This window comes from Azohydromonas sediminis (genome assembly GCF_003574675.1).
Lineage (GTDB): Bacteria > Pseudomonadota > Gammaproteobacteria > Burkholderiales > Burkholderiaceae_C > Calidifontimicrobium > Calidifontimicrobium sediminis.
Window position 1 is genome coordinate 1 of sequence record NZ_QOAZ01000020.1, and the last position, 55,644, is coordinate 55,644.

Genomic DNA, 55,644 nt, shown 5'->3' on the forward strand with positions numbered 1-55,644 from the left:
GGAAGGCTTACCCTTGTCAATGGCGGCCATGGCAGTTCAGCCCCTCGCGGGGCAGGTTGGCTTCGACAATCAACCTCTTGCCATGACCGCCATCCCTTGGCAAGTGGTTCTGCACACAAATCAGGACACTACCCCTGCCGACGCTGGCGCGAGCGCGAATGGGGCCTGCGCCCCCAGGTACCGCCATCCCCCTGCGCTCGTCTGTGCACAGACTGCGTGCGCGTGCCATGCGCCAACGTCTCGACGGCGCGTGGCGTGGGCGTGCGGGCGCAGGCCCCATTCGCGCTCGCCGCTTACCGTGCCAGGGCACCACGCTGCGGAGGGCAGGGCGACTGCAGTGCATCGCCGCTGCGGCGCGAGGTGGGCCGGAGCACGCACGCGCACGCCGCGTGCCGAGTACCCACCTTCGCAGTCAAGGCGTCACGAACGACCGCCACGGGCCGATCCCGGCCGTTCCACGCGTCGAGCTGAAGACAGTCCCGAAGCGGTCGACTGCTAAAGCGCTGCCTGTGCCAGCCGCGTGCGGATGAACGGCAGCTGCGCGAGCGCGGCCTCGCGCCCGGCGGCGATCGCGCGCTGGCGCGCCGTGAAGTCGGCGCTGCCGATGCCCGCGAGCCGCGGGCGCAGCACGACGTCGGCCTCGCGCAGCTCGAAGCGGCTGATGCTCGCGCCCATGATGTTGAAGGTCTGCAGCAGCAGCCGCACGGCGTCGCCGGTGGGGTTGCCTTCGGGCGGCGTCGAGATGTCCACCGCGATCACCAGTTCGGCACCCATCTCGCGCGCGAAGCGCACCGGCACCGGGGCGACGAGGCCGCCGTCGACGTACTCGCGCTCGCCGATCTTGACCGGCTGGAACACGGCCGGCACCGCGCTCGACGCGCGCACTGCGGTGCCGGGGTCGCCGCGGCGGAACAGCACCGGCTGCCCGCTGTCGAGGTCGGCGGCCACGATGCCCAGCGGGATCGGCATCTGCTCGATCAGCCGGCCCTTGGTCTGCTCGCGCACCCAGCGCGCCAGCGCCTCGCCGCGGATCACGCCGCGGCCGGGGAACGACCAGTCGGTGATCGCGCCTTCGTCCATCGCGAGCGCCAGCGCGGCGAGCTGCTGGCCGTTGAGCCCGCTCGCGTACAGCGTCGCGACGAGGCTGCCGGCCGAGGTGCCGACGACGAGGCTGGGCTTGATGCCGGCTTCCTCGAGCACCTGGATCACGCCGATGTGTGCGAAGCCGCGCGCCGCGCCACCGCCGAGCGCCAGCCCGATGCGCGGCGGCTGGGGCGGTACGGGCGCTGGGGCAGCCACCGGCGGGCGCGCGGCCTCGACCGGCGGCGGCTGCACCGGCGCCGTCTGGCAGGCGGCCAGCAACGCGGCGACGACCGCCGTGGCCCACAGGCGCAACAACCTCATGCGCGGAATTGTAGGAAGCCGCCCAGTGCGCGGCTCTTCAAAACCAGGTTGCATAAAAAAATGAAAAAACTGTAGTTCTCAAACATGAAGGCGCTGCCTACAGTGCCGCGCCATGTACCGCTACACCGCTTTCGACCGCCGTCTGGTGCGCGAGCGCGCCGCGCAGTTCCGCGACCAGCTCGCGCGGCACCTGCGGGGTGAACTCGACGACGACGCGTTCCGCCCGCTGCGGCTGCAAAACGGCTGGTACGTCCAGCGCCACGCGCCGATGCTGCGCGTCGCGGTGCCGTACGGCGAGCTGGCCAGCCGCCAGTTGCGCATGCTCGCGCGCATCGCGCGCGAGTTCGACCGCGGCTACGCGCATGTGACGACGCGGCAGAACGTGCAGTTCAACTGGATCGCGCTCGAGCGTGCCGCCGACGTGATGGACCTGCTCGCCGAGGTCGACATGCACGGCATCCAGACCAGCGGCAACTGCATCCGCAACATCACGACCGACGCGCTGGCCGGCATCGCGCCCGACGAAGTCGTCGACCCGCGGCCGTACGCCGAGATCCTGCGCCAGTGGAGCACGCTGCACCCCGAATTCGCGTACCTGCCGCGCAAGTTCAAGGTCGCGATCACCGGTGCGCGCGAGGACCGCGCTGCCACCGCGTGGCACGACATCGGGCTGCGGCTGGTGAAGAACGACGCCGGCGAGGTCGGCTTCGAGGTGCACGTGGGCGGCGGCATGGGCCGCACGCCGGTCATCGCGACGCTCGCGCGCGCCTTCGTGCCGTGGCAGCAGATCCTCGTCTACCTCGAGGCGATCGTGCGCGTCTACAACCGCTTCGGCCGCCGCGACAACGCCTACAAGGCGCGGCTGAAGATCCTCGTGCGTGCCGAGGGCCGGCGCTTCTTCGACGCCGTCGACGACGAGTTCGCGAAGATCCTGCAGCGCGACGTCGACGGCGACGCGCAGCTGCTGACCGACGCCGAGCTCGAGCGCATGGCGGCGCACTTCGCCGACCCGAGCGGCGTGCGCCCGGCGCGCGGCGGCTTCGAGCCGGCGCGCCACCTCGACGCGCAGGCCGGCTTCGCGCGCTGGCTCGAGCGCAACGTGCACGGCCACCGCGTCAGCGGCTACCGCGCGGTCACGCTGTCGCTCAAGCGCGCCGGCCAGGCGCCGGGCGATCTGACGGCCAAGCAGATGGAGGCCGCCGCGACGCTGGCCGACCGCTACAGCCTCGGCGAGATCCGCGTCACGCACACGCAGAACCTGCTGCTGCCGTGGGTGCGCGAGGCCGACCTGTACGCCGTGTGGCAGGCTGCGAAGGCCGCCGGCTTCGCGACGCCGAACGTCGGCCTGCTGACCGACCTGATCGCGTGCCCCGGCGGCGACTACTGCGCGCTGGCCAACGCGCGCTCGATCCCGATCGCGCAGGCGGTGGCCGAGCGCTTCGCCGACCTCGACGAGCTGTACGACATCGGCGACGTGGCGCTGCACGTCAGCGGCTGCATCAACAGCTGCGGCCACCACCACAGCGGCCACATCGGCGTGCTCGGCGTCGACAAGGATGGGCAGGAGTGGTACCAGGTCACGCTCGGCGGCAGCGATGGCTCGTCGCTCGCCGGCGCGGCCGTGCCGGGCCGCGTGGTCGGCCCGGCCTTCGCCGCCGACGAGGTGCCCGACGTGATCGAGGCGCTGGTCTACGTCTACCGCCGCGAGCGCGCACCGGGCGAGCTGTTCGTCGACACGCTGCGCCGTGTCGGGCTCGCGCCGTTCCGCGCCGCGGTCGACGCGGTGCGCCGCGCGACCGCGGCGGCCGAGGTGGCCGCATGAGGTTCGTCGACCCGCAGCGCGATCCGTGGCACACCGCCGAGGGCGAGGACGGCCCGCTGCCGCAGCCGGCTGCGGCCGCGCACCGGCTGCTGACGCTCGCGCAGTGGCACGCCGTGCGCGACGTCTGGCCGCACGACGTGCCGGTCGGCGTGCGCCTCGACAACGACGTCGACGTCGAGTCGCTCGAGGGCGACCTGCCGCGGCTGGCGCTGGTCGCGCTGCAGTTCCCGCGCTGGACCGACGGGCGCGCCTACACGCAGGCGCGCCTGCTGCGCACCAGGCTGCGCTACGGCGGCGAGGTGCGTGCGACCGGCGAGGTGCTCGTCGACATGCTGCCGCTGCTGCATCGCACCGGCTTCGACGCCGTGCTGCTGCGCCCCGACCAGAGCCTGGACTCGGCGCAGCGCGCGCTGCGCTTCTTCGCCGGCCACTACCAGGGCGACGTGCACGAGACGCGCCCGCTGTTTCGTCGCGACGCCGCGACGCCAACCCACCGCCCCCGCGCATGAACGCGATCGACCTCTACGCCCGCCCCAGCCCCGACTTCGACGTCAAGTTCGCGCACACGCAGGCGCTGCTCGCGCAGGCCGCAGCCGAGCACGCCGGGCGCATCGTGCAGGCCACCAGCCTGGGCGCCGAAGACATGGTCGTCACCGACCTGATCGCGCGCGCGGGCCTGCCGGTGGCCGTCGCCACGCTCGACACCGGCGCGCTGCACGACGAGACGCTCGCGCTGATCCCGCGCATCGCGCAACGCTACTGCATCGAGGTCGAGGTCTTCCGGCCGCCGGCCGAGGCCGTCGTCCACTTCGTCGGCCGCCACGGGGCGGATGCGATGTACCGCAGCGTCGAGCTGCGCAAGGCCTGCTGCGCGCTGCGCAAGCTCGAGCCGCTGGCGTGCCTGCTCGCCGGGCGCGACGCGTGGATCACCGGTCTGCGCCGCGAGCAGAGCGACGCGCGCGCGGCCGTGCCGTGGCGCGACCGCGATGCCGACGGGCGCCTGAAGCTCAACCCGCTGGCCGACTGGACCTGGGGCGACGTGTGGCACCACATCGCCACGCACGACGTGCCGTACAACCCGCTGCACGACGCCTTCATGCCCAGCATCGGCTGCGCGCCGTGCACGCGCGCGATCGCCGTCGGTGAGCCGTTCCGTGCCGGGCGCTGGTGGTGGGAGCAGGACGACCTGAAGGAGTGCGGGCTGCACGTCGCGCGCGCCGAGGCGACGGCATGACCGGCCGCGTCGTTTTCGTCGGTGCCGGCCCGGGGGCTGCCGACCTCATCACGCTGCGCGGTGCGCGCGCGCTCGCCGAGGCCGACGTCGTGCTGCACGACGCGCTGACCGACCCGGCGCTGCGCGGTCTGGCGCCGCACGCGACGTGGATCGACGTCGGCAAGCGCGGCTTCGGCGCCTCGACCGCGCAGGCGCGCATCGATGCGCTGCTGGTGCGCCACGCGCTGCGCGGCCAGCGCGTCGTGCGCCTGAAGGGGGGCGACCCGAGCGTGTTCGGCCGTCTCGAGGAAGAACTGCAGGCGCTGGCGCGCGCCGGGATCGACGCCGAAATCGTCCCCGGCGTCACGGCCGCGCTGGCCGCTGCCGCGGCGGCCCAACGACCGCTGACGCGGCGTGGACGCGGGCGCAGCGTCGCGCTGACGACCGCGGTGCGCGCGGCAGCCGACGGCACCGCGTGCATGCACGCGCAGCGCAGCGCCGACACCGAGGTGTTCTACATGGCCGGGCGACAGCTCGGCGCGCTCGCGCGCGCGCTGCGCACGGCCGGCTGGGCGGCCGACGCGCCGGTGTGCGTCGTCTCGCGCGCCGGCGGCCCCGACGCGCTCGCGAGCGACCACACCGTGGCCACGCTCGCGGCGGCGGCCTTGTTGCATGCCGGGCGGCCGACCGTCGTCACCGTTGGCGTGGGCGCGCAGACCGTCGTGCCGCGAGGCCACGGGGGTGTGCGCGACGGCGCAGCGAACGGCCCCAAGACCCTGGGGCTTGAGAAGCATCAAGGCTGCCCCCGAACCCCCGCGACTTAAAATCTCACGCGTTCGTACACCCCTCGGTGTCGGCCGCCGAATGGCGTGGCGCCGACGCTCGTCCGAGTTGTCACGCCGCCGCGCTGCGCCGGTCCTTCCTTTTTCTCGAGCCTGCCCATGACCCACGTCGTTCTCGAAGCGTGCATCCGCTGCAAGTACACCGACTGCGTCGACGTGTGTCCGGTCGATTGCTTCCGCGAGGGCCCCAACTTCCTCGCCATCGATCCGGACGAGTGCATCGACTGCGCGGTGTGCATCCCGGAGTGCCCGGTCAACGCGATCGTGCCCGAGGAGGACGTGCCGGCCGACCAGCAGCACTTCATCGCGCTGAACGCCGAGCTGGCCAAGAAGTGGCCGAGCATCACGAAGCGCAAGGCGCCGCTGCCCGACGCCGACCAGTGGAAAGACGTCAAGAACAAGCTGTCCGAGCTCAAACGCTGAGTCGGGCCGACACCTTCACACCCCGCCCGCACCGGGCCCGATGAGCCGTACCCGATGGAACCGCAAGCCAACGCCGAAGTCGCCGACACCGCCCGCCACCACGACGGCCCGATCGAGACCGACGCCGTCATCGTCGGTGCCGGCCCGGTGGGGCTGTTCCAGGTCTTCGAGCTCGGGCTGCTCGAGATCAAGGCGCACATCATCGACTCGCTCGCCTACCCGGGCGGGCAGTGCATCGAGCTGTACCCCGACAAGCCGATCTACGACATCCCGGCCGTGCCGGTGTGCACCGGCAAGGAACTGACCGACAACCTGCTCAAGCAGATCGAGCCCTTCGGCGCCACGTTCCACCTCGGCCAGGAAGTGACGGTGGTGAAGAAGCGCGACGACGGCCGCTTCGACGTCGAGACGAGCAAGGGCACGCGTTTCGTCACGAAAACGGTGTTCATCGCTGCCGGCGTCGGCTCGTTCCAGCCGCGCACGCTCAAGGTCGACGGCATCGAGAAGTTCGAGGGCACGCAGCTGTTCTACCGCGTCAAGAACCCGGCGCAGTTCGCCGGCAAGAACCTCGTGATCGTCGGCGGCGGCGACTCGGCGCTCGACTGGACGCTGAACTTCGTGCAGGACGGGCCGAACAAGGCCGAGAGCGTGATCCTCGTGCACCGCCGCGACGGCTTCCGCGCCGCGCCGGCCAGCGTCGCGAAGATGAAGGAGCTGTGCGACGCCTACGAGATGCAGTTCATCGTCGGCCAGGTCACCGGCTTCGAAGAGGCCGACGGGCGCATGACGGCGGTGAAGGTCACCGGCGGTGACGGCGTCACGCGCGTCGTGCCGATGGACATGCTGCTTGTCTTCTTCGGCCTGAGCCCCAAGCTCGGGCCGATCGCCGACTGGGGGCTCGCGATCGAGCGCAAGCAGCTGGTGGTCGACACCGAGAAGTTCGAGACCAGCGTGCCCGGCATCTTCGCAGTCGGCGACATCAACACCTACCCGGGCAAGAAGAAGCTGATCCTGTCGGGCTTCCACGAGGCGGCGCTCGCTGCGTTCGGCGCTGCGCCGTACGTGTTCCCCGACAAGAAGATCCACCTGCAGTACACGACGACGAGCCCGAAACTGCACAAGGTGCTCGGCGTCGAGACGCCGGTGTTCGACTGACGACGCCGCTCGCACCGGGGCGATGAAGGGCCGCGCGACGCGGCCCTTCGTCTTTTCCGTATCATCCGCGCCGCGCCCGGTGCTGCCGGGCGCATCCGCTGGGGGTGCTGGCGGACGCGACGCGAGTCGCATCCGCCGGCTGAGAGAGTCCCCTTGAACCTGATTGAGGTAATCCTCGCGCAGGGAAGCAGTCTGGCGATGCGTGCCGCGTGCGCGGGTGCGCGTCGTCTCCACCGACCGCCGACCTGCCATCGACCGAAAGGCTCGCATGGCTATCCATTTCCATTCCCGCTCCCGTTTGCGTTGCGGTGCGCCGCGCCCGCGCGCACCGCGCCGGCGCCTGGCGCCGGTCACTGCCGCCGTCGCGGCACTGCTGCCGCTGGCCGCGCCCGCGCAGGACGACGTGCAGCGCGTCACCGTCACCGGCACTGCGGCCAGCGCGCCGCTGAGCGTCGGCGGCTTCGGCGACGTGCCGCCGTCCCAGCTGCCGATGTCGGTGGGCAGCGTCGATGCGGCGCGGCTCGTCGACGCCGGCGCGACGCAGCTTTCCGACCTCACGCGCTTCGACGCGGCGGTCGGCGACTCATACAACGCCGAGGGCTACTGGAGCATCCTCAGCGTGCGCGGCTACGTGCTCGACAACCGCTTCAACTACCGCCGCGACGGGCTGCCGATCAACGCCGAGACGGCGCTGCCGCTGGCCCACCTCGAGCGCATCGAAGTGCTGCGCGGCACGAGCGGCATCCAGGCCGGCACGAGCGCGCCGGGCGGGCTCGTGAACCTCGTCGTCAAGCGCCCGGCGAGCGACCTGCGCCACGTGCGCGTCGAGGCGCGCGACGGCGGCGGCTTCGGCGCGGCCGTGGACCTGAGCCAGCGCTTCGGTGCCGCGCGCGACGCCGGGCTGCGCCTGAACGTGGCGCTCGACCGGCTCGACCCGCCCACGCGCAATGCGCAGGGCGAGCGCCACGTCGTCGCGCTGGCCGGCGACTGGCGCGCGGCGCCGGGCAGCCGGCTCGAAGCCGAGTTCGACGTGTTCCGCCAGCGCCAGCCCAGCGTGCCGGGCTTCAGCCTGCTCGGCGACACGGTGCCGAGCCCGAACGCGATCGACCCGCGCACGAACCTCAACGACCAGCCGTGGACGCTGCCGGTCGTCTTCGACGGCCGCACCGCGTCGCTGCGCTGGACGCAGGACCTGCCCGCGAACTGGCGCTTCGTCGCGCACGGCATGGTGCAGCGGCTGACGACCGACGACCGCACCGCGTTCCCGTACGGCGTCTACGACGCCGACTACGCGTGCACCTACTGCGACCGCTTCGCGCCCAACGGCGACTTCAGCGTCTGGGAGTTCGTCAGCGACAACGAGCGCCGGCGCAGCGACGCGCTCGACCTGCACGTCGAAGGCGCGGCCACCACCGGGACGTGGCGGCACGCGCTGACGGCCGGCGTGCTGTTCACGCGCTACCGCGCCACGTTCGAGGACCAGGTCTTCGACGTGGCGGGGCTGAGCAACGTGTTCGCGCCGGTCGTGGTGCCGCCGTCGCCGGGCTGGACCGACACCAACACCGATCGCCGCGAGCGCAGCACCGAGTTCTACCTGCGCGACCGCATCGACGTCGCGTCCGGCTGGCAGCTGTGGGCCGGCCTGCGCCACACGCGCCTGGCGCGCGACAGCGTGCGCACCGACGGCAGTGCGGTGACGTCGTACGCGCAGTCGGCGACGCTGCCCTGGCTCGCGCTGAGCCACCGGCCGACGCCGACGCAGACGTGGTACGCGAGCTGGGGGCAGGGGCTCGAGTCGGCGGTGGTGCCCAACCGGCCGCGCTACACGAACGCGGGCGAGGCCTTGCCGGCACTGAAGAGCCGGCAGGTCGAACTCGGCTGGAAGTGGCGCACCGCGGCGCTCGGCGCCGAGGTCGCGCTGTTCGACATCGCGCGTCCGGTGGCCGAGGACTTCGGCGACTGCGACGGCGTGGCCACCTGCACGCGCCGCATCGACGGCGACGCGCGCCACCGCGGCGTCGAGGCGCAGTTCGACGCGACGACGGGCCGCTGGGACTGGCGCGCCAGCGCGCTGTGGCTCGACGCGACGCGCGAGGGCTCGGCGCTGCCCGGCATCAATGGCACGCGGCCGAACAACGTGCCCGAGCTCAGCCTGCGCGCGGGCCTCACGTACCGCCCGGGCGTCGTCGAGGGCCTCGCGCTGAGCGGCGACGTCGTGCACGAAGGCTCGCGCGAGCTGCGGCTGGCCGGCGACCCGGCCGTCTACCGCATCGCCGGCTGGACGCGCGTCGATTTCGGGGCTCGCTGGGTGCAGCGCACCGGCGGCACGACGCTGACGTGGCGCGTCGGCGTCGACAACGTGTTCGACCGCCGCGCGTGGCGCGAGGCGCCGGTGCTGTTCGGCCACGCGTGGCTGTTCCCGCTCGAGGCGCGCACCTGGCGCGCGTCGCTGCAGGCGGCGTTCTGACGCACGCCGCCGCGCGGCCTGCGGACGCCGGCGCGCTGCGGCTATAATGTGCGGCTCTTCCCCGATAGCTCAGTCGGTAGAGCGACGGACTGTTAATCCGCAGGTCGCTGGTTCGAGCCCAGCTCGGGGAGCCAAACGCTCGTGCATCGCAAAGGCCTTCTTCGGAAGGCCTTTGTCTTTGGGGCGCTGCTCAGCCGCCCGCGCCGTCGGCGGCGCCCCCTGCGGTGCATTCGGCCACGATCCAGTCCGCATAGGCGGGCAATGCATGGTCCAGCCGCACGGCGACGATCTGCGGCAGCGCGTACGGGTGCAGCTCGCGGATCGCACGCTCGACCTCGCTGTAGCGCGCTTCCAGCGTCTTGACGACGAGCCGCACTTCCGGGTCCTGCTGCACCTGGCCGTCCCAGCGGTAGACGCTGTCGATCGCCGACAGCTGCACGCACGCCGCGAGCCGCCGCTCGACGAGGGCGTGCGCGATGCGCAGCGCCTCGTCGCGCGTGGCGCAGGTGGTGACGACGGCGACCGGCGTCGCCGTGGCGCGGTCCGCGTCAGCCACCGAACAGTGCGAGCACGACCGACAGCAGCGTCAGCGCCGGGCTGACGGGGCGCAGCAGGTCACTGACGCGGTCGGTCTCGACGTTGCGCATCGGCGTGCCGCGGTCGAGCGTGTTGTTGACGAACGGCGTCAGGTCGGCGATGCCGCGCTCCTCGATGCCGGTGCCGCTGAAGTCGATGACCGTCAGGCAGTGCGAGTCGTTGAACCAGCGGAACCACGGCACGTGGTACGCGACGTTGTTCAGGCCCGCCAGCGTCGGCACCCAGTTCGCGAGGTCGCGGTCCCAGCGCTGCTGCAGCAGCAGGCGGCGCGCGAGGTCGCTCGGCGCGCTCGCGATCTCGGGGTAGAACTTCTCGTAGCTGAACGCCGAGAAGTTGCCGTCGGCGCCGAACACGGCGTAGGCGAAGCGGTCGCCCGGGTACTTCAGCGCCAGCGCGCGGTGGATCGTGCCGAGGTCGTCGGCGTCGAAGCCCGGCAGCGCGGCGTACTGCGTGACCATGCCGCCCGGCTCGTCGAGCCCCCACACCGTGCGGATCTTCTCGTGCAGCGGCAGCGACGGGTGCTGGTCCGGCGTGTTCGAGCGCGGCGCCGGGAACAGCGGCCCCGAGTCGGCCAGCAGCGAGGTGCGCCCGGTCGGCGCCAGCGTGTCGCGCACGATCGGGTAGGTCGCCGTCGAGCCGACGCCGCCGGCCGAGAAGCCGGTCAGCAGCAGCTGGTTCGGCCGCCCGAGATTGCTGCGCAGCCACTGCGCCGCGGCGCGCACGTTGGCCTGACCGCGGTGGAACTGCATGCGCGGGGCGGCCGGGTTCGCATCGGCGTACACCTGCACCTTGCTGCCCGTGTGCACGTCGCCGGTGCAGTAGGGCAGGTAGACCATGTTCCAGCTCTGCGTGCGCACACTCTGGAACGGGTTCAGCCGCGCGCTGAACGGCGTCACGAAGCCGTAGGCGGCGCTGTTGAACTGGCTCAGGTAGTCGGTCGGCACGCCGTTGGGGTTGGCCGCACTGAGCTTGCCCTGGCCTTCGCACGCGGCCTGGTCCCAGCAGGCGCCGCCGCCCTCGAAGACGATCACGGTGTCGCGCGTCAGCAGCGCGCGGTTGACGAAGAAGGTGTACGGCGTGCCGTTGCCGCACGACGCGCCGGTGGTCACCGGCAGCGTCACCGGCACCCACTGGTAGTACTGGGCCAGCGCCCACGACGGCGCCGCCATCACCGCGGCCGCCACGGCGGCCCGCCACCACGATCGCAAGGTCTTCATCGCGCTCCTCCTGCGGGGTTGTTGCCGCCGGCCGGCGGCGTCGTGAACACGGACCGGCGCAGCGCCTCGAGCTCGGCCTCGAGCCGCTGCGCGTCGCGCTGCGCCGGCGGCAGCGCCTGCCACGCGGCGACGAGTGCGGCCTGGCGGCGCGCGAAGTCGGCCTCGCGCGCATCGGGCGGCGGCGCCGCGGCGCGCGCGGCCGCGTCGGCCTCGGCGCGCCACGCCTTCAGCGCCGCATCGCGCGCCGCGGCGTCGGGCTGCAGCACCTCGAGCAGCGCGGCCTTGACGAAGGCCGCCTCGCCGGCCGTCATCTCGCGCTGCGCGAGGCGCTCGCCGAGGCCGTCGTCGAGCGTGCGCGCGAGCGCGCGCAGGTCGTCGTCGATGGCGCCCATCGCGCGGCGCTGCAGGAACGCCTGCCACTGCGCAGTGAACTGCAGGTACGCGGCCACGCGCGCGATCTCGGCGTCGCGCTGCGGGTGGTCGGCCAGCGTCGCGCGCAGTTCGCGGTACTGCTCGGGCGTCAGGCCGGCGGGGATGTCGGTGTCGGCCGCCGCGCGCGGATCGCCGGGCGCCGAAATGCCCGTGCCCGCCGGCGCGATCGCCGCCGCGCCCGGCGACGCCGCCTGCAGCGCGGCCGGCGATGACGTGCCGGAGACCGAAGGCGGCGTCGGCGCCGTCGACCGCGTCCCGCCGGACGGCGCGTCGTCGAGCAGCCACCACGCCCCGCCCGCGAGCGCGGCCACCGCGACGACGGCGATACCGGCGAGTCGCGGTCGCGAAGCGCGGTGAGAAGTGCGGTGAGAAGCGGCAGGGCGCACACCGCCACTATGGCCGCACGCCGGCTCGCGGCAACGGGGTTTGCCCCCGGAGCCCCAGAACTCGGCGCCCGCTGTCAGTGGGCGAGGAACGTGCGGATCGCGTCGGCCGGTGACCCGTGCACGGCTCCAGCCAGCCTGCGCCGCCGCCTAGGCGTCGCGCGTGCCACCGGCGCCGAACGCAGGCAGATCGGCGCGCACCTCGGCGTGGCGCACCGACACCGCCGGCGCGGCGCCTCAAGCCACGCCGAGCGCGCGCAGCTGCCGGTCGTGCAGGCGCGACAGCGCGAGCAGGGCGGCGACGGCACCGATCAGCGCGAAGAACATGTCTGACTGCGTGTCCCACGGGTCGCCCTGCGTGCCGAGGAACTCGTCGGCGCCCTGGCCCAGCGCGAGCGCCGCGGCCCACTCGATCAGCTCGTAGGTCGCGCTGATGGCCAGCACCACGCACACGACGAGGAACGCGAGCATGCGCCGCCCGCGCACGAACTGCCCGCGCAGCAGCACCTCGCGCGCCGCCAGCGCCGGCACGAAGCCCTGCATGAAGTGGCCGATCTTGTCGTACGGATTGCGCGCCAGGCCCAGCAGCTCCTGCAGCTCGAAGCCCAGCGGCACGCGCGCATAGGTGTACGCGCCGCCGAGCATCAGCACCGCCGCGTGCACGAAGATGCCCCCGTACAGCAGCGGTGTCAGCGGGTAGCGGCGGTGCGTGAGCGCCAGCAGCGGCAGCACGATGATCACCGGCAGCACCTCCATCAGCCAGGTCAGGCGGTCGTAGGGCCGCCAGCCCGAGGCCACCAGCATCGCGAGCGTGGCGAGGGCGGCGGCGACGAGCCAGCGGGTGTGTGTAGTGGGCAGGGTCGGCATGGGGCGCGAAGTGGGCCACGACGCCCGGCATCATGCCGTGGCCGCCGGCAAGCGCCGCCGGCTCACGCGAAGCGCCGCGCGGCGGCGACGACGCCCGTCCACACCACCGACCACACCCCCAGCCACACGAGCCAGCCCACTACGCTCGGGCTCGCCCAGCCGCCAGCCTCGGCCGCCGCGAACACCGGCACGCCGAGCGCCGACAGTGGCAGCAGCGGCCCGTAGACGGTGGCCGCGACGAGGGGTGCGATGGCCGGTGGCAACGCATGCGCAGCCGCCACCAGCGCGACGTGCAGCGCCGTCAGCACCGCCGCGGCGATCCAGCGCGACGGCCAGGCCCCGCGGGCCTGCGGAGCCTGCCGCCCACTCACTGCCGCGTCATCTGTGCGATCAGCGGTGCCGCCTGCTCCGCCGTGATCTCGCGCAGCACGAGCGGCGGCCCGCCCAGCGGTGTGGCCCACGAGCGTTCCGGCCGGTACGCGACGACGACGTAGTAGCGCCTGCCGGCCACCACGTCGAGCTGCACCTGCTGCTTCCACAGCGGCGGATCGGGCTTGAGCAGGTGCGGCCCCGGCGCGAGCCGCAGCACGGCGTAGGTGCCTCGCGGCAGGCTCGCGAGCTTCGCGCCGTTGTCGGTGACGACCTGCGGGCTCGGGATCAGCGTGGGGCCGCTGTCGTTGAACAGGTACAGCAGCCCCGCGTCGTGCTCTGCCGGGGCCGGCGGCGCCGAGGCGGCTGCATCCGGCGCAGTGGCCTGGGCCGAAGCAAGCCCGCACAGCGCCGCGGCAACGGCAGCGCCCGCGGCGCGGATCAGATGGCGTCGACGTGGCATGTGCGAGCAGCCGGTGGTGCCGAAGCCCACACCGTGCCGGCTACGCGCGAGCCCACCGGCGCGCCCCGAGCGCGACGGCAGCGAACACGCATGGACGGAATCAGGCTGGGGGCGAGAAGGAGACCTGTCGGTTCCATTTCCTCGTCGGAAGACAGACGAAGCCCCCTCGGAGCGGTATGACGCCTAGGGAAGGTCTGCATAACCCCCGGGCAAGTCTGCTGCCGCGGGCGTTGAAGACCGGCGACGATGGCGAACATGCAGCAAGCTGAACTCGGACTGAACCTGAGCACCAAGCGCACACGCAGGCGCGAATTCCTGGCGCAGATGGAGCGCGTGGTGCCATGGGCGGCGCTGGAAGCGCTGATCGCGCCGCATGCGCCCGAGGGCCGCCGCGGCCGCCCGCCGTTTTCGGTGCGCACGATGCTGCGCATCCACTTCATGCAGCAGTGGTTCACGCTCAGCGACCCGGCGATGGAAGAGGCGCTGCACGACGTGCCGCTGTTTCGCGAGTTCGCCGAGTTGAACTTCGAGACGCGTCTTCCCGACGAGAGCACGATCCTGCGGTTTCGTCACCTGCTGGAGAAGCACAAGCTCGCCGAGCAGATCCTGCACACCGTCAACGAGATGCTTCAGGCCAAGGGCTTGCTGTTGAAGGCAGGCACCGTCGTCGACGCCACGCTGATCGCCGCACCGAGCTCGACCAAGAACGACCGCGGGCAGCGCGATCCGGAGATGCACCAGACCAAGAAGGGCAACCAGTGGTACTTCAGGATGAAGGCGCACATTGGCGTGGACGCCGACAGTGGGCTGGTGCACACCGTCAAGGGCACGGCGGCCAACGTCAACGACGTGGTCGAGGCCAACGGCCTGCTGCACGGCGAGGAGACCCACGCCTTCGGCGACGCGGGCTACCAGGGCGCGGCCAAGCGACCCGACGCGCGCGAAGACGTGCAGTGGCACGTGGGCATGCCCCCTGGCAAGCGCCGCGCGCTGGACAAGACGTGCAAGGTCGATGCGCTGGTCGAGCAGCTCGAGCGCATGAAGGCCAGCATCCGAGCCAAGGTCGAACACCCGTTCCGTGTCATCAAACGGCAGTTCGGACACGTGAAGGTGCGCTACCGCGGGCTGGCGAAGAACACCGCGCAGCTGCGGACACCGTTCGCGCTGTCGAATCTGTGGATGGCGCGCCGAGCCTTGCTCGTACTGGATGGACAAGACCGCCCGAAAGTTGGCAATGCGGCCTGAAACCAGACGGAAAGATCGCGCAGGCGGCATGAATGAGGTCGCCGGACGGCATCGACGGCTCGAAAGCGAGCGACCTGTTCGCTTCGCAACGGCGTCGATGCTGTGCAAGGTCATTTGTTCAGACTTTCCCTAACCGCACTATTCTGGTGTGACGGTATTTGGACCAGAATGGAGTGGCGGGCCAAATGCCGGCGCGCCGCGATGCGTTCGGTTGAGCGAATGGTTGGGTTTCATTCAACTTGCCGCTCCGTTCCGGCAGGGGATTTCGCTTTTTCATTAAACTTAGCAATCAAACCCTCAATGACTTCGTCGAGTTCAGCATTGACCTCTTCCTCAGTCTTTTCGCGGTACCGCATTGCCTCTTCGACAAGCTGAGGGCAGTGAAACTTGAAGTAGATATTCGATCTTTTTCGCATGACCCGCAGCGCCAACGTTGCTGCTGCGAGGATGACTGCACTATCTGTAAGTGGTTCAATAAGTTCTATCTGAGTGGCGCAAGTCAGCGAAACTTGATGTTGACCAGCATCTCGGTATGTTGAGGAGCGAACTATAACTTCCGGATGCGCCTCGGCAAACTTTGATTCAGTTCCAAACTTCTCATACAAGATATCAGATGCTACGTTTATAAACCCCCACGTACCATCCGACAACTTCGGATCACGGTAGTACCCTATACAGAATAGTTCCATAACACCTGCACTTACGCATACGAGGCGTGGCCACGTTCCAGAATTGGTTGATGGCATGCAACTGACGGACCAGAATGAATATTCCGTTCGCCTAGGGTATGGAATGCAAGAGTCAAGATACAGGAACAACAGGATCACAGCGTCCCGATGTAATGCGTGCCTTCTGAGTTGATTGATGTTTCGCTGGTTTCGAAGGTATTGGGATTTTGGCAACTTGATCGGCGCGGTATCAAGGTCATTGAAGTTTTCGGCATAAGGATTCTGAACCCAGGCTTTGAGTTCCTCTTCAGAGACAACATCATATAAGTCTGAGTCCCCGACTGTTTCGGTTACGTGTACTACATTGACCAGAGCTAGGCTCTTTTGTTCAGCTTTAAATATTAATTCCTTTTCTCGTTTGTTTAGTTCCTTGCGAGAAACTGGTATGAACGAGAATCCTTGAATGTTGCCGTAGGACTTTAGATGCTGTGCGAATCGACGTACGACATCAACTGCTTGGCCAATGTAGTGACGGTTCTCAGAGAGGATCAGAATATAAATCCCACAGCGGGGCTTGCTTGATCCGAAGAGGTGTGCAATGGAACGCAATCCGTCTGTTTCGATAGGTTCTGGAAATCCTATCGACAGAAGGGTTTCAGCAGGAGTGGTCATCTTTGCTAGCGATGCTGCGTGCGCCTTGGCTGGGTGTGAGACCTAACTTTTGATCTGAACCGGACAGTCAGGCGTAACCGGTTACGGCTCGCGCGGAGCGTATCCGGTTACGCCTGACTGTCCAAGGGCCGGTGACATGGTGGCGCGCGGGGGGGGGTCGGGATTCGCGGGCGGCCGGCGCTTGCACGGCGAAACATCGCAACATAGACTGTATAAAAATACAGCTATCGGTTGCGCCATGTCCACTCCTGTGTCGCTCCCCGCCGCGGCACCACGCTCGCTGCTCGACGCCGTTCGCGAGCGCGTGCGCTATCTGCACTACTGCTTGCGGACCGAGCAGGCCTACGTCCACTGGATCCGTGCCTTCGTGCGCTTCCATGGCATGCGCCATTCGCGGGCGATGGGCAAGCCGGAGGTGGAAGCCTTCCTCACCTGGCTGTCCAACGAGCGGGGGGTCTCCGTGGCCACGCACCGGCAGGCGCTTGCGGCCGTCCTGTTTCTCTACCAGCAGGTCCTCGGCCAGCAGTTGCCCTGGATGCAAGGCATCGGCCGCCCTCAGCGCAAGCCGCGGCTTCCGGCCGTGCTGTCCGCTTCGGAAGTCGCTGCCGTGCTGGCCCGGCTGGACGGCACGCACGGGGTGCTCGTCCGGCTGCTGTACGGCACCGGCATGCGCATCACCGAAGCGTTGCAACTGCGCGTGAAGGACGTCGAGTTCGACCGCCGCGTCATCGTCGTGCGCAGCGGCAAGGGCGGCAAGGACCGCGTCGTGATGCTGCCGGCCACGCTCGCCCCCGGTCTGCGCGAACAGGTGCAGCACGCCCGCGTGCTGTGGGAAGCCGACGCGCGCGCCGGGCGCGGCGGCGTGCAGATGCCCGACGCGCTCGAACGCAAGTACCCGCGCGCTGGGTCGTCTTGGGCCTGGTTCTGGGTGTTTCCACAAGCCGAGCACTCGGTATGCCCGCGCACCGGCGTCGAGCGGCGCCACCACCTGTTCGACCAGACGTTCCAGCGCGCCTTCAAGCGTGCCGTGCACGCCGCCGGCATCGAACGCCCGGCCACGCCGCACACGCTGCGGCATTCGTTCGCGACGCACCTGCTGCAGTCGGGCACCGACATACGAACCGTGCAGGAACTGCTCGGCCACAGCGACGTGAGCACCACGATGATCTACACGGACGTGCTGAAGGTGGCCGCAGGCGGCACGCGCAGCCCGCTCGATGCGCTGGCGGCGGGCATCACCGGTCCGCATCCGAAGACCGAGACTTCCGTTTACTCAATGCATTGAGTAAATGGGTGCCCTGGTGATCGAACGCTCCGCCCTGCCCGCTTTCGTGGCCCGCCTGCGCGAGCCGCGGCGCTTCCTGCAGGTGGTGGCCGGCCCGCGGCAGGTGGGCAAGACGACGATGGTCGCCCAGGCGCTCGCGCGCCTGCCCGACCTGCCGGCGCATTCGGCCAGCGCCGACAGCCCGGGCCTGCAACCCCTGTCGTGGGTGGCGGCGCAGTGGGAGCAGGGCCGCGCGCTCGCGGCACGCCACGGCACGGCGGTGCTCGTGCTCGACGAAGTGCAGAAGATCCCGCGCTGGACCGACGAGGTCAAGCGCCTGTGGGACGCGGACACCCGCGCGCGGCGCGACCTGCGCGTGGTGGTGCTCGGCTCGGCGCCGCTGCTGATCGAGCGCGGCCTGACCGAGAGCCTGGCCGGCCGCTTCGAGGTCACGCGCCTGGCCCACTGGTCGTTCGCCGAGATGCGCGACGCCTTCGGCTTCACGCTGGAGCAGCACGTGTTCTTCGGCGGCTACCCCGGCGCGGCCCCGCTGGTGCACGACGAGCGCCGCTGGGCCGACTACGTGCGCGACGCGCTGGTCGAGACGACGATCGGCAAGGACGTGCTGCTGATGGCGCCGGTGCACAAGCCGGCGCTGCTGCGGCGCGTGTTCGACCTCGCGTGCCGCTACAGCGGCCAGGTGCTGAGCTACACCCAGATGCTCGGCACGCTGCAGGACGCGGGCAACACCACCACGCTGGCCCACTACCTGGACTTGCTTGCCGGCGCCGGCATGGTCTGCGGGCTGCAGAAGGTGGCGGGGCAGGCGGTGCGGCAGCGTGCGTCGAGCCCGAAGCTGCAGGTGTTCAACACCGCGTTCATGGGCGCGCTGGCGGTGCACGACGGCTACGGCTTCGCGCGCGTGCGCGCCGACCCTGCGCTGTGGGGGCGCCTGGTGGAAAGCGCGGTGGGTGCCCAGCTGCTGGCCTGGCTGCCCGCGGGCGCGCACGGCAGCGGCACGCTGGGCTACTGGCGCGAAGGTGCGCGCGAGGTCGACTTCGTCGTGCGCCGTGGCGACGAGACCTGGGCGCTCGAGGTCAAGAGCGGCCGTGCGCGCGACAGCCTGCCGGGGCTCGACGCCTTCGCCGCCGCCTTTCCCGGCGTGCGGCCGCTGGTCGTCGGCACGGGCGGCATGGCGCTCGAGCGCTGGTTCGAGGCGCCGTTCTTCGAGGGTTGACCGCATCCGAACCGCGCGCCGGTGCGCGCCGCGGTGCCTGCCGTCCACGGTGGCCATGCTCCCCGCCTACGCCGAGCTGCACTGCCGCAGCAATTTCAGCTTCCTCACCGGTGCCTCGCACCCCGAGGAGCTGGTGCAGCGCGCGCACGCGCTGGGCTACGCGGCGCTCGCGCTCACCGACGAGTGCTCGCTCGCCGGCGTGGTGCGCGCGCATGCGCAGGCCAAGCGCGTCGGGCTGCACCTGATCGTCGGCGCCGAGATGCGCGTGGCCGCGGCCGCCGAGCAGCCGCCCGACATGCGCCTCGTGCTGCTGGCGCAGACGCGCCGCGGCTACGGCCACCTCGCGCAGTGGCTCACGCTGGCGCGCCGGCGCGCGCCGAAGGGGCAGTACGTGGCGCTGCGCAGCGACGTCGAGGGCAAGGCGCCCGCGGCGCCGATGCTCGCTGGCCTGCCCGACTGCCTCGCGCTGCTGGTGCCCGACGCCGCGCAGACGTTCGAGGCCGTGTTCGCGCAGGCGATGTGGCTGAAGACGTGGTTCGCCGACCGCGCCGCGCTCGCGCTGCCGCTGCTGCTGCACGCGCACGACGAGTGGCTCGCCGACACGGTGCAGCGCGTGGCCGCGCTCACCGGCCTGCCCATCGTCGCCACCGGCGACGTGCTGATGCACGCGCGCTCGCGCAAAGCCCTGCAGGACGTGCTCACCGCCACGCGGCTGCGCGTGCCGCTGGCGCAGTGCGGCTTCGCGCTGGCGCCCAACGCCGAGCAGCACCTGCGCCCGCGCCAGCGGCTGGGTGCGCTGTACGCGCCCGAGTGGCTCGCCGCCACGGTGGCGCTGGCCGCGCGCTGCGCGTTCTCGCTCGACGAGCTGCGCTACGAGTACCCCGACGAGATCGTGCCCGCCGGCCACACGCCGGCGTCGTGGCTGCGCGCGCTGACCGAACAAGGCCTCGCGCGCCGCTTCCCGCACGGCGTGCCGGACAAGGTGCGCGCGCAGGTCGAGCACGAGCTCGCGCTGATCGCGCAGCTGCGCTACGAGCCGTACTTCCTCACCGTGGCCGACCTCGTGCAGTGGGCGCGCGCGCAGGGCATCCTGTGCCAGGGGCGCGGCAGCGCGGCCAACTCGGCGGTGTGCTACGCGCTCGGCGTCACCGAGGTCGACCCGGCGCGCATGAGCCTGCTGTTCGAGCGCTTCATCAGCGCCGAGCGGGGCGAGCCGCCCGACATCGATGTCGACTTCGAGCACCAGCGGCGCGAGGAGGTCATCCAGTACGTCTACCGCAAGTACGGGCGGCACCGCGCGGCGCTCACGGCGGTGGTCATCAGCTACCGGCCGAGGAGCGCGCTGCGCGACGTCGGCCGCGCGCTCGGCATCGACCTCGACCGCATCGACGCGGTGGCCAAGAGCCAGCACTGGTGGGACGGCCGCCGCGTGGACCCCGAGCGCCTGCGCGAGCACGGCTTCGACCCCGACGCGCCGGTGTGCCGCCACTGGGTGGAGCTCACGCAGACGCTCGTCGGCTTTCCGCGGCACCTGAGCCAGCACCCGGGCGGCTTCGTGATCGCGCGCGACGACCTCGCGCGGCTGGTGCCGGTCGAGAACGCCGCGATGGACGGGCGCAGCGTGATCCAGTGGGACAAGGACGACCTCGACGCGCTCGGGCTGATCAAGGTCGACCTGCTGGCGCTCGGCATGCTCAGCGCGATCCGCCGTGCGCTCGACCTCGTCGGCGCCAAGCTCGGCAAGCGCTTCGAGATGGCCGACGTGCCCGCCGAAGACCCGGCCGTCTACGCCATGCTGAGCAAGGGCGACAGCGTCGGCACCTTCCAGGTTGAGAGCCGCGCGCAGATGAGCATGCTGCCGCGGCTGAAGCCCGCCAACTTCTACGACCTCGTGATCGAGGTCGCCATCGTGCGCCCGGGGCCGATCCAGGGCGGCATGGTGCACCCGTACCTGCGCCGGCGCTGCGGCGACGAGCCGGTGACGTATCCGAGCGCCGAAGTGAAGCAGGCGCTCGAGCGCACGCTCGGCGTGCCGATCTTCCAGGAGCAGGTGATGCAGCTCGCGATCCTCGCGGCCGACTTCACGCCCGGCGAGGCCGACCAGCTGCGCCGCGCGATGGCGGCGTGGAAGCGCAAGGGCGGCCTGGGCCCGTTCCACGAGCGGCTCGTGGGCCGCATGGTGGCCAAGGGCTACACGCGCGAGTGGGCCGAGGCGATCTTCCGCCAGATCGAGGGCTTCGGCGAATACGGCTTCCCCGAGAGCCACGCGGCGAGCTTCGCGCTGCTGGTCTACGTCAGCGCCTGGCTCAAGTGCCACCACCCCGACGCCTTCCTCGCCGCGCTGCTCAACAGCCAGCCGATGGGCTTCTACGCGCCGGCGCAGCTGGTGCGCGACGCGCGCGAGCACGGTGTGCGCGTGTTGCCGGTCGACGTGACGGCAAGCGACTGGGACACGACGCTGGAGCACGACGCGGCCGGCGAGGGCGCCGGGCTGCGCGCGGTGCGCCTGGGCCTGAGCCGCGTCGCGGGCCTGGCCGAAGACGCGGCGCGGCGGATCGTCGCCGCACGCCGCGAGGCGCCTTTCGCGTCGGTCGAGGACCTGGCGCGGCGCGCGCGGCTCGACGCGCACGGGCTGGCGGTGCTCGCGCGCGCCGACGCGCTGAACGCCATCGCCGGCCACCGCCGCGACGCCGCGTGGGCCGTGGCCGGCGTCGACACGCGCGCGACGCCGATGCTCGCCGCAACGCGCACGCACGAGGCGCCGGCCGCGCTGCCGGCACCGACCACCGCCGACACCGTGCTCGCCGACTACCGCGCGCTCGGGCTGAGCCTGCACGCGCACCCGCTGGCGCTGCTGCGCGAGCGGCTCGCGGCGTTTCGCGTGCAGCCGGCCGCCGTGCTGCGCCAGTACCGCCACGGCCAGCTCGCGCGCGCGAGCGGCCTCGTCACGCACCGCCAGCGGCCCGAGACGGCCAAGGGCGTCGTCTTCGTCACGCTCGAGGACGAGACCGGCGCCGTCAACGTCATCGTCTGGCCGCAGGTCGTCGAGCGGCAGCGCCAGCCGCTGCTGGCCGCGACGCTGCTCACCGTCTACGGCGTGTGGCAGAAGGAGGGCGAGGTGATGCACCTGGTGGCCAAGAAGCTCGTCGACCACACGGCGCTGCTGCACGGGCTCGCGGCGAGGAGCCGCGACTTCCGCTGACCGCCGCGGGCGACTCCTACAATGGCCGGCGGAGACGCGCGATGAACTTCACGCTGGAATGCGAACGCGAAGACGATGGCCGCTGGCTTGCCGAAGTGCCGCAGCTGCCCGGCGTGCTCGCCTACGGCGCGTCGCAGGCCGAGGCGATGGCACGGGCCGAGGTGCTGGCTTTGCGCGTGCTCGCCGACCGCCTCGAGCATGGCGAAGCGCAGCCGACCGACATCCGCATCTCGCTCACGGCCGCATGACGTCGTGGCCGGCGGCGAAGGCCAAGCGCGTGCTGGCCGCGCTGCATGCCCTCGGGTGGCGCGTCAAGCGGCAGACGGGCTCGCACCGGGTCTTGTCACGCGAAGGCTGGCCCGACGTGGTCTTCGCGTTCCACGACGGCGACGAGATCGGACCGAAGATGCTGGCCCGCATCGCCAAGCACACCGGCCTCGCGCCGCACGACTTGTAGGCGCATGTCCTGCCCGCCGCTGCATCCGATGACCGACGACATCGAGCTCCTGCCCGCCGGCCGCCCCGAGCAGCTGATGGTGCTGCTGCACGGCCGCGGCCAGGACGCGGCGGCGATGCTGCCGCTGGCGCGCGCGCTGCGCCGCGAGTTCGCGCACGCGGCGCTGCTGCTGCCGCAGGACCTGCTGCCCGCCGACGGGCCGGCCGAGGACCTCGTCGCGCGCGTGGCCGCGGCGCTGCCGCGCCTGCTGCGCTGGGTGCGCGACGCGCAGCAGCGCCTGGGCGCGACGCCGCAGTCCACCGCGCTGGTGGGCTTCGGCGAGGGCGCGACGATGGCGCTCGAGGCGGCGAGCGCCGACGACGGCATCGCCGGGCGCGTGATCGCGTTCGGCGGCGGCTACGCCGCGCTGCCGGCGCAGGCACCGGCGCTGACGACGCTGCACTTCCTGCACGGCGAAGCCGATGCGCTGCACCCGGTGGCCGAGGCGCGCCGCACGCTCGAGCACCTGGGCGTGCTGCACGGCGACGCGACGCTCGACATCGCGCGCGGCGTCGGCCACGAGGTGCACCCGGCGCTCGTCGACTGCGCGATCCACCGGCTGACCCACCACATCCCGCACCGCACGTGGCGCGAGGCGCTCGGCGCGCTGCCGGCCGCGGCCGCGGGCGGCTGCCGGGACGACGGAGTGACCGACTGACGATGCTGTACCTGCTGTCCCCCGCGAAGACGCTCGACTACGACACGCCCACGCCGCCCGAGGTGCTCGCGCGCGCGACCAAGCCGCAGTTCGTCGCGCGCTCGGCGGCGCTGATCGACGTGCTGAAGACGAAGACGCCGGCCGAGATCGCGTCGCTGATGTCGCTGTCGGACGCGCTCGCGCAGCTCAACGTCGCGCGCTACGCCGCGTGGCGCAAGACCTTCACGCCGAAGAACAGCAAGCCGGCGGTGCTCGCGTTCGCCGGCGACGTCTACGACGGACTCGACGCGAAGACGCTGACGCTGGCCGACCTCGAATGGGCGCAGGACCACCTCGTGATCCTGTCGGGGCTGTACGGTGCGCTGCGCCCGCTCGACCTGATGCAGCCGTACCGCCTCGAGATGGGCACCAAGCTGCACACCGACGCTGCCGAGGATCTGTACGGCTTCTGGGGCGACACGCTGGCCGAGCACCTGAACCGGCGTCTGAAGGACGACCCGGCGCCGGTCGTCGTCAATCTCGCGTCGCAGGAGTACGCGAAGGCCGCGCTGCGCCCGGCGCTGAAGGCGCGTGTCGTCGACTGCGTGTTCGAGGACTGGAAGGGCGGGCAGTACAAGGTGATCAGCTTCTTCGCCAAGCGCGCGCGCGGCGCGATGGCGCGCTACGCGATCACGCACCGCATCGACACGCCGGCCGCGCTCGCGGGTTTCGACGGCGACGGCTACGCGTTCGACGCGAAGGTCTCGACGCCCGAGCGCCTCGTGTTCCGCCGCCGCGTCGCCGATTGAACGTCGCCGCGCGGGTGCATCGCGGCCCGTGCAGCGTTGAGGGGGGTCGCCCCAAGGGCGCTGCATAGAATGCCCGCAACGTGAGTTCCAACGACGCCTCGCCCGAGCCGGCCGCGCCCGTGCCGCCCGCCGACCCGCCCGGTGCGTCGCCCGCGGCGGCGCCAGCGGCCGCACGGCCGGCACCCGGCGTGCCGCGCGCGCTGTGGATCGCCGCGGCCGCCGCGCTGCTGCTCGGTGCCGGCGGCGCCTACCTCGGCTGGAGCGCGCAGCATCGCGTCGGGCTGCTCGAGCAGGAGCTCGTGCGCCGCCAGCAGGCTACCGAGACCGCGGTCACCGAGGCGCGCGTGCTCGCCAACGAGGCGCAGGACGCCGCGCGCGACGCCGCTGCGCGCGTCGCGCTGCTCGACGCGCGCGTGTCGGAGGCGGCGCTGCAGCGCTCGCAGGTCGAGCAGCTGCTGCAGTCGCTGGCGCGCTCGCGCGACGACAAGGTCGTCGCCGACGTCGACTCGGCGCTGCGGCTGGCGATGCGCCACGCGACGCTGCTGGGCAGCACCGAGCCGGTGGTGGTGGCGCTGCGCCAGGCCGACGAGCGGCTCGCGCAGCTCGACTCGGCGCGCGTGCAGCGCGTGCGCACGGCGCTGGCGCGCGACCTGCAGCGCTTGGGCGCCGTGCGCACGCCCGACATCGCGACGCTGGCCGCGCGCGTCGACGAGGTGCTGCGCCAGGTCGACGAGCTGCCGCTGGTCGCGCTCGTCGAGCCACGCCGCGCGCCGGCCGTCACGCCGCGGGCCGAGCCGGCCGCGCCCGCCGCAGCGGCCGCGTCGGCGCCCGACGCACCGGCTTCCGCAGCCGGCTGGCTCGAGCGGGTGCCGGCCGTCGCGCGCGACGTCGCGCTGCGCGTGTGGGCCGAGGCCAAGTCGGTGCTGCGCATCACGCGCATCGAAGACCCCGGTGCGATGCTGCTGACGCCCGAGCAGGCCTACTTCGTGCGCGAGACGCTCAAGCTGCGCCTGCTTAGCGCACGGCTGGCGCTGCTGGCGCGCCAGTTCGACCTCGCGCAGACCGACCTGCACGCCGCCGCGGCGATGATCGAGCGGCAGTTCGACCCGCAGTCGCGGCGCGTGCAGGTCGCGCGCGACACGCTGCGCCAGGCCGAGCAGCAGGCGCGCGAGGTCGAGCTGCCGCGCCCCGACGAGACGCTGGCCGCGCTCGCGGCCCTGCTGCGCTGATGCGCGCCGTCGTCTGGCTGGTGCTGCTGTTCACCGCGGCCGTGGTGGCCGCGCTGCTGCTCGGGCGCAACGACGGCCTGGTGAGCCTGTACTGGGACGGCTGGCGGCTCGAGATGTCGCTGAACCTGTTCGTGTTCTCGCTGCTGGCCTTCGTCGTGCTGCTGGTGACGGTGCTGCAGGCGGTGAGCTCGCTCGTGAGCCTGCCCGCGCGCGCGCGCGAGTGGCGCGCGCTGCGCCACGAGCGCGCCGCGCAGGCCGCGCTGCGCGAGGCGCTGGCCGAGCTGTTCGCCGCGCGCTACACGCGCGCGCACAAGGCCGCGCAGAAGGCGCTGGCGATCGACCTCGCGCGTCCGCGCGGCGAGCCCGACCACGACCTGCAGGTGCTCGCACACCTGCTGTCGGCGATCAGCCTGCACCGCCTGCAGGACCGGCGCCAGCGCGACGAACAGATGCAGCGCGCGCGCGCGCTGCGCCGCGCCGGTGCCGCGCGCGCGGCCGACGACGGCGCGCAGCTGCTGGCCGCCGAGTGGGCCGTCGAGGACCTCGATGCGCCGCGCGCGCTCGAGCTGCTCGGCGAGTTGCCCGCCGGCGTCGCGCGGCGCACGCAGGCGCTGCGGCTGCGGCTGCAGGCGCAGCGCCTGGCCGGGCAGTCGCTCGAGGCGCTGCGCACCGCGCGCCTGCTGGCCAAGCACCAGGGCTTCTCGACGCTGGCCGCGCGCGGGCTGCTGCGCTCGCTGGCGCTGATGGCGCTCGACGACACGCACGACGTCGACCAGGTGCAGCGCGTGTGGCAGCAGCTCGACAGCGCCGACCAGCAGGACGCCTACGTCGCCGCGCGCGCCGCGCGCCGCGCGGCGGCATTCGACGACGCGGCGCTCGCGCGCAGCTGGCTGCGCCCGCTGTGGGAGCGGCTCGGCGAGCTCGGCGCCGACGAGCGCGAGCAGGTGGCGCTGGCGCTGCTGCACGCCGTCGACGGCATCGGCACCGACTGGCTGCCGCGGCTGGAGGCGGCGCTGGGCGCGCACGCGCAGGAGCCGGCTGTCGTCGCGGCGGTGGGCGTCGCGTTCGCCGAGCGGCAACTGTGGGGCAAGGCGCGCGCGCCGCTCGAGCAGGCCGCGCGTGCGCCGGGGCTCGACGCCGTCGCGCGGCGGCGGGCCTGGCGCGCGCTCGCGCGCGTGGCCCGCGCGCAGGGGGACGAGGATCGCGCGGCCGCGTGCGACGCCGCCGCGGCGGCCATCGACTGAACGCGCTGATTCGGCGTGCTATACTGTGCGGCTTGAGCGGCTGTAGCTCAGTTGGATAGAGTACTTGGCTACGAACCAAGGGGTCGTGGGTTCGAATCCTGCCAGCCGCGCCAGACGATGAACGGGCCGCACCTGTGAAGGTGCGGCCCGTTTGCTTTGGGGCGGCGCGTCGTCGCTCGGCCGATCAGGCCGCCTTGCGCGGCGCGCGCGCCGCAAGCGCCTGCGTAAGCGCCGCCTCGAGGTAGCCCACCGTGCGGTCGACGTGCATCAGCTTGTCGAGACCGAACAAGCCGATGCGGAAGGTGCGGAAGTCCGGCCCCTCGTCGCACTGCAGCGGCACGCCGGCGGCGGTCTGCAGGCCGAGCGCGACGAAGGCCTTCGCGCTGGCGAGGTCGGGGTCGTCGGTATAGCTGACGACGACGCCCGGTGCCTGGAAGCCGGCGGCGGCGACGCTGCGCAAACCGTGCCCCTCGAGCAGCGCGCGCACGCGCTGGCCGAGCTCGATCTGCCGCGCGCGCAGCAGCTCGAAGCCCAGCGCCTTGGTCTCGGCCATCGCGTCGCGCGTGCGCGCGAGCGCGTCGGTGGGCATCGTCGTGTGGTAGCCGAAGCTGCCGGCCTTGTAGGTGTCCATCATCGCGAGCCACTTCTTCAGGTCGCACGCGAAGCTGGTGCTGGTGGTGTCCTCGATGGCCGCGCGCGCGCGCTCCGACAGCATCACGAACGCGCAGCCCGGCGAGCCGGTCCAGCCCTTCTGCGGCGCGCTGACGAGCAGGTCGACGCCGGTGGCGCGCATGTCGACCCACATCGCGCCCGAGGCGATGCAGTCGAGCACGAACAGGCCGCCCACTTCGTGCGTGGCGTCGGCCACCGCGCGCAGGTAGGCGTCGGGCAGGATCATCCCGGCGGCGGTCTCGACGTGCGGCGCGAACACCATCGCCGGGCGCTCGCGGCGGATCGTGGCGACCACCTCGTCGAGCGGCGCGGGCGCCCACGGCGCCTGCGCGCCGGGCTCGGTGCGGCGTGCCTTGAGGACGATCTCGCGCGACGGGATGCGCCCCATCTCGAAGATCTGCGTCCAGCGGTAGCTGAACCAGCCGTTGCGGATCACGAGGCAGGTCTTGCCGGTGGCGAACTGGCGCGCCACCGCCTCCATGCCGAAGGTGCCGCTGCCGGGGATCACCGCGGTGGCGTGCGCGCCGTAGACCTCCTCGAGGATCGCGGCGATGTCGCGCATCACGCCGCCGAACTTGCGCGACATGTGGTTCAGCGCGCGATCGGTGTAGACGACCGAGTATTCGAGCAGGCCGTCGGGGTCGACGTCGGGCAGCAGGCCGGGCATGGCGGTCTCCGTGGCGGGCAAGTCGGCAACAGCCCGGCAGGTTAACACCCGGCGCGCCGGCGCGGGGCCGGCCACGGCCACAGGCCCCCGCGACGCAGGGGCCTCGCCGGCGGGGCGCGTCAGGAGCGCTTCATCAGCTTGAGCATCTTGTGCGCCAGCGGCCGGTACGGCGGCAGGAACAGCGACATCGCGTTGACCTTGGCCTGCCAGACGACGGGCTTGAGCTTGCTGAAGGTCTCGAAGCCCCAGCGGCCGTGGTAGTGGCCCATGCCCGAGTGGCCGACGCCGCCGAACGGCAGCTCGTATTGCGCGACGTGCAGCAGCGTGTCGTTGACGGTGACGCCGCCGGCGTGCGTGCGCTCGAGCGCGCGCTGCGTGCGCTGGCGGTCGTCGTCGAACCAGTACAGCGCGAGCGGGCGCGGGCCGGCGTTGACGTGCGCGATCGCGTCGTCGACGCCGTCGTACGGCAGCACGGGCAGCAGCGGGCCGAAGATCTCGTCGGTGGCCAGCGCGTTATTAGGCGGCACGTCGAACACGAGCTGCGGCGCGAGCCGGTGGCCGGCGTCGTCGCGCTGCACGCCGGCAAACAGCGGCTCGGCGCGCGCGCCACGCGCCAGCGCGTCGTCGAGCGCCGCCGTCAGCCGCCGGTACTGGCGCGCATCGACGACGCTGCAGTAGTGCACATCGGCCAGGCCCTGCGGGTACAGCCTGCGCGCGCAGGCGCGCGCCGCCTCGACGAAGGCGTCGATCTCGCCGCGCGGCAGCAGCACGTAGTCGGGCGCGATGCAGGTCTGGCCGGCGTTGATCAGCTTGCCCACCAGGATGCGCTCGACGGCCTTCGCGAGCGGGTAGCCGGGCGCGACGACGGTGGGCGACTTGCCGCCGAGTTCGAGCGTGACCGGCGTCAGGTTGGCCGCGGCGGCGGCCATCACCTTGCGCCCGACCGACGTCGAGCCGGTGAACAGCAGGTGGTCGAACGGCAGCGCGGCGAACTGCGCGGCCACCTGCGCGTCGCCGGTGACGACGTCGACCTCGTCGGGCTTGAACGCCTTGGCGCACAGTGTGGCGAACAGCGCGCTGAAACGCGGCGTGTATTCGCTCATCTTGACCAGCACGCGGTTGCCCGCGGCGATCGCGGCGGCCATTGGCGCGACGGCGAGGAACAGCGGGTAGTTCCACGGCACGATGATGCCGACGACCCCCAGCGGCTGCGGCAGCACCTGCGCGCCGGCCGGCAGGAACCACTTGGCCACCGGTGCGCGCTGCGGCTTCATCCAGCCGCGGCCCTCGCGCAGCGCGACCTTGACTTCCTCGAGGCTGGGCCAGACCTCGGCGAGGTCGGTCTCGAAGCGCGGGCGGCCGCCGAAGTCGGCATCGATGGCCTGCGCGATCTCGGGTTCGTGCGCCGTCAGCAGTTTCTGCAGCCGGCGCAGGCGGTCGGCACGCACCGCCCACGCGGGGTAGGGCTCGGCAGCGAACGCGGTGCGCTGCGCCTCGAGGCGTTGCGCGAGGGCGGTGGGGGCGTCGGGCATCTTCATGCGGGCATCGTAGTCGGCGGCGCCGGCCTCGGGTGGAGGCGCGGCTCCAGACCGCGGCGGTGGTGGTTGGGTCAGGGTTTTCATGGGTATGCGTGACTTGAGTCAAGGGGCGGCGCCCGTTAATATTGACCGACCGGTTGGTCGAAAATAGCAGACCTGATCGCGGATCGCCCGCGGCAGCCCCGGCTTGGCCGATCGCTCCTTCATTGCCCGAGGTTTCGATGTCGCACCGCACCCCGCAGCAAATCGCCGACCACGTGCGCGAAGGCATGTTCGCCAACGACCGCGCGTCCAAGGCGCTCGGGATGCAGGTGCTCGAGGTGACGCCCGGGCGCGCGGTGCTGACGATGACGGTGCGCGAAGACATGGTCAACGGGCACGACATCTGCCACGGCGGCCTGATCGCGACGCTCGCCGACTCGGCGTTCGCGTTCGCGTGCAACTCGTACAACGAGCTGACGGTGGCGTCGGGGTTCTCGATCGACCTGATCGCGCCGGCGCGCCTGGGCGACGTGCTGACCGCCACCTGCGTCGAGATTTCGAAGACCGGCCGCACCGGCGTCTACGACACCGAGGTGCGCAACCAGCGCGGCGAGCGCATCGCGGTGTTCCGCGGCCGCTCGTACACCGCGAAGGGCCGCCCCGCGGTGCCCGAGGCCCAAGGCTGATCCGCCGTCGACCGACCGCCGTCGACACCGAACACGAAGAAGGCAGGAGACACCCCCGATGCCCGTCAAGCATCCCGCCCCCGGCGATCTCGAACCGATCGAGACCGCCAGCCGCGACGAACTGGCCGCTGTGCAACTGCGCCGCCTGCAGCAGACGCTGGTGCACGCCTACGAGAACGTGCCGCACTACCGCGCCGCGTTCGACGCGAAGGGCGTGCACCCGTCGGACTGCAAGTCGCTCGCCGACCTGGCCAAGTTCCCGTTCACGACGAAGAAGGACCTGCGCGACAACTACCCGTTCGGCATGTTCGCGGTGCCGCGCGAGCGCGTCGTGCGCATCCACGCGAGCAGCGGGACGACCGGCAAGCCGACCGTGGTCGGCTACACGCAGGCCGACATCGACACCTGGGCGAATCTGGTCGCGCGCAGCATCCGCGCGTCGGGCGGGCGGCCGGGCGACATCGTGCACGTGGCCTACGGCTACGGCCTGTTCACCGGGGGGCTCGGCGCGCACTACGGCGCCGAACGGCTGGGCTGTACCGTGATCCCCATGTCGGGCGGCCAGACCGAGAAGCAGGTCCAGCTGATCACCGACTTCCGGCCCGACATCATCATGGTCACGCCGAGCTACATGCAGGTGATCATCGAGGAGATGGAGCGCCAGGGGCTTGACCCGCGCGCCAGTTCGCTGAAGGTCGGCATCTTCGGCGCCGAGCCGTGGACCGAGGCGATGCGCCACGACATCGAGGTGCGCGCCGGCATCGACGCGGTCGACATCTACGGGCTGTCCGAAGTGATGGGTCCGGGCGTGGCCAACGAGTGCATCGAGGCGAAGGACGGCCCGGTGATCTGGGAAGACCACTTCTACCCCGAGATCATCGACCCCGACACCGGCGAGGTGCTGCCCTACGATCCAGCCAAGGGAACCGAGGAGGGCGAACTCGTCTTCACGACGCTGACGAAGGAAGCGCTGCCGGTGATCCGCTACCGCACGCGCGACCTCACGCGCCTGTTGCCGCCGACCGCGCGCAGCATGCGCCGCATGGGCAAGATCGTCGGGCGCAGCGACGACATGCTGATCATCCGCGGTGTCAACGTGTTCCCGACGCAGATCGAGGAGATCGTGCTGCAGCACGGCGCGCTGTCGGGGCAGTACCAGCTCGTCGTCACGCGCAGCGGCCACCTCGACGAGCTGCAGGTGCTCGTCGAGCTGCTGCCGCAGTACGCCAACGCCGAGCGCGACGCGATCGCGCACGAACTGCAGCACCGCATCAAGAACCTGATCGGCGTCAGCACGACGGTCAGCGTCGGCGCCCCCGAGTCGATCGAGCGCACGCTCGTCGGCAAGGCGCGCCGGGTCATCGACAAGCGACCCCGTTGAAGGAGCGAAGGATGTACACGCAGGCGATGGACGTCGAAGGCGCCGAGAAGGCCAAGCCGGTCACGACGCTCGAAGAGGCCGAACTGATGAAGCGCTTCGATGCGCGCATCGACGACGGCGGCTTCATCGAGGCCAAGGACTGGATGCCCGAGCACTACCGCAAGACGCTGGTGCGCCAGATCAGCCAGCACGCGCACAGCGAGATCGTCGGCATGCTGCCCGAGGGCAACTGGGTCACGCGCGCGCCGACGCTCAAGCGCAAGGCGATCCTGCTCGCCAAGATCCAGGACGAGGGCGGCCACGGCCTGTACCTGTACGCCGCCGCGGAGACGCTGGGCACGAGCCGCGACCAGATGCTCGACGCGCTGCACAGCGGCCGCGCGAAGTACAGCAGCATCTTCAACTACCCGACGCTGACCTGGGCGGATGTGGGCGTCATCGGCTGGCTCGTCGACGGCGCGGCGATCATGAACCAGGTGCCGCTGTGCCGCTGCAGCTATGCGCCCTATGCACGCGCGATGATCCGCATCTGCCGCGAGGAGAGCTTCCACCAGCGCCAGGGCTACGACGCGCTGCTCGTGATGATGCGCGACGGCACCGAGGCGCAGCGCGCGATGGTGCAGGACGCCGTCAACCGCTGGTGGTGGCCGAGCCTGATGATGTTCGGCCCGCCCGACGCCGAGAGCGTGCACAGCGCGCAGAGCATGCGCTGGGGCATCAAGCGCATCAGCAACGACGACCTGCGGCAGAAGTTCGTCGACGCCACCGTGCCGCAGGCGCAGGTGCTCGGCGTCACGCTGCCCGACCCCGACCTGCGCTGGAACGAGGAGCGCGGCCACTGGGACTTCGGCGCCATCGACTGGGCCGAGTTCTGGCGCGTCGTCGGCGGCGACGGCCCGTGCAACAAGGAGCGCCTGGCCGCGCGCGTCAAGGCCTGGGACGACGGCGCGTGGGTGCGCGAGGCGGCACTCGCCCACGCCGCGAAGAAGGCCGCACGCGAGCGCAAGGCGGCATGACATGGACCACCCCCGAAGCGCCTGCGGCGCTCCCCCTCGAGGGGGCGCCGCCTGCGGACCGGCCGAGCCGGATCCGCGGCGGCCGCTTGATTGTTCGCTTTCGGACGTTTGGCGGCAAAGCTGCTGTGATCGCTGCGTCGTCGTAAAGGAGTCACTGCAATGAGCACCGATACCGAATGGCCGCTGTGGGAAGTCTTCGTGCGCACGCGCGCCGGGCTGGACCACAAGCACTGCGGCAGCCTGCACGCGGCCGACGCGGCGATGGCGATCCAGATGGCGCGCGACGTCTACACGCGCCGCCAGGAAGGCTCGAGCATCTGGGTCGTGCGCAGCGACCAGATCGTCGCCAGCGACCCGGGCGACAAGGACATGTTCTTCGACCCGATGGAAGACAAGGTCTACCGCCACCCGACGTTCTACAAGCTGCCCGACGAAGTCAACCACATGTGAGGCGGCGATGAGCGCGTCGATCACGATCCACTGGACCCCGGCCGTGCGCTACCTGCTGCGCCTGGCGGACACCTGCCTGATCTCGGGCCAGCGCCTGGGCGAGTGGTGCGGCCACGCGCCGATCATCGAGGAGGACATCGCGCTGACCAACATGGCGCTCGATCTGATCGGCCAGTCGCGCGCGCTGCTGACGCTGGCCGGCCAGGTCGAGGGGCGCGGCCACGCGCGCACCTACGACGAAGACCAGCTCGCGTTCCTGCGCGACGAGCGCGACTACCTGAACCCGACGCTGGTCGAGCTGCCCAACGGTGCCGGCAAGCCGGGCGACTTCGCGCTCACCGTCGTGCGCAACGCGATGGTCTCGACGTACCTGAAACTGTGGTGGGAGCGCCTGGCAGACTCGAGCGAGCCCGAACTCGCCGCGATCGCCGGCAAGGCCGTCAAGGAAGCGCGCTACCACCAGCAGCACGCCGGCGACTGGCTCGTGCGCCTGGGCGACGGCACCGACGAGTCGCGCCGGCGCGTCGAGGCCGCGCTGGGCAAGCTGTGGCCCTACCACGCCGAGCTGTTCGACGCCGACGAGGTCGATGCCGCGGCGCAGGCCAGCGGCCTGGGCCCGAGCGTCGCGGCGCTGAAGGAGCCGTGGCTCGCCGAGATGCGCGCACTGCTCGACGACGCGACGCTCGCGATGCAGCCCGAGGGCAAGTTCGTCAGCACCGGCCGCCGCGGCGTGCACAGCGAGCACCTGGGCTACATCCTCGCCGAGATGCAGTACCTGCAGCGCGCCTACCCCGGCGGGGCCTGGTGATGTGCGGCGCCGAGGTCGTCTCGCGCGTCGACGCCGCGTGGCGCGCGCTCGACGCCGTGCTCGACCCCGAGGTGCCGGCGCTGTCGGTGCGCGACCTGGGCATCGTGCGCGACGTGATCGACCACGGCGATGCGCTCGAGGTCGTGCTGACGCCGACCTACAGCGGCTGCCCGGCGACCGAGCTGATCGAGAAGAACGTCGTCGACGCGCTGGTCGCCGCCGGGCTCGGGCCGGTGCGCGCGACGACACGCCGCGCGCCGGCGTGGACCACCGACTGGATCAGCGACGAAGGGCGGCGCAAGCTGCGCGAGTACGGCATCGCGCCGCCTGCGGGTCGTGCCGCGGTGAGCGCTGGCGAAGCGCCGATCCGCATCGTGCGGCGCACCGCCGACGAGACGGTGGCCTGCCCGCGCTGCGGCAGCACGCACACCGAGCGCCTCTCGGCCTTCGGCTCCACCGCGTGCAAGGCGCTGTGGCGCTGCCTGGCCTGCCGCGAACCCTTCGAACACTTCAAACCGATATGAGCACGCCGCTGTTCCACCCGCTGCGCGTCAAGCGCATCGAGGCCGACACGCCCGAGTCGGTCATCGTCACGTTCGACGTGCCGCCCGAGCTGCGCGAGGTGTTCGGCTTCACGCAGGGGCAGTACCTGACGCTGCGCACGACGATCGGCGGGCAGGACGTGCGGCGGTCGTACTCGATCTGCGCCGGCGTCGACGACGCCGAGCTGCGCGTGGGCGTGCGCCGCGTCAGGGGCGGCGTGTTCTCGACCTGGATCCACGAGCACCTGAAGCCCGGCGACACGCTGCAGGTGATGGCGCCGCAGGGGCGCTTCTTCGTGCCGATCGAGCCCGAGTCGAAGCGCCACCACCTGGGGATTGCGGGCGGCAGCGGCATCACGCCGATCCTGTCGATCATGAAGACGGTGCTCGCGCGCGAGCCGAAGTCGCGATTCACGCTGATCTACGGCAACCGCACGCTCGCCTCGACGATGTTCAAGGAAGAGCTCGAGGACCTGAAGAACGCCTACATGACGCGCCTCGTGCTGCAGCACGTGTTCTCCGACGAGCCGACCGACGCGCCGATCAACCACGGGCTGCTCGACCGCGCGAAGATCGCCGAGTTCCTGCGCACGCTGGTGCCCGCCGCCGAGATCGACCACGCCTACGTCTGCGGCCCGTTCCAGATGAACGACGAGGCGCAGGCCGCGCTCGTCGAGGCCGGTGTGCCCGAGTCGCGCGTGCACATCGAGCGCTTCGGCGTCGCGCCGACCGAGGCCGGCAAGGTCGACGCCGTCGTCCACGAGGCCAAGCCCGGCGACGCCGAGCGCTCGCGCGTCGTGATCATCCGCGACGGGATGACGCGCGAGATCGAGTTCAAGCGCGAGCAGCCGAGCATCCTCGACGCAGCCGCCGCGGCCGGGCTCGAGGTGCCGTTCTCGTGCACGTCGGGCGTGTGCGGCACGTGCCGCGCGAAGCTGCTCGAAGGTCAGGTGCGGATGGACCGCAACTTCGCGCTCGAGAAGGACGAAGTCGCCGCCGGCTTCGTGCTGACGTGCCAGTCGCACCCGCTGACCGAGCGCGTCGTGCTGTCGTTCGACGAGCGCTGAACCGCCGCCGACGATGGCCCGCGGCCGCGCCGCCACCTACGACGACCAGCGCGAGGCCATCCTCGCGCGCGCGGCCGAGCTGTTCGCGCACCGCGGCTACGCCGCGACGACGATGAACGACATTGCCGACGCGTGCGGGCTGTCGAAGGCGACGCTCTACCACTATTACCCCGACAAGCAGGCGCTGCTGGTGTCGATCTGCGAAGGCCACGTGACGACGCTGCGCGCACTCGTCGACGATGTCGACGCGCTGCGCCTGCCGCCCGAGGCGCGGCTGCGCGAGCTGATCCGCCGTTTCGTGCAGGCCTACGCCGGCGCGCAGCACGCGCACCGTGTGCTCACGGAGGACGTGCGCTTCCTCGACGACGCCGACCGCGAGCGCGTGCTCGGCACCGAGCGCGCGCTGGTGGCCGGCATCGCCCGCACCGTGGCCGCCGTGCGCCCCGAGCTGGCGCAGGCGCACCTGGCCAAGCCGCTGACGATGCTGCTGTTCGGCATGATCAACTGGATGTTCACGTGGGTGCGCCCCGACGGCCCACTCGACCACGACGCGCTGGCGCCGATCGTCGCCGACCTGTTCCTCGGCGGGCTGCCGGCGGTCAAGCTGCCGCAGCCCGTCACCGCCTGAAACCGCCTCGAGATGATCACGACCCTTCAAAGCCACATCGCCGGCCGCTGGCTCGGCACCGAACCTGCGCAGGCGCTCAGGAGCGCCATCGACGGCCACGTCGTCGCGCACACGCACGCCGATGCGATCGACTTCGGCGAGGCCGTCGATCACGCGCGGCGCATCGGCGTGCCATCGCTGCTCGCGCTCGACTTCCAGCAGCGCGCGCAGCGGCTGAAGTCGCTCGCGAAGTTCCTCGCCGAGCGCAAGGAGGCGCTGTACGCGGTGTCGGCGCACACCGGCGCGACGCGCGCCGACGGCTGGATCGACATCGAAGGCGGCATCGGCACGCTGTTCGCGTACGCCGGCATCGGCGGCAACGACCTGCCGTCGGGCAACCTGCTGCACGAGGGCCCGCCGGTGCCGCTGGGCAAGGGCGGCGGCTTCGCCGGCACGCACGTGCTGGTGCCGCGCGGCGGCGTCGCGGTGCACGTCAACGCGTTCAACTTCCCGGTGTGGGGCCTGCTCGAGAAGTTCGCCCCGGCCTTCCTCGCCGGCATGCCGTGCATCGGCAAGCCCGCGACCGCGACGAGCTACCTGACCGAGGCTCTGGTGCGGCTGATCGACGAGTCGGGGCTGCTGCCCGAGGGTGCACTGCAGCTCGTGATCGGCGGCGTCGGCGACCTGTTCGACCGCCTCGACGGGCGCGACGTCGTCACCTTCACCGGCAGCGCCGACACCGCGGCGAAGCTGCGCGTGCACCCGAACCTGGTGCGCCAGAGCGTGCCGTTCAACGCCGAGGCCGACAGCCTGAACTGCGCGATCCTCGCGCCCGACGTGAGCCCCGACGACGAAGAGTTCGACCTCTTCGTCAAGGAGGTCGCGCGCGAGATGACGGTCAAGGCCGGGCAGAAGTGCACCGCGATCCGCCGCGCGATCGTGCCGCGGCGCCACCTCGACGCGGTCGCGCAGGCGCTCAAGGCTCGGCTGGCCAAGACCGTGGTCGGCGACCCGGCGGTCGAGGGCGTGAAGATGGGCGCGCTCGCGTCGCACGCGCAGGTGGCCGACGTCGCCGCGAAGGTCGCGCGGCTGCGCGAGGCCGCCGAGGTGGTCTACGACGGCGGGCCGGGCTTCGCGCCGGTCGGCGAGGGCACGGCGAACGGCGCATTCTTCGCACCGACGCTGCTCGCGTGCGCGAAGCCGTTCGACGTCGGCGTCGTGCACGAGGTCGAGGCGTTCGGGCCGGTCAGCACGCTGATGCCGTACGACGAGCTCGACGAGGCGCTCGCGCTCGCCGCGAAGGGGCAGGGCAGCCTGGTCGGCACACTCGTCACGCGCGATCCGGCGATCGCCGCGAAGGCGGTGCCGGTGGCCGCGGCGCTGCACGGGCGCTGGCTCGTGCTCGACCGCGAGGCGGCGAAGGAGTCGACCGGCCACGGCTCGCCGCTGCCGCCGCTCAAACATGGCGGGCCGGGGCGCGCCGGTGGCGGCGAGGAGCTCGGCGGCGTGCGCGCCGTCAAGCACTACCTGCAGCGCTGTGCGGTGCAGGGCTCGCCCACGATGCTCGCCGCCGTCACCGGCGAGCACGTGCGCGGTGCCAAGGTGCGCGAGGGCGACGTGCACCCCTTCCGCAAGCACTTCGAGGACCTGCGCATCGGCGACTCGCTGCTGACGCACCGGCGCACGGTGACCGAAGCCGACATCGTCGCCTTCGGCGGCATCTCGGGCGACTACTTCTACATGCACTTCGACGAGATCGCCGCGAAGGACAGCCCGTTCGGCAAGCGCATCGCCCACGGCTATTTCGTGCTGTCGGCGGCGGCCGGCCTGTTCGTGTCGCCTGCGCCGGGCCCGGTGCTCGCCAACTACGGCCTCGACACGCTGCGCTTCGTCAAGCCGGTGGGCATCGGCGACACGATCCAGGCACGGCTGACCTGCAAGCGCAAGACCGACCGCGGCCGCACCGACGCCAAGGGCGTCGGCCAGGGCGTCGTCGCGTGGGACGTCGAGGTGACGAACCAGGCGGGCGAGATCGTCGCCAGCTACGACATCCTGACGCTGGTGGCCAAGCGCGGCGGCAACTGACGGCGTTTCGGCCGCCGTTTCGGCGCCGTCGCCGCGGCGCGCCCCGCTATAGTGGGGGATGCCTGCGACGGCCCGTGCATTGCGACCGAGACCCTCGACCGGGAGCCGACCGATGGAGCGTGCCAAGCCGTGGTGGCGTCGCCTCGAGCCGGGGCGGCTGCCGGTGCTGCTGCTCGCGCTGTGGAAGCTGTGGCGGCACCCGGACACGCCGTGGGCACCGAAGCTCGTCGCGGTCGCCGTGGTGGCGTATGCGCTGAGCCCGATCGACCTGATCCCCGACTTCATCCCGCTGCTCGGCCAGCTCGACGACGCGCTGCTGCTGCCGCTGGGCATTGCGCTGGCGGTGTGGCTGACGCCGGCCGAACTGTGGCAGGCGCGGCTACGCGAGGCCGAGGCGCACGCCGAGCGGCTGCCCCGCCTGATGGCCGGCGCGGTGGCCGTCGTCGTCGTGTGGCTCGCGCTGCTCGGTCTGCTCGGCGTCGGGCTGTGGCACCTGTTCGCGAAAGGATCGTCATGAGCCTGTCCATCGGTTCGCTCGCCGCGATGCTGCTGGCGCTGGCCACCGGCGTGCTCACGAGCGCCGCGCCGGCGCGCGCGGCCACCGAGATCACCGGCACCGTCGTCCACGTCGTCGACGGCGACAGCGTCAGCTTCGTGCCGGCGGGCGGCGGCGAGCCGATCGCGGTGCGGCTGCAGGGCATCGACGCGCCCGAGATCTGCCAGCCCTGGGGCCCGCAGGCGCGTGACGCCCTCGCCGAGCACGTGCAGGGGCACACGCTGCGCCTCGTCGTGCAGGGGCGCGACGAGCACGGCCGCACGCTGGGCAGGCTGCTGCGCGGCGACCTCGACATCGGCGAGCGCCTGGTGCGCGACGGACATGCGTGGAGCTACCGCTACAAGCACGACCGCGGCCCCTTCGTCGCGCAGGAGCGCATGGCGCAGTCGCTCAAGCGCGGGCTGCATGCCGATCCCGGCGCGCTGATGCCGCGCGAGTTCCGCCGCCGCCACGGGCCGTGCCAGGATGCCGCCCAGGGGCCGGTCGCGCCGGCGGCCATCGCGGCGACGTCGTCAGGCACCGCGGCCAAGGCGACGACGGGCACGGTGCTGTCGCTGCGCGGCGATGCACGCCGCTGCGACGGCCGCACGCAGTGCAGCCAGATGACGTCGTGCGAGGAGGCGACCTGGTTCCTGCGCCACTGCCCGGGCACACAGATGGACGGTGACGGCGACGGCATCCCGTGCGAGCGCCAGTGGTGCGCGCGCTGAACGTCACGATCCCCGCCCGACCGGCGAACGCAGCGCTGATGGCCTGACCGCCCCCTCGACGAGGGGGTCACCGTGCGTGACAAATTACCACCGGCGCCGGTCGCGCCCGACGGGTGCTGTCGGCTGCGTCCGTGACGGCGTGACAATCGCTTACACCTGCGTTTCGATGGCGCCACCTGAGGCCATCGAGGGTGACTGGAACCCGGTCCGAGTCATGGCGTTCGATTTCTTCCGCCGATCCAACGAGTCGCGTGCTGCGCGCGAGGCGCGCGAGCGCGCAGCGCAGCGCGCGGCCGCGAGCCGCGATCCCGAACGCGACCTGAGCGCCAAGCGCGCGCCGTTGCGCCCGCAGGACCTCGCGCTCAGCGAGATCGCGCGCCGCTGGCTCGAGTCGCTGCCGCCCGACGAGCGCCCGCAGGCGCTGGCGGCGCAGTACCCGCGCATCGCGAACCGGATCGCGCTGTGCTGGGGCGACGCGATGCTGGTGGGCAAGGTCCTCGACGACCTGCTCGTCGACCGGCGCGGCGGGCGCCGCGGCTTTCCGCCCGCGGTGCGTCAGGAACTGCTGCGGCTGCGCGCGAGCGACGCGCGTCAGCGCGCGCTGGCGCGCATCGAGGGCCTCGAGGTCGACGAGGTCGACAACGTGCCGTGGAGCCTGCGCACGCTGGCCATCGGCGACCGTCACCGCGACACGCTCAGCGGCGGCCTGGGCGACAGCTGAGCGCCGCACGCGCGCGGCGCGTGCCTCAGGCGTCGACCACCGGGGGCGACGCCGGCGCCGGCCCCGTGTGTGCGCGCATCTTGCGCTCGCGCACCGCGTCGAGGAAGTCCGCGAGGATCGGCCGGCCGTCGAGCTGCTCCTCGTGCAGCGTCTCGAGCGCCATGAACTCGGGGTGCCACTGCATCCCGAACACGTAGCTGGGACCCCGCCAGCGGATCGCCTCGACGAGGCCGTCGGGCACCGCGATCGCCTCGGCCACGAGGTTGCGGCCGAGGTCCTTGACGGCTTGGTGGTGGATCGAGTTGATCGCCGCCTGCAGCGTGCCGGGGTACAGCTGCGCGAGCCGCGTGCCCTGCACCAGGTTGACCGCGTGCAGGCGGCGCTCGTACAGCTCGGCGTCGTGGTGCGCGATGGCCTGCGGCAATTGGGTGGCGATGTCCTGGTACAGCGTGCCGCCGAACGCGACGTTGATCAGCTGGTGGCCGCGGCAGATGCCCAGCACCGGCTTGCCGACCTCGATGAAGGCCTCGAGCAACTGCATCTCGTAGCGGTCGCGCACACGGTCGCCCTGCCAGCGCGGGTCGATCGGCGTTTCACCGTAGGTCTCGGGCGCGATGTCGTTGCCGCCTTGCAGCACCAGCCCGTCGAGCATGTCGGCGTAGCGGCGCAGGCTGATGTCGCGCCGCTTGACGATGCTGTCGGCGTCCACCGCCGGGATCATCACCGCGAGCACGTGGCGCGACATGACCCAGTGCGCGACCGACTGCTCGAGGTAGTGCAGCGTCTTCGTGAACACGCCGCCGATGTCGAGCACCGGCGCGGCCGGGTAGTAGATGCGCGCGGAGATCCCGATCAGCAGCGGGGTCGTGTCGGGCATGGCGTGCGTGGCGGCGGTCGGGGCGGGCCGGGCCAATGTATCAGCCGCGGCGCATCAGCGTGCTCTTGCCGAACAGGCTCTCGATCAGGTCGACGGCCAGCACGGCGGTGCGGTTGCGCACGTCGAGCGCCGGGTTGAGCTCCATCACGTCGAGGCTGGCCAGGCGGCCGCTGTCGGCGATCATCTCCATGCACAGCTGCGCCTCGCGGTACGTCGGCCCGCCGGGCACCGTCGTGCCGACGCCGGGGGCGATCTCGGGGTCGAGGAAGTCGACGTCGAAGCTCACGTGCAGGTGCGTGTGCGCGTCGAGCGTGGCCAGCGCGAGCTCCATCGCGTGGCGCATGCCGTGCTCGTCGATGTAGCGCATGTCGAACACTTCGAGCCCGGCCTCGTGCACGAAGCGCTTCTCGCCGGGGTCGACGCTGCGGATGCCGATCTGGCGGATCTGCCGCGGCAGCAGCGCCGGCGCGGCGCCGGCGATCTCGACGAGCGCGCGCGGGCCGTGCCCGCACAGCACCGCCACCGGCATGCCGTGCAGGTTGCCGCTGGGGGTCAGCACGCTCGTGTTGAAGTCGGCGTGCGCGTCGAGCCACAGCACGCGCAGCTTCTTGCCCGCCTCGCGGCAGTGGCGCGCGACGGCGCCGATGCTGCCGATGGCCAGGCTGTGGTCGCCGCCGAGCACGATCGGCATGCGCGCGGCCTGCAACTCGGCGTGCACGGCGTCGTGCACCGCGTGGCACCACGCGGTGACCTCGTCGAGGTGGCGGTAGCCGTCGACGGCGGGCCGCCACGGGTTCGTCGGCCCGGCGAGGTTGCCGCGGTCGACGACGTCCACGCCATGGGCCTCGAGCGCGGCCACGAGGCCCGCCACACGCAGCGCCTCGGGCCCCATGCTCGCGCCGCGCGCACCGGCACCGACGTCGGTCGGCGCACCGATCAGGCTGACGTGGCGCTGGGCGGTCATGCGGTCAGATGTCGACGGCGAACTCGCCGGTGACGGTCGGCGCCGCGTCGAAGCCGTATTCGCCGGCCAGCACCTCCCACGCCTGCTCGGCGGTCTCGACGTAGTGGAACAGGTGCTTGTCCTTCGCGTCGATCATGCCGGTGTCGACGAGGTGGTCGAAGTCGATCAGCCGCTCCCAGAAGTCGCGCCCGAACAGCAGGATCGGGCGGCGGCGGATCTTGCCCGTCTGCTGCAGCGTCATCACCTCGAACAGCTCGTCGAGCGTGCCGAAGCCGCCGGGGAAGCACACCAGCGCGATGCTGCGGATCAGGAAGTGCATCTTGCGCATCGCGAAGTAGTGGAACTGGAAGCACAGCTGCGGCGTGATGTACGGGTTGGGTGCCTGCTCGTGCGGCAGCACGATGTTCAGCCCGATGCTCTTGCCGTCGACGTCGTGCGCGCCGCGGTTGCCGGCTTCCATGATCCCGGGGCCGCCGCCGGTGCACACGTAGATCGGCGTGTCGAGGTCGCGCGAGCGCAGCGTGACGAGCGCGGCGAAGCGGCGCGCCTCGTCGTAGTAGCGGCTCATCGCGAGCGCCTTCTCGGCGCGCGCGACCGCCTGCGCGTCGCCCGCAGCGCGTGCGGCGTCGAGGCGGCGCTGCGCCTCGTCGGGCGGCAGGATGCGCGCGCTGCCGAAGATCACGATCGTCGACGTGATGCCCTGTTCCTTCTGCACCATCTCGGGCTTGAGCAGCTCGAGCTGCATGCGCACCGGGCGCAGTTCCTCGCGCAGCAGGAACTCGGTGTCGGTGAACGCGAGGCGGTAAGCGCTGTCGGGGCTGGCGTAGCGCTCGGCCGCCGGCACGGCGTGCGCGTCCTCCTGCGCGCTGGGGAAGTTGCGGGCGGTCAGTTCGGCGCGCTTGGTGTCCATCGTCGGGGTTCGTCCGGGCGGGGGAAGGCGTGTCAGCGGTCGCGGCCGGCGCACACCGGACACTGCGGCTGGCGGGGCATGCGGATCTCGGTCCACTCCATCGTGCGCGCGTCGAGCATCTGCAGCCGCCCGGCGAGCGAGCGGCCGACGCCGGCGAGCAGCTTCAGCGCCTCGGCGGCCTGCACGCTGCCGACGATGCCCACCAGCGGCGCGAACACGCCCATCGTCGCGCAGCGCACCTCCTCGAACGTCGCGTCGGGCGGGAACACGCACGCATAGCACGGGCTGGCGGCGTCGCGCACGTCGTAGACCGAGAGCTGGCCGTCGAAGCCGATCGCCGCGCCGGCCACCAGCGGCTTGCGGTGCGCGACGCAGGCCGCGTTGACGGCCTGGCGCGTCGCGAAGTTGTCGCTGCAGTCGAGGACGACGTCGGCGTCGCGCACGAGCGCGTCGAGCGCGGCGGCGTCGGCGCGCTGCACGAGCGCGGTCACGGCGACGTCGGGGTTGATCGCGGCGATGCTGCGCTTGGCCGACTCGGCCTTGGGCAGGCCCACGCGCGCGAGGTCGTGCGCGATCTGGCGCTGCAGGTTGGTCACGTCGACGGTGTCGTGGTCGACGATCGTCAGCCGGCCGACGCCGGCGGTGCCCAGGTACAGCGTCACCGGCGAGCCCAGCCCGCCGGCGCCGATGACGAGCGCGTGCGCGTCGAGCAGGCGCTGCTGGCCGTCGACGCCGATCTCGTCGAGCAGGATGTGGCGCGAATAGCGCAGCAGCTGGTCGTCGGTCATCGGAAAGGACGCATGGCGAATGAAATCGGGGCGCCCTCGGCGCCCCTCATCCTTCATGCCAGGCGCGGCAGGCGGTCGTCCATCACTTGCCGCCGGGGGCTTCGGCCTTGCGCTCGGCCATCGTCTTGCTCGTCGTCACCGGCTGGCCCTTGAGGTGGTTGAGCGCCTGGATCAGCGGGAAGTCCTCCGCGCTGCCGAACTCGGGCAGCGGCTTCGGCGCCTCGTTGCCCTTGGCGGCCTGCTCCTCGAGCTTGCGGCGCGCTTCCTCGCGCGCCTTCTCGCGCGCCGGGTCCTTCTCGTCGGCGCCGTTCATCAGGTGGCGCTCGTAGTCGGCCTCGCGCAGGCGCAGCGCCGAGAACACGTTGCCTTCGGGCGTCTCGTCGATCCACAGGTCGGGCACGATGCCCTTGGCCTGGATCGAGCGCCCCGACGGCGTGTAGTAGCGTGCCGTCGTGATCTTCAGCGCCGTGTCGGCCGACAGCGGGCGCACCGTTTGCACCGAGCCCTTGCCGAAGGTCTGTGCGCCCATGATGGTGGCGCGCTTGTGGTCCTGCAGCGCGCCGGCGACGATCTCGCTGGCCGACGCGGAACCCTCGTTGACGAGGACGACGAGCGGCACCTTCTTGATCGCGTCGGGCAGCCGGCGCAGCGGGTCGCCGGCGGCGCGGCGCACGTAATGTTCCGGCGTCGCGCGGTAGACGGCCTTCGAGTCGGGCACCTGGCCGTTGGTGCTGACGACGACCGCGTCGCGCGGCAGGAACGCCGCCGAGATCGCGATCGCGCCGTCGAGCAGGCCGCCGCCGTTGTTGCGCAGGTCGAGCACGAGGCCCTTGAGGTTCGGGTCCTGCTTGTACAGCTCCTCGACCTTGCGCACGAAGTCCTCGACCGAGTTGTCCTGGAACTGGCTCAGGCGCACCCAGCCGTAGCCCGGCTCGACCATCTTCGCGCGCACGCTTTGCGTGCGGATCTCGGCGCGCGTGATCGTCACCGGGAACGAGCGGTTCTCGGCCTTGCGGAAGATCGTCAGCACGACCTTGGTGTTGGGCTCGCCGCGCATGCGGCGCACGGCCTGGTCCATCGTCATGCCCTTGACCGGGGCGTCGTCGATGCGGGTGATCAGGTCGCCGCTCTTGATGCCGGCCTTGAACGCCGGCGAGCCCTCGATCGGCGAGACGACCTTGACGAGACCGTCTTCCATGCCGATCTCGATGCCCACGCCGACGAAACGGCCCGTGGTGCCCTCGCGGAATTCCTTGAAGCTCTTCTTGTCGAAATACTGCGAATGCGGGTCGAGGCCCGAGACCATGCCCGAGATCGCGTCGGTGATCAGCTTCTTCTCGTCGACCGGCTCGACATAGTCGGTCTTGATCATTCCGAACACGGCGGCGAGCTGCTGCAGCTCCTCGAGCGGCAGCGGTGCGAGCGAGTTGCGCGCGATCGCCTGCACCTGGATCGTGGTCAACGCGCCGGCGAGGGCGCCCACGGCGAGCAATCCGGCGACTTTCAGTTTGGCACCCATGGACGGCGACCTTCAGGCGAGAGTGGACAGCATGGCCCGGCCCGCTGGCGACGGTACCGTGCCTCTTTCGAGAGGGCTGGGCGCCGATCCAGTATACGGCTGGGCGTGCTTTCGAGTGCCGCCGGGCGCGAAAGTTGCGTGACCGTGTCGGCACCGGGGACGGCGGCGCCCGCGGTCGCGCCGCTCAGGCGGCCGACGACGGCCGCGGCTCGCGTGCAAAGGTGACGACGTGGTCAGCCTCGATGCGGATGCCGATCCACTCGCCGACCTGGTGGTCGTGGTGGCTGGGCACGTGTGCCATCACGCGTTCGCCGCTCTCGAGGCGCAGCGTGTAGAGGAACTCGGCGCCGCGGAAGGCCTTGCGCTCGATGCGTGCCTTGACCGGCGACGCGTCGTCGTGCACGACGTCGTCGGCGCGCAGCAACACGTCGCACTCGCCGCCGGGGTAGGCGCTGGGCAGCGGGCACTCGGCCATGTCGTGCAGCTCGCCCAGCGGCGTCATCACGCAGTGGCCGTGTTCGCACTCGACGATGCGCGCCGGCGCGAACACGCCGTGGCCGATGAAGTCGGCGACGAAGCGCGTGGCGGGGCGGTGGTACAGCGCGTAGGCGTCGTCCCACTGCTCGAGGCGGCCGCGGTGCATCACGCCGATCACGTCGCCGACCGCGAACGCCTCGAGCTGGTCGTGCGTGACGAACAGCGCCGTCGTGCCGGTCGTCTTCAGGATCGCGCGCACGTCGTGCGCCAGCCGCTCGCGCAGGTCGACGTCGAGGCTCGAGAACGGCTCGTCGAGCAGCAGCAGCCGCGGCTGCGGCGCCAGCGCGCGCGCCAGCGCGATGCGCTGCTGCTGCCCGCCCGAGAGCTGGTGCGGCGCGCGCTGCGCCGCGTGCCCGAGGCCGACCAGGTCGAGCAGCCGCTGCACGCGCTCGCGCTGCTCGGTGCGCGGCAGGTGGCGGATGCCGAAGGCGACGTTGTCGGCCACGCTCAGGTGCGGGAACAGCGCGTAGTCCTGGAACACCATGCCGATGCGCCGCGCTTCGGGCGCGACGTGCACGCCCTCCGCCGCGTCGGCCACCGTCTCGCCGCCGATCGCGATACGACCGCAGGCCAGCGGTTCGAGACCGGCCACCGCGCGCAGCAGCGAGGTCTTGCCGCACCCCGACGGGCCGATCAGCACGCCGAGCTGCCCGGCGGCCAGACCGAGGCTCACACCCTCGACGGCCGCGCGCGCCGCGGCGCCGGGGTAGCGCACCGTGATCTGCGACAGCTCAAGGAACATGCGCCTATGATAGCCTCGCGCCCGAAATGCGGATTGTTCTTATTCATTGGCGCGACTTCGCGCCAACGGGCCGCTCGTGCGCGTGTTGCTGACGCTGCTGTGCGCGCTGCTCGCGCTGCCGGTGCTCGGTGTGCTCGGCGCCTGGCTCGCGCTAGACGACGCGGCGTGGCGCACGCTCGCGCACCAGTTCGACACCGTGCTGCCGGGTTACGCCGCGCAGTCGCTGGTGCTCGCGGTGTGCGTGGGCGTCGGCGTCGGGGTGCTCGGGGCGGCCACCGCCGCGGCGGTGACGCTGTTCGAGTTTCCCGGCCGGCGCGTCTTCGAGTGGGCGCTGCTGCTGCCGCTGGCGATGCCGGCCTACGTGCTGGCGTACGCCTACACCGACTTCCTGCAGTTCAGCGGTCCGCTGCAGACGGCGCTGCGCGAACTCACCGGCGCGCGCGGCGCGCTGTGGCCCGACGTGCGCAGTCTGCCCGGCGCCGTCGTGCTGTTCGTGCTGTGCCTGTACCCCTACGTCTACCTGCTGACGCGCACGGCGCTCGGCGAGCGCGGCGTGCAGATGATGGAGGCCGCGCGCCTGCTCGGCGCCGGGCTGCGCCGGCGCGTGCTCGAGGTCGCGCTGCCGCTGGCGCGCCCGGCGATCGCCGCCGGCGTCGCCCTCGCGCTGATGGAGACGCTGGCCGACTACGGCGTCGGTGCGTACTTCGGGCTCACGACGTTCTCGACCGGCATCTACAAGGCATGGCTGGTGATGAACGACCGCATCGCCGCCGCGCAGCTCGCGTCGATGCTGCTCGTGCTGGTGGGGCTGCTGCTGTGGGCCGAGCGGCGCGCGCAGGGGCGGCTGCGCTTCGCGACCGCACGGCCCGGCGCCGCGCAGGCCAGCGAGGCGCGGCCGGTCGCGCTGCGCGGCCGCGGCGTGGCGGCGGCGTGGGCGCTGTGCGGGCTGCCGGTGCTGCTGGGCTTCGTGCTGCCGGTGGGAGTGCTCGTGCGCATGCTGTGGCTCGAGGCGGTGCACGCCGAGTTCGGCCTGCCGCTGGCGCGCTTCGCGCAGTGGGCGACGGTGAGCTTCCAGCTCGCGGCCGTCGCCGCCGTCGCGGCGACCTCGCTCGCGCTCGCACTGGGCTTCGTGCTGCGCACGCAAGGCGCGGGCGGCGGGGTGGGCGGCCGCGCGCTGGGCGTCGGCGCGCGTGTCGTCGCGCTCGGCTACGCGGTGCCCGGCGCGGTGATCGCGGTGGGCATCCTGCTGCCGGTGGGCTGGGTGCAGGCGCGCTGGCCGCAGGCGCAGCTGCCGACGCTCGTCACCGGCACGCTGGTCGGGCTGGTCTATGCCTACCTCGTGCGTTTCTCGGCGGTGGCGCTGCAGTCGGTCGAGGCGGGCTACGCGCGCGTGCCGCGCTCGATCGACGACACCGCGCGCATGCTCGGCGCGTCGCGCTGGCGGCTGCTGGCCGAACTGCACGCGCCGCTGCTCAGGCGCTCGGCGCTGGCCGCGGCACTGCTGGTGTTCGTCGACGTGATGAAGGAGCTGCCCGCGACGCTGGTGCTGCGCCCTTTCGGCGCCGACACGCTCGCCGTCGTGGCCTACAACTTCGCGCGCGACGAGCGCCTGGGCGAGGCGGCGCTGCCGTCGCTGGCGATCGTCGCGGTCGGGCTGCTGCCGGTGGTGCTGCTGTCGCGCGCGATGCGCCAGCGCTGAGACTGGTCCCGCCGACAGGAATCGAACCTGTATTTGCCGCTTAGGAGGCGGCCGTTCTATCCATTGAACTACGGCGAGCGGGGCCGCATTGTGCCCGCCGCAGGCAGGCTCAGCGCCAGCGCCAGGTCCAGATCACGTCGAGCGCGGTGTCGGCGCCCGTCTGCGCGCGCACCGTGATGCGCCGCGCGGCACGGTAGATCAGCTGCCAGCTGCCGGTGGCCGCGTTGACGCCGCGCTCGTAGGCCACGTACCAGCGGCGGCTGAGCTGCTTGCCGACGGTGACGACGGTCTCGCGCACCGTCCCGTCCTCGGTCTGCGCGACCGACAGCTCGTCGATCCCCAGCGCGCGCATCAGTGTCGTGTTCGGCCCTTCGCCTTCGCCGGCCAGCAGCGCGAGCGCGACGCTTTGCAGCAGAGCGACGTCGGCGCGCCCGAGGCCGCTGGGCTCGCGCCCGAGCAGCAGCCAAGACAGCTTGTCGACGTCGGGCATCGCCGGGTCGCTGTACAGCCGCACGCGCGGCGCCTGCGCGGTGCCGCCGATCTCGACACCGACCTCGACGTCGAGGTTCGGCCGCACCGCGAGGATGTCGAGCTGGGGGTTGTCGGGCACGCCGGTGAAGACGATCGCGCCGCGGTCGATCTGCAGGCGCTGGCCATAAGCCTGGTAGGTGCCGTCCTCGGCGCGCACGGTGCCGGTGAGCGCCGGTCGACCGCCGGGGGTCGTCAGCGCCAGCTCGCCGCGCAGCAGCGTGTCCAGGCCGCGCCCGCGCAGCCGCAGCTCGCGCCCGAGGTCGACCGCGAGGCGCACGTCGATGCGTCGCTGAGGCGCGCGCGGGCGCGCCGCCGGCGCCGCCGCCTCGCCGCGGCGCACGACGGTGACGTCGTCGTCGAGCGTCGGGGCGTCGGCGCGCGTGAAATCGATCAGCCCGCGGTCGACGCCGAAGCGCCCGTCCAGGCGCAGCGCGTCGCGCGTCAGCGTCGCGTCGGCGCGGCCGCTGACGACGAGCCGGCGGTCGACGCGCCCGAGCAGCTGGAAGCGCTCGGCCACCAGCTGCAGCTGCGCGCGCGGCGCTTCGCCGAACGTCGCGCCGCCGGTGACCTCGATGCTGCCGTCGCCGGCACGCAGCCTCAGCGTCTCGATGCGCGCCTGTTCGCCCGCCAGCGTCAAGCGCAGCACGCCGTCGCGCACGTCGACACCCTGCAGCACGTTGCGCACCGACAGCGCGCTGCCGGTCATCTCGCCGCGGTACTCGGGCGCGCCCAGGCGCCCGCCCAGCGTCGCGCTGGTGTGCAGCTCGCCGCCGAGCCGCCAGCCCGCCGGCAGCCACGGCGCCCACACGCCGACGTTGGCCACGCGCAGCTCGACGACGCCATCGAGCGGTGCGTCGGCGCCGGGCCATGGCGCCGACGGTGCGCTGCGCGCGCGCTGCGCGCCGGCCAGCACGCCGACCTGCGCGCCGGCCAGCGCCTGCGTGAACTCCCACACGCCATCGCGCGCCGTCAGTGCCAGCCGCAGGTCGGTCAGCCCGAGCGGCTGGCGCTGGCCACCCTCGGCCAGCGCGAGGTCGCCGCCGAGCCGCTCGACGACGACGTCGGCCTCGACCTTCTCGGCGCGCCGCCACTGCACGCGCGCGCCGACGCGCAGGTCGCCGACGGCCCCGAAGTCGGGATACAGGCGAGCCAGCATCGCGGCGACGTCGAGCGGCTCGACCTCGGCGTCGAGCGCGATCGTCGCGCCGGCGCCCGGCGCGGCCGCACTCCAGCGCAGCTCGCGCCAGCGCAGCGCGGCGTCGAGCAGCTGCAGCCGCCCGGGTTCGACGCGTGCCTCGCGCACGGCGCCCGCGGCGTCGACGTCGAGCTGCAGCGCCAGCGCGCGCGCCTGCACCCAGCGCGTGTCGATGACGCGCCCGGCGGCGTCGCGCGGCGCAGCGTGCAGGTCGTCGATGCGCGCGTGCCAGCGCCCGCCGCCGCCCACCGCCGCCAGCCAGCGGCCCTCGCCGCGCAGCGCGAGCGTGCTGCCGGCGGCGACCGCCCCGGGCGGCAGCCAGGCGTCGGTCCACGCGGGCGGGCGCAGCGGGCTCGCGGCGTCGAGCTCGATGCGGTGCGCGCGCAGGCTGCCGTCGATGCGCGCGTGCACCGCGTCGAGGGTCTGTTCGCCGCGGGCGAGACCCTCGGCGTCGATCTCGACGCGCAGCGCTTCGTCTGGCCGCGCGGCCGCGTCGAGTGCGAGCGACCAGCGCGCCTGCGCGCGCGCGACGCGGGCCTGCATCGCCTCGACGCCGCGCAGCTCGAGCTCGCCGTCGGTGCGCAACGCCGGCCAGCGGCCGTCGGCGCTCGCACGCGCCTGCAGCGTGCCGGCGCGCGGCCACGCGTCGGTCCACGCCGGCGCGAGCCGCGCGAGCGGCGCCAGCGTGGCGAGCCGCGGCGCGTCGACCTCGGCGCGCCACGCGGTGCCGGCACCGGGGCCGCCACCCGCGCCGTCACCGCGCAGCGCGACGCGGTTGCCGCCGACGTCGGCGTCGAGCGCGACTTGCGGCGCCCCGCCGTCGGCATGCGCCCAGCGCAGCGCCGCCGACAGCGGCACGCCGGCCACGAGGCTGTCGGCGATCTGCACTTCGGCACGCCCGCGCAGCACGGCGAGCGCGTCGGCCGTGGCCGCGGGGGTGGCCGCCGGCGGCAGCGCGAGATCGGCCTGCCAGCGTGCGTCCAGGCGGTGCGGCCCGCGCCGCAGCGGGTCGTCGTCGCGCCCCGGCCACCACAGCAGCGGGTCGAAGCGCGCGAGCTCGCCGCGCGTGGCCAGCGTCCAGCCGGCCGCGTCACGCGAGGCGCGGCCGTCGACGCGGGCCGCGGCCTCGCCGGCCGCGGCGCGCAGTTCGCGCAGCTCGACCTGCCACGCGCCGCGCTCGACGCGGGCGTCGACGCTGGCATCGACGCGCACCGGCGGCGCGGCGGGCAGCGCGCCGACGCGGCCGGCGAGCTGTGCGCGCAACTGGCCCGCCAGCGGCGCGGTCGCGTCGCGCGCCACCGACGCGTCGGGCGACGGCAGGCCCTGCAGCTGCAGCGCGATCGGGCCACCCAGTGTCATCGCCGGCGCGCGCGCGTCGAGTGCGGCGGGCTGCACGTCGGTCAGGCGCGTGTCGAGATCGAGCGTCGTGCCGTGCCAGCGCCCGCGGCCGCTCCAGCGTCCGGCGGCGCCCGAGGCGCCGCCGAGACGGGCGTCGAACGCCGTCAGCTCGACGGTGTCGCGCGCGTCGAGGCGCGCGCGCAGCGTGGCCTTCAGCGCGTGCAGCGGCAGCCGCTGCGCGTCCCAGCGCCCCGGCGCGGCGTTGCGGATCTCGACGTCGGCCTCGAAGGGGGCGTCGAGCGCGCGGCTGCGCACCTCGACGCGCCCCGACAGCCGCGTGCGCGGCGCGGTGCGCGCGAACACCGCGAGGTCGACGTCGTCGGCCTGCATCTGCAGCGCCGCCAGCGGCCACGGCGCGAACGGCAGCAGCGTTGCGCGCAGGTCGAGCGCCGCCGGCGGGTCGCGGTGCTCGGCGCGCGCCTCGACGTCCAGGCGCTGCAGCGGGCCGCGCACCTGCGCCTGCGCCTGCCACGCCGGCGCGGCCGAGCGTGCGTCGAGCGCGAGCTGCAGCGGCAGCTCGCCGCCGGTGGCGACCTCGCCCTGCGCGCGCAGCTGCACGCCGTCGACCGCGAACGCGAGCCGCGGCAGCCGGTGCACCCGCCCGCCGTCGGCGCCGAGCTCGAGCGTGGCGTCGAGCGACTGCAGCGGGGGGGCGTCGTCGATCTCGACGCGCTCGACGCGCAGCTCGACGGCGCGCAGCTGCAGCGGCAGCGCGAGCGAGCGCGGCGGCGCCAGCGGCTCGGCACTGGGCGCGCCGCTGCGCCACTCGACGCGCTGCGCCTGCGGCGCGAGCAGGTCGACGCCGACCCACGCGCCGTCGTGCGGCCGCCAGCGCCACACGAGGTCGTCCCAGCGCAGCTGCTCGATCACGAGCCGCGCGCGGCCGTCGCTCCACTGCACGCGCGCGGCCTCGAATGCCCCGCCGGCCAGCGCGCCGCGCACGCCGCTGACCTGCAGCCCCGGCACCTGCGCGAGCAGCCACGCGATGCCGGCCGAACTGCCAACCAGCCACGCCACGGCCAGCACGAGGGCCAGCGGCAGCCCGAGCGCCAGCATGAGCAGCACGCGCCACGCACGCCGGCGGCGGGGCAGCGGGGCAGCGTCGACGTGAGCGGTGGGATCCATCGGCGTTCAGAACACGATGCCCACGCTCAGGTGCGTGCGCCAGCGCTGCAGCTCGTCGCCGTATGCGAGGTCGAGCGCGAGCGGGCCCACCGGGCTGCGCCAGCGCAGGCCGACGCCGGCGCCGACCGCCGGCTTCAGGTCGCCCCAACGCGCGGCCGCGCGCCCCGCGTCGACGAAGACCGCGCCCCACAGCGACGGCAGGCGCGCCGACAGCGGCCGCGCGAGCTCGACGCTGCCAGTGAACAGCACGTCGCCGGAGGTCACGACGCCGTCGACGACGGGCCCGAGCGAGCGGTAGTCGTAGCCGCGCACCGAGTTCTCGCCGCCGGCACGGAACCGCAGCGTGTCGGGCACCTGCACGCCGTCGGCGCGCAGCACCTGCCCGAGCTCGACGCGCGCCTGCGCGTACCACGTGCGCGCGAGCGGCCGGTACACCGTGTAGCGGCCGTACAGTCGCGTGAACACCCCCGAACGCGCGTCGTCGCTCGTCGAGTGGCCGAGACCGCCTTGCAGCGCGAGCGACTGCCCGGTGGTCGGCAGGATGACGTCGTCGAGGTCGCGCCAGACGACGTGGTAGTTGGCCGACACGGCGGTGGCGGCGCGGCTCGCGAGCGGCTCGACGATTCGGAGCAGCGTGTTGCGCACCGTGGCCTGCTCGACCTCGGCGAACACGAGCTCGTCCAGGCGCCGGGTGCCGCGGCTGCGGCCGAGCCGCGCGCGCCACGACGTCGTCACCTCGTCGTTCGCCTCCTCGCGGCTGTAGGCGCCGCCGACGAGCCGGCTCCAGAAGTCGGGGTCCGGGTCGCTGCGCAGCTCGCCGTCCCACGCCTGGCGCAGCTGGGCGACCTCGATGCGGTTGCGCGCGATCACGTCCCAGCCGAACGGGCGGCGGTGCGTGTACTGCAGCGAGCCGCGTGGGCCGACGTTGGTGCTGTAGCCGACGCCGGCGGTCAGCTCGTGCAGCGGCTTCTCGCGCACGCGCACCGTCACCGGCGTCGCGTCGGCGTGCTCGGCGTCGAGGTCGACCGACACCGTCGCAGCGTCGAACAGGCCCGACGCCAGCAGCCGCTCCTGGTAGTCGACCAGCCGCTGCTCGGTGGCCGGCGCGCCGGCGCCGAATCCGGCCAGGTGGCGCACCGGGCGGTCGGGGTAGCGCTGCAGTCCTTCGATGCGCAACTCGCCGGTGCGAAACAGCGGGCCGCTGTCGGCGACGACGAACAGCCGCGCGGCCTGTGCGGCGACGTCGATCTGCGCACCGGTGCCGTTCCACTGCGCCGCGAGGTAGCCGTCGGCACGCAGGCGCTTGAGGACGTCGGCCTTCGCGCTGGCCCACTGTGGGTTGCGAAACGGCGCCCCCGGCGGCAGCGACCAGCCTTGGCGCACCGCGTCGAGCGTCGCGCGCGCGTCGTGCTCGCCGGCGGCCGCGCGCCGGTCGAGGTCGCCCTGCACGTCGACGGTCGCGGCCGCGACACGCACGCGCGGGCCCGGGTCGACCTCGACCGTCACTTGTGGCGTGCCGTCGTCGGCGTCGGCTTCACGGCGCACGTCGACGCGGGGCTCGAAGTAGCCCTCGGTCTGCAGCAGGCTGCGCACCTCGCCGGGCGTGGCGGCGAGCAGGCGGGCGAGCTCGTCGGCGCCGACCGGCTCGCCGGGCGCGATCAGCGGCAGCCGCGCGAGGTCGAGGTGCGTCGTGAGCAGCGCGTCGAGCGGGGCGGGCGCCTGCACCGCGAGCCGCACCTGCGCCGGTGGCGGCGGCGCGGGCAGCGGCGAGCCGCCGAGCGATGCGCAGCCGGCCCCCAGCACCGCGCACGCCAAGGCCGCCGCGACAGCGCCGCGGGCTCGCGTCATCGGCTCAGCAGCCGCATCGCCCCTTCGAGCCCGGCCAGCGTCAGCGGGAACATGCGCTGGTTCATCAGCTGCTGGATGATCGCGATGCTCTGGCGGTATTGCCACACCCCCTGCGGCTCGGGGTTGATCCACGCGTGCTTCGGGAACGCCTGCGTCAGACGCTGCAGCCACTGCGCGCCCGGCTCCTCGTTGTTGTACTCGACGCTGCCGCCGGGCTGCAGGATCTCATACGGGCTCATCGTCGCGTCGCCGACGAAGATCAGCCTGTAGTCCTTGTTGTAGGTGCGGATCACGTCCCAGGTCGCGAACTTCTCGGAGAAGCGTCGCCGGTTGTTCTTCCACATGAAGTCGTAGACGCAGTTGTGGAAGTAATAGAACTCGAGGTGCTTGAACTCGGACTTGGCCGCCGAGAACAGCTCCTCGACGCGGTGCACGTGCTCGTCCATCGTGCCGCCGACGTCCATCAGCAGCAGCACCTTCACCTTGTTGTGGCGCTCGGGCACCATCTTGATGTCGAGCAGGCCGGCGTTGGCTGCGGTGCTGTGGATCGTGTCGTCGAGGTCGAGTTCGAGGTCGGCGCCCTCGCGTGCGAAGCGGCGCAGCCGCCGCAGCGCGACCTTGATGTTGCGCGTGCCGAGCTCGACGGCGTCGTCGTAGTCCTTGTACGCGCGCTGGTCCCAGACCTTGACCGCGCTGCGGTTGCGGCCCTTGTCCTGGCCGATGCGGATGCCCTGCGGGTTGTAGCCCCAGGCGCCGAACGGGCTCGTGCCGCCGGTGCCGATCCACTTGCTGCCGCCCTCGTGGCGCTCCTTCTGCTCCTCGAAGCGCTTCTTGAGCGTTTCCATCAGCTCGTCCCAGCCCATCTTCTCGATGGCCGCCTTCTCCTCGGGCGAGAGCTCGAGCTCCAGGCGCTTGCGCAGCCACTCGAGCGGCACGTCCTGCGTGAAGTCGGCGCGCATCTCGACGCCCCGAACGTAGGCCGAGAACGCGCGGTCGAAGCGGTCGTAGTGCGCCTCGTCCTTGACGAGCACGGTGCGCGCGAGGAAGTAGAAGTCGTCGACCGACGGCCCGATGACCTGCGCCTTCAGGGCCTCGAGCAGCGTCAGGTACTCGCGCACCGACACCGGCAGCTTGGCTGCGCGCAGCGCGAAGAAGAAGTCGATCAGCATCGCGTCGTGCCCATGGGCGGCGGCCCGGCGTCCAGTGTAGGTCGCTTCAGCGTGGCCGCTCGAGCTGCCAGCGCAGGTGCGCACGCACCGCGGGCCACTCGGCGGCGGTGATGCTGTAGACGGCGGTGTCGCGCAGCGAGCCGTCGGGCAGGCGCTGGTGGCAGCGCAGGATGCCGTCGAGCTGCGCGCCCAGCCGCTCGATCGCGCGCCGGCTCGGCACGTTCAGGCGGTGCGTGCGGAACTCGACGGCGATGCAGTCGAGCGCGTCGAACGCGTGCGCGAGCAGCATCAGCTTGCACTCGGTGTTGAGCGCGGTGCGCTGCACGCGCTTCGCGACCCACGTGCTGCCGATCTCGACGCGCCGGTGCAGCGCGTCGACGTGCATGTAAGCCGTCATGCCCACCGGCGTGCCGTGCGCGCCGAGCACGGCGAACGACAGCATGCTGCCGGCCGCGCGCAGCGCGAGGCGCCGCTCGACCTCGGCGGTCATGCCGTCG

General features: G+C 72.3%; 50 protein-coding genes, 3 tRNA genes and 1 riboswitch (1 of these 54 only partly in view). Of the genes, 32 read left to right on the forward strand and 21 right to left on the reverse strand.

Annotation, left to right across the window (positions count from 1 at the left end; genetic code table 11):
- Positions 1–495: 495 nt before the first annotated feature.
- The gene (locus tag DRV96_RS11365; protein WP_119291091.1) at positions 496–1,404 is read right to left on the reverse strand and encodes a patatin-like phospholipase family protein; all 909 of its coding nucleotides are present in this window, start codon (positions 1,402–1,404) and stop codon (positions 496–498) included.
- 112 nt (positions 1,405–1,516) lie between these two features.
- Between DRV96_RS11365 and DRV96_RS11370 the strand changes: the two genes are divergently transcribed.
- The 8 genes from DRV96_RS11370 (at position 1,517) to DRV96_RS11405 (ending at position 9,460) form a co-directional block, all read left to right on the forward strand.
- Complete coding sequence (locus tag DRV96_RS11370; RefSeq protein ID WP_119291093.1) at positions 1,517–3,226, forward strand: nitrite/sulfite reductase; 1,710 nt, start codon at positions 1,517–1,519, stop codon at positions 3,224–3,226.
- A complete protein-coding gene (locus tag DRV96_RS11375) occupies positions 3,223–3,735 on the forward strand; it encodes a DUF934 domain-containing protein (RefSeq protein WP_119291095.1) in 513 nt (170 codons plus the stop codon). The genes DRV96_RS11370 and DRV96_RS11375 overlap by 4 nt, the downstream gene beginning before the upstream one ends.
- Positions 3,732–4,460: a phosphoadenylyl-sulfate reductase gene (locus DRV96_RS11380; RefSeq protein WP_119291097.1), complete on the forward strand. Its 729-nt coding sequence runs from the start codon at positions 3,732–3,734 to the stop codon at positions 4,458–4,460. Before DRV96_RS11375 ends, DRV96_RS11380 begins: the two co-directional genes overlap by 4 nt.
- Positions 4,457–5,263, forward strand: a complete 807-nt coding sequence (gene cobA / locus DRV96_RS11385) for a uroporphyrinogen-III C-methyltransferase (RefSeq protein WP_119291197.1) — start codon at positions 4,457–4,459, stop codon at positions 5,261–5,263. The genes DRV96_RS11380 and cobA overlap by 4 nt, the downstream gene beginning before the upstream one ends.
- Positions 5,264–5,380: 117 nt before the next feature.
- Positions 5,381–5,704: a ferredoxin FdxA gene (gene fdxA, locus DRV96_RS11390; RefSeq protein ID WP_119291100.1), complete on the forward strand. Its 324-nt coding sequence runs from the start codon at positions 5,381–5,383 to the stop codon at positions 5,702–5,704.
- 54 nt (positions 5,705–5,758) lie between these two features.
- Positions 5,759–6,859 carry an NAD(P)/FAD-dependent oxidoreductase gene (locus DRV96_RS11395; protein ID WP_119291102.1) on the forward strand — a complete coding sequence of 367 codons (1,101 nt, stop codon included), beginning with the start codon at positions 5,759–5,761 and terminating at the stop codon, positions 6,857–6,859.
- Between the two features lie 90 nt (positions 6,860–6,949).
- Positions 6,950–7,062: riboswitch (TPP riboswitch) on the forward strand.
- 65 nt (positions 7,063–7,127) lie between these two features.
- A complete protein-coding gene (locus DRV96_RS11400; RefSeq protein ID WP_119291104.1) occupies positions 7,128–9,326 on the forward strand; it encodes a TonB-dependent siderophore receptor in 2,199 nt (732 codons plus the stop codon).
- Between the two features lie 58 nt (positions 9,327–9,384).
- Positions 9,385–9,460 (forward strand) — tRNA-Asn (locus DRV96_RS11405).
- A 56-nt stretch (positions 9,461–9,516) separates the two neighbouring features.
- On the opposite strand, the gene cutA is transcribed toward DRV96_RS11405, so the two are convergent.
- The 6 genes from cutA to DRV96_RS11435 form a co-directional block, all read right to left on the reverse strand.
- Positions 9,517–9,882 carry a divalent-cation tolerance protein CutA gene (gene cutA, locus DRV96_RS11410; protein WP_119291106.1) on the reverse strand — a complete coding sequence of 122 codons (366 nt, stop codon included), beginning with the start codon at positions 9,880–9,882 and terminating at the stop codon, positions 9,517–9,519.
- Entirely contained in the window at positions 9,875–11,140 is a 1,266-nt protein-coding gene (locus DRV96_RS11415) for a pectin acetylesterase-family hydrolase (protein ID WP_119291108.1), read from the reverse strand. The genes cutA and DRV96_RS11415 overlap by 8 nt, the downstream gene beginning before the upstream one ends.
- Positions 11,137–11,883, reverse strand: a complete 747-nt coding sequence (locus DRV96_RS11420; protein ID WP_119291110.1) for a hypothetical protein — start codon at positions 11,881–11,883, stop codon at positions 11,137–11,139. The genes DRV96_RS11415 and DRV96_RS11420 overlap by 4 nt, the downstream gene beginning before the upstream one ends.
- 309 nt (positions 11,884–12,192) lie before the next feature.
- Positions 12,193–12,822 carry a DUF2238 domain-containing protein gene (locus DRV96_RS11425; RefSeq protein WP_119291112.1) on the reverse strand — a complete coding sequence of 210 codons (630 nt, stop codon included), beginning with the start codon at positions 12,820–12,822 and terminating at the stop codon, positions 12,193–12,195.
- A gap of 62 nt (positions 12,823–12,884) precedes the next feature.
- A complete protein-coding gene (locus DRV96_RS11430) occupies positions 12,885–13,193 on the reverse strand; it encodes a hypothetical protein (protein WP_119291114.1) in 309 nt (102 codons plus the stop codon).
- Positions 13,190–13,654 (reverse strand): hypothetical protein, encoded by a 465-nt coding sequence (locus DRV96_RS11435; protein WP_162911022.1) that lies wholly within the window; start codon positions 13,652–13,654, stop codon positions 13,190–13,192. Before DRV96_RS11435 ends, DRV96_RS11430 begins: the two co-directional genes overlap by 4 nt.
- Positions 13,655–13,909: 255 nt before the next feature.
- Between DRV96_RS11435 and DRV96_RS11440 the strand changes: the two genes are divergently transcribed.
- Positions 13,910–14,899, forward strand: a complete 990-nt coding sequence (locus DRV96_RS11440; protein WP_119291120.1) for an IS5 family transposase — start codon at positions 13,910–13,912, stop codon at positions 14,897–14,899.
- Between the two features lie 230 nt (positions 14,900–15,129).
- On the opposite strand, the gene DRV96_RS18060 is transcribed toward DRV96_RS11440, so the two are convergent.
- Complete coding sequence (locus tag DRV96_RS18060) at positions 15,130–16,239, reverse strand: GIY-YIG nuclease family protein (RefSeq protein ID WP_162911023.1); 1,110 nt, start codon at positions 16,237–16,239, stop codon at positions 15,130–15,132.
- Between the two features lie 238 nt (positions 16,240–16,477).
- Here DRV96_RS18060 and DRV96_RS11445 point away from each other — a divergent pair, with 238 nt between their 5' ends.
- The 10 genes from DRV96_RS11445 (at position 16,478) to DRV96_RS11490 (ending at position 26,470) form a co-directional block, all read left to right on the forward strand.
- Positions 16,478–17,524 carry an integron integrase gene (locus DRV96_RS11445; RefSeq protein WP_119291122.1) on the forward strand — a complete coding sequence of 349 codons (1,047 nt, stop codon included), beginning with the start codon at positions 16,478–16,480 and terminating at the stop codon, positions 17,522–17,524.
- 46 nt (positions 17,525–17,570) lie between these two features.
- Positions 17,571–18,740 (forward strand): ATP-binding protein, encoded by a 1,170-nt coding sequence (locus DRV96_RS11450; RefSeq protein ID WP_210757030.1) that lies wholly within the window; start codon positions 17,571–17,573, stop codon positions 18,738–18,740.
- Between the two features lie 55 nt (positions 18,741–18,795).
- Positions 18,796–21,942: an error-prone DNA polymerase gene (locus DRV96_RS11455; protein WP_210757032.1), complete on the forward strand. Its 3,147-nt coding sequence runs from the start codon at positions 18,796–18,798 to the stop codon at positions 21,940–21,942.
- Between the two features lie 41 nt (positions 21,943–21,983).
- Positions 21,984–22,190: a type II toxin-antitoxin system HicB family antitoxin gene (locus DRV96_RS11460; protein ID WP_119291126.1), complete on the forward strand. Its 207-nt coding sequence runs from the start codon at positions 21,984–21,986 to the stop codon at positions 22,188–22,190.
- A complete protein-coding gene (locus DRV96_RS11465) occupies positions 22,187–22,399 on the forward strand; it encodes a type II toxin-antitoxin system HicA family toxin (RefSeq protein ID WP_119291128.1) in 213 nt (70 codons plus the stop codon). Before DRV96_RS11460 ends, DRV96_RS11465 begins: the two co-directional genes overlap by 4 nt.
- A gap of 28 nt (positions 22,400–22,427) precedes the next feature.
- Positions 22,428–23,096: an esterase gene (gene ypfH / locus DRV96_RS11470; RefSeq protein ID WP_119291130.1), complete on the forward strand. Its 669-nt coding sequence runs from the start codon at positions 22,428–22,430 to the stop codon at positions 23,094–23,096.
- Between the two features lie 2 nt (positions 23,097–23,098).
- Positions 23,099–23,884, forward strand: a complete 786-nt coding sequence (yaaA, locus tag DRV96_RS11475) for a peroxide stress protein YaaA (protein WP_119291132.1) — start codon at positions 23,099–23,101, stop codon at positions 23,882–23,884.
- An 80-nt stretch (positions 23,885–23,964) separates the two neighbouring features.
- Entirely contained in the window at positions 23,965–25,113 is a 1,149-nt protein-coding gene (locus DRV96_RS11480) for a uroporphyrinogen-III C-methyltransferase (RefSeq protein WP_119291134.1), read from the forward strand.
- Complete coding sequence (locus DRV96_RS11485; protein ID WP_119291136.1) at positions 25,113–26,357, forward strand: heme biosynthesis HemY N-terminal domain-containing protein; 1,245 nt, start codon at positions 25,113–25,115, stop codon at positions 26,355–26,357. The genes DRV96_RS11480 and DRV96_RS11485 overlap by 1 nt, the downstream gene beginning before the upstream one ends.
- Positions 26,358–26,393: 36 nt before the next feature.
- A tRNA-Arg gene (locus DRV96_RS11490) sits at positions 26,394–26,470 on the forward strand.
- A 71-nt stretch (positions 26,471–26,541) separates the two neighbouring features.
- On the opposite strand, the gene DRV96_RS11495 is transcribed toward DRV96_RS11490, so the two are convergent.
- Complete coding sequence (locus DRV96_RS11495) at positions 26,542–27,696, reverse strand: aminotransferase class V-fold PLP-dependent enzyme (RefSeq protein ID WP_119291201.1); 1,155 nt, start codon at positions 27,694–27,696, stop codon at positions 26,542–26,544.
- Between the two features lie 119 nt (positions 27,697–27,815).
- Positions 27,816–29,228 carry a coniferyl aldehyde dehydrogenase gene (locus DRV96_RS11500; protein ID WP_419187051.1) on the reverse strand — a complete coding sequence of 471 codons (1,413 nt, stop codon included), beginning with the start codon at positions 29,226–29,228 and terminating at the stop codon, positions 27,816–27,818.
- A 227-nt stretch (positions 29,229–29,455) separates the two neighbouring features.
- Between DRV96_RS11500 and paaI the strand changes: the two genes are divergently transcribed.
- The 12 genes from paaI (at position 29,456) to DRV96_RS11560 (ending at position 39,845) form a co-directional block, all read left to right on the forward strand.
- Entirely contained in the window at positions 29,456–29,902 is a 447-nt protein-coding gene (gene paaI / locus DRV96_RS11505) for a hydroxyphenylacetyl-CoA thioesterase PaaI (protein WP_119291141.1), read from the forward strand.
- Between the two features lie 58 nt (positions 29,903–29,960).
- Positions 29,961–31,283, forward strand: coding sequence for a phenylacetate--CoA ligase PaaK (paaK, locus tag DRV96_RS11510; RefSeq protein WP_119291144.1), 1,323 nt, complete (start codon positions 29,961–29,963; stop codon positions 31,281–31,283).
- A gap of 11 nt (positions 31,284–31,294) precedes the next feature.
- Entirely contained in the window at positions 31,295–32,299 is a 1,005-nt protein-coding gene (gene paaA / locus DRV96_RS11515) for a 1,2-phenylacetyl-CoA epoxidase subunit PaaA (protein ID WP_119291146.1), read from the forward strand.
- A 159-nt stretch (positions 32,300–32,458) separates the two neighbouring features.
- Positions 32,459–32,749, forward strand: coding sequence for a 1,2-phenylacetyl-CoA epoxidase subunit PaaB (gene paaB, locus DRV96_RS11520; RefSeq protein WP_119291147.1), 291 nt, complete (start codon positions 32,459–32,461; stop codon positions 32,747–32,749).
- A gap of 7 nt (positions 32,750–32,756) precedes the next feature.
- Positions 32,757–33,557, forward strand: a complete 801-nt coding sequence (paaC, locus tag DRV96_RS11525) for a 1,2-phenylacetyl-CoA epoxidase subunit PaaC (protein ID WP_119291150.1) — start codon at positions 32,757–32,759, stop codon at positions 33,555–33,557.
- Complete coding sequence (gene paaD, locus DRV96_RS11530; protein ID WP_119291203.1) at positions 33,557–34,081, forward strand: 1,2-phenylacetyl-CoA epoxidase subunit PaaD; 525 nt, start codon at positions 33,557–33,559, stop codon at positions 34,079–34,081. Before paaC ends, paaD begins: the two co-directional genes overlap by 1 nt.
- Positions 34,078–35,166 (forward strand): 1,2-phenylacetyl-CoA epoxidase subunit PaaE, encoded by a 1,089-nt coding sequence (paaE, locus tag DRV96_RS11535; protein ID WP_119291153.1) that lies wholly within the window; start codon positions 34,078–34,080, stop codon positions 35,164–35,166. Before paaD ends, paaE begins: the two co-directional genes overlap by 4 nt.
- 13 nt (positions 35,167–35,179) lie before the next feature.
- Positions 35,180–35,794 (forward strand): TetR/AcrR family transcriptional regulator, encoded by a 615-nt coding sequence (locus tag DRV96_RS11540; protein ID WP_119291155.1) that lies wholly within the window; start codon positions 35,180–35,182, stop codon positions 35,792–35,794.
- 12 nt (positions 35,795–35,806) lie between these two features.
- Positions 35,807–37,858, forward strand: a complete 2,052-nt coding sequence (gene paaZ, locus DRV96_RS11545) for a phenylacetic acid degradation bifunctional protein PaaZ (protein WP_210757031.1) — start codon at positions 35,807–35,809, stop codon at positions 37,856–37,858.
- A gap of 112 nt (positions 37,859–37,970) precedes the next feature.
- Positions 37,971–38,375 carry a YkvA family protein gene (locus DRV96_RS11550; RefSeq protein ID WP_119291157.1) on the forward strand — a complete coding sequence of 135 codons (405 nt, stop codon included), beginning with the start codon at positions 37,971–37,973 and terminating at the stop codon, positions 38,373–38,375.
- Positions 38,372–39,124 (forward strand): thermonuclease family protein, encoded by a 753-nt coding sequence (locus DRV96_RS18585; RefSeq protein ID WP_162911024.1) that lies wholly within the window; start codon positions 38,372–38,374, stop codon positions 39,122–39,124. Before DRV96_RS11550 ends, DRV96_RS18585 begins: the two co-directional genes overlap by 4 nt.
- A gap of 214 nt (positions 39,125–39,338) precedes the next feature.
- Complete coding sequence (locus DRV96_RS11560) at positions 39,339–39,845, forward strand: hypothetical protein (RefSeq protein ID WP_119291160.1); 507 nt, start codon at positions 39,339–39,341, stop codon at positions 39,843–39,845.
- Positions 39,846–39,870: 25 nt separating this feature from the next.
- Here DRV96_RS11560 and DRV96_RS11565 read toward each other — a convergent pair whose 3' ends face one another.
- The 6 genes from DRV96_RS11565 to DRV96_RS11590 all read right to left on the reverse strand — a co-directional run bounded on the left by DRV96_RS11565 (position 39,871) and on the right by DRV96_RS11590 (position 46,182).
- Positions 39,871–40,722 carry a gamma-glutamyl-gamma-aminobutyrate hydrolase family protein gene (locus DRV96_RS11565; RefSeq protein ID WP_119291162.1) on the reverse strand — a complete coding sequence of 284 codons (852 nt, stop codon included), beginning with the start codon at positions 40,720–40,722 and terminating at the stop codon, positions 39,871–39,873.
- Between the two features lie 40 nt (positions 40,723–40,762).
- Positions 40,763–41,686: an arginase gene (gene rocF, locus DRV96_RS11570; RefSeq protein WP_119291164.1), complete on the reverse strand. Its 924-nt coding sequence runs from the start codon at positions 41,684–41,686 to the stop codon at positions 40,763–40,765.
- Between the two features lie 4 nt (positions 41,687–41,690).
- Positions 41,691–42,596 (reverse strand): LOG family protein, encoded by a 906-nt coding sequence (locus DRV96_RS11575; RefSeq protein ID WP_119291166.1) that lies wholly within the window; start codon positions 42,594–42,596, stop codon positions 41,691–41,693.
- Positions 42,597–42,628: 32 nt separating this feature from the next.
- Positions 42,629–43,384, reverse strand: coding sequence for a HesA/MoeB/ThiF family protein (locus tag DRV96_RS11580; protein ID WP_119291168.1), 756 nt, complete (start codon positions 43,382–43,384; stop codon positions 42,629–42,631).
- Between the two features lie 82 nt (positions 43,385–43,466).
- Positions 43,467–44,903, reverse strand: a complete 1,437-nt coding sequence (locus DRV96_RS11585) for a S41 family peptidase (RefSeq protein ID WP_119291170.1) — start codon at positions 44,901–44,903, stop codon at positions 43,467–43,469.
- 184 nt (positions 44,904–45,087) lie between these two features.
- Positions 45,088–46,182, reverse strand: a complete 1,095-nt coding sequence (locus tag DRV96_RS11590; protein WP_119291172.1) for an ABC transporter ATP-binding protein — start codon at positions 46,180–46,182, stop codon at positions 45,088–45,090.
- A gap of 76 nt (positions 46,183–46,258) precedes the next feature.
- On the opposite strand from DRV96_RS11590, the gene DRV96_RS11595 reads away from it, so the two are divergent.
- Positions 46,259–47,881 carry an ABC transporter permease gene (locus DRV96_RS11595; RefSeq protein WP_119291174.1) on the forward strand — a complete coding sequence of 541 codons (1,623 nt, stop codon included), beginning with the start codon at positions 46,259–46,261 and terminating at the stop codon, positions 47,879–47,881.
- Between the two features lie 3 nt (positions 47,882–47,884).
- Here the strand turns inward: DRV96_RS11595 and DRV96_RS11600 are convergent.
- The 5 genes from DRV96_RS11600 to DRV96_RS11620 all read right to left on the reverse strand — a co-directional run.
- A tRNA-Arg gene (locus DRV96_RS11600) sits at positions 47,885–47,959 on the reverse strand.
- A 31-nt stretch (positions 47,960–47,990) separates the two neighbouring features.
- Positions 47,991–52,130 (reverse strand): translocation/assembly module TamB domain-containing protein, encoded by a 4,140-nt coding sequence (locus DRV96_RS11605; RefSeq protein ID WP_162911025.1) that lies wholly within the window; start codon positions 52,128–52,130, stop codon positions 47,991–47,993.
- 6 nt (positions 52,131–52,136) lie between these two features.
- Positions 52,137–53,978, reverse strand: coding sequence for an autotransporter assembly complex protein TamA (locus DRV96_RS11610; protein ID WP_119291178.1), 1,842 nt, complete (start codon positions 53,976–53,978; stop codon positions 52,137–52,139).
- The gene (locus DRV96_RS11615; protein ID WP_119291180.1) at positions 53,975–55,147 is read right to left on the reverse strand and encodes a vWA domain-containing protein; all 1,173 of its coding nucleotides are present in this window, start codon (positions 55,145–55,147) and stop codon (positions 53,975–53,977) included. The genes DRV96_RS11610 and DRV96_RS11615 overlap by 4 nt, the downstream gene beginning before the upstream one ends.
- 46 nt (positions 55,148–55,193) lie before the next feature.
- A protein-coding gene (locus tag DRV96_RS11620) for a GNAT family N-acetyltransferase (RefSeq protein WP_119291182.1) crosses the window boundary here: on the reverse strand, positions 55,194–55,644 show its 3' portion. It continues 140 nt past the right edge of the window; only the last 451 of its 591 coding nucleotides appear in the window; its start codon lies off the right edge, out of view; it ends in the stop codon at positions 55,194–55,196.

Excerpts from the sequence above, each read along its gene's own strand:
- DRV96_RS11365 (WP_119291091.1), bottom strand. The coding sequence starts at position 1,404 with ATGAGGTTGTTGCGCCTGTGGGCCACGGCGGTCGTCGCCGCGTTGCTG.
- DRV96_RS11370 (WP_119291093.1), top strand. The coding sequence starts at position 1,517 with ATGTACCGCTACACCGCTTTCGACCGCCGTCTGGTGCGCGAGCGCGCC.
- DRV96_RS11375 (WP_119291095.1), top strand. The coding sequence starts at position 3,223 with ATGAGGTTCGTCGACCCGCAGCGCGATCCGTGGCACACCGCCGAGGGC.
- DRV96_RS11380 (WP_119291097.1), top strand. The coding sequence starts at position 3,732 with ATGAACGCGATCGACCTCTACGCCCGCCCCAGCCCCGACTTCGACGTC.
- cobA (WP_119291197.1), top strand. The coding sequence starts at position 4,457 with ATGACCGGCCGCGTCGTTTTCGTCGGTGCCGGCCCGGGGGCTGCCGAC.
- fdxA (WP_119291100.1), top strand. The coding sequence starts at position 5,381 with ATGACCCACGTCGTTCTCGAAGCGTGCATCCGCTGCAAGTACACCGAC.
- DRV96_RS11395 (WP_119291102.1), top strand. The coding sequence starts at position 5,759 with ATGGAACCGCAAGCCAACGCCGAAGTCGCCGACACCGCCCGCCACCAC.
- DRV96_RS11400 (WP_119291104.1), top strand. The coding sequence starts at position 7,128 with ATGGCTATCCATTTCCATTCCCGCTCCCGTTTGCGTTGCGGTGCGCCG.
- DRV96_RS11415 (WP_119291108.1), bottom strand. The coding sequence starts at position 11,140 with ATGAAGACCTTGCGATCGTGGTGGCGGGCCGCCGTGGCGGCCGCGGTG.
- DRV96_RS11425 (WP_119291112.1), bottom strand. The coding sequence starts at position 12,822 with ATGCCGACCCTGCCCACTACACACACCCGCTGGCTCGTCGCCGCCGCC.
- DRV96_RS11435 (WP_162911022.1), bottom strand. The coding sequence starts at position 13,654 with ATGCCACGTCGACGCCATCTGATCCGCGCCGCGGGCGCTGCCGTTGCC.
- DRV96_RS11440 (WP_119291120.1), top strand. The coding sequence starts at position 13,910 with ATGCAGCAAGCTGAACTCGGACTGAACCTGAGCACCAAGCGCACACGC.
- DRV96_RS18060 (WP_162911023.1), bottom strand. The coding sequence starts at position 16,239 with ATGACCACTCCTGCTGAAACCCTTCTGTCGATAGGATTTCCAGAACCT.
- DRV96_RS11445 (WP_119291122.1), top strand. The coding sequence starts at position 16,478 with ATGTCCACTCCTGTGTCGCTCCCCGCCGCGGCACCACGCTCGCTGCTC.
- DRV96_RS11455 (WP_210757032.1), top strand. The coding sequence starts at position 18,796 with ATGCTCCCCGCCTACGCCGAGCTGCACTGCCGCAGCAATTTCAGCTTC.
- DRV96_RS11460 (WP_119291126.1), top strand. The coding sequence starts at position 21,984 with ATGAACTTCACGCTGGAATGCGAACGCGAAGACGATGGCCGCTGGCTT.
- DRV96_RS11465 (WP_119291128.1), top strand. The coding sequence starts at position 22,187 with ATGACGTCGTGGCCGGCGGCGAAGGCCAAGCGCGTGCTGGCCGCGCTG.
- ypfH (WP_119291130.1), top strand. The coding sequence starts at position 22,428 with ATGACCGACGACATCGAGCTCCTGCCCGCCGGCCGCCCCGAGCAGCTG.
- yaaA (WP_119291132.1), top strand. The coding sequence starts at position 23,099 with ATGCTGTACCTGCTGTCCCCCGCGAAGACGCTCGACTACGACACGCCC.
- DRV96_RS11485 (WP_119291136.1), top strand. The coding sequence starts at position 25,113 with ATGCGCGCCGTCGTCTGGCTGGTGCTGCTGTTCACCGCGGCCGTGGTG.
- DRV96_RS11495 (WP_119291201.1), bottom strand. The coding sequence starts at position 27,696 with ATGCCCGGCCTGCTGCCCGACGTCGACCCCGACGGCCTGCTCGAATAC.
- DRV96_RS11500 (WP_419187051.1), bottom strand. The coding sequence starts at position 29,228 with ATGCCCGACGCCCCCACCGCCCTCGCGCAACGCCTCGAGGCGCAGCGC.
- paaI (WP_119291141.1), top strand. The coding sequence starts at position 29,456 with ATGTCGCACCGCACCCCGCAGCAAATCGCCGACCACGTGCGCGAAGGC.
- paaK (WP_119291144.1), top strand. The coding sequence starts at position 29,961 with ATGCCCGTCAAGCATCCCGCCCCCGGCGATCTCGAACCGATCGAGACC.
- paaA (WP_119291146.1), top strand. The coding sequence starts at position 31,295 with ATGTACACGCAGGCGATGGACGTCGAAGGCGCCGAGAAGGCCAAGCCG.
- paaB (WP_119291147.1), top strand. The coding sequence starts at position 32,459 with ATGAGCACCGATACCGAATGGCCGCTGTGGGAAGTCTTCGTGCGCACG.
- paaC (WP_119291150.1), top strand. The coding sequence starts at position 32,757 with ATGAGCGCGTCGATCACGATCCACTGGACCCCGGCCGTGCGCTACCTG.
- paaD (WP_119291203.1), top strand. The coding sequence starts at position 33,557 with ATGTGCGGCGCCGAGGTCGTCTCGCGCGTCGACGCCGCGTGGCGCGCG.
- paaE (WP_119291153.1), top strand. The coding sequence starts at position 34,078 with ATGAGCACGCCGCTGTTCCACCCGCTGCGCGTCAAGCGCATCGAGGCC.
- DRV96_RS11540 (WP_119291155.1), top strand. The coding sequence starts at position 35,180 with ATGGCCCGCGGCCGCGCCGCCACCTACGACGACCAGCGCGAGGCCATC.
- paaZ (WP_210757031.1), top strand. The coding sequence starts at position 35,807 with ATGATCACGACCCTTCAAAGCCACATCGCCGGCCGCTGGCTCGGCACC.
- DRV96_RS11550 (WP_119291157.1), top strand. The coding sequence starts at position 37,971 with ATGGAGCGTGCCAAGCCGTGGTGGCGTCGCCTCGAGCCGGGGCGGCTG.
- DRV96_RS18585 (WP_162911024.1), top strand. The coding sequence starts at position 38,372 with ATGAGCCTGTCCATCGGTTCGCTCGCCGCGATGCTGCTGGCGCTGGCC.
- DRV96_RS11560 (WP_119291160.1), top strand. The coding sequence starts at position 39,339 with ATGGCGTTCGATTTCTTCCGCCGATCCAACGAGTCGCGTGCTGCGCGC.
- DRV96_RS11565 (WP_119291162.1), bottom strand. The coding sequence starts at position 40,722 with ATGCCCGACACGACCCCGCTGCTGATCGGGATCTCCGCGCGCATCTAC.
- rocF (WP_119291164.1), bottom strand. The coding sequence starts at position 41,686 with ATGACCGCCCAGCGCCACGTCAGCCTGATCGGTGCGCCGACCGACGTC.
- DRV96_RS11575 (WP_119291166.1), bottom strand. The coding sequence starts at position 42,596 with ATGGACACCAAGCGCGCCGAACTGACCGCCCGCAACTTCCCCAGCGCG.
- DRV96_RS11580 (WP_119291168.1), bottom strand. The coding sequence starts at position 43,384 with ATGACCGACGACCAGCTGCTGCGCTATTCGCGCCACATCCTGCTCGAC.
- DRV96_RS11585 (WP_119291170.1), bottom strand. The coding sequence starts at position 44,903 with ATGGGTGCCAAACTGAAAGTCGCCGGATTGCTCGCCGTGGGCGCCCTC.
- DRV96_RS11590 (WP_119291172.1), bottom strand. The coding sequence starts at position 46,182 with ATGTTCCTTGAGCTGTCGCAGATCACGGTGCGCTACCCCGGCGCCGCG.
- DRV96_RS11605 (WP_162911025.1), bottom strand. The coding sequence starts at position 52,130 with ATGGATCCCACCGCTCACGTCGACGCTGCCCCGCTGCCCCGCCGCCGG.
- DRV96_RS11610 (WP_119291178.1), bottom strand. The coding sequence starts at position 53,978 with ATGACGCGAGCCCGCGGCGCTGTCGCGGCGGCCTTGGCGTGCGCGGTG.
- DRV96_RS11615 (WP_119291180.1), bottom strand. The coding sequence starts at position 55,147 with ATGCTGATCGACTTCTTCTTCGCGCTGCGCGCAGCCAAGCTGCCGGTG.